Origin of the sequence: Flavobacterium plurextorum (genome assembly GCF_002217395.1) — a bacterium.
GTDB lineage: Bacteria > Bacteroidota > Bacteroidia > Flavobacteriales > Flavobacteriaceae > Flavobacterium > Flavobacterium plurextorum.
In genome coordinates, this window is the sequence record NZ_MUHD01000011.1 from 153,734 (window position 1) to 211,404 (window position 57,671).

Consider the following 57,671-nt stretch of genomic DNA (forward strand, 5'->3'; position numbering starts at 1 on the left):
CTATTACTTCTCTTTCTAAGAAATAATTAACGATTGCTTCTTTCATTAAAACTGATTGTTCACCAGCTTTTAAAGCTGGTAATTGCTCTTTTACTTTGTAATGCGGCCAGCCTTCTCCATCAAAAAAATCAAATTCATAAAACCCATAAGGCTCCAATAATCTGCAGATTGCAATGTGCATCAAATTTAATTTTTCATCTTTCTTGAACTCTCGATGAACTTTTCCGAGTTCCTGAACTCCAATTAAATAAATAATTGCATCTAAATCTAAGTCTTCGCCTTGCGAAAATTGATTTGAAAGTATATCGACGAGCTTTTCCCAGCGCTCTTTTAGTTGTGTATCTCTTGACATTTTTATTTGTTCTTTTAGATTTTAATTTTAGACTGAAGAATGATTTAAAGATTATTTAAACTTAAATTCTACAATCATAGCTCTAAAATTATTATTGCAAAGATAGGAACTTCAAATCCAAAGACCTCAAAAAACCAAAACTTCCGTTTTACAGGATTAAAACGCAGGTATATCTGAAGATTTCAAAAATTAAAAACTTTGTTCCTTTGAAGCTTTGCTTCTTTGAACCTAAAAAAAAGATCTATATTTGCGCCTTTATTAAATCCACAGAAAACATGAGTTTTTTTGATATTATTGTTGGTGCACTTTTAGGTTTTAGTTTATACAAAGGCATTAAAAATGGGCTTTTTGTAGAAGTTGCCTCTTTTATTTCGTTATTATTAGGAATTTATTTAGCGATTAAATTTTCTTCTTTAATGAAAGATATAATCAGCAAACATGTATCGTGGAATCCCAGTACAATTCAAATCACAGCTTTTATACTAACTTTTATTTTAGTTGTAATCGGCGTTTATTTCTTAGCCAAAATCCTTACCGGAATTGCTGATTTTGCTTTTTTAGGATGGGCAAATAAATTAGGCGGAGGATTTTTCAGGGTTTTAAAATCAATTCTTATTTTAAGCATTTTCATTGCCTTATTTGAAAAAATCAACTTCAACAATACTTTTGCTAAAAAAGAAACTCTGGACAAGTCTATTTTTTATAATCCCGTAAAAAAAGTGGCCGCTTTTGTGTATCCGTCAATCGAGAAATGGTACGAGAATTTCAAAGACAATCAGTCAGATAATTCCTCAAAAAACAACCATACATCACCTCAATAATCAAGTTACTGCTTTAATTTCCTTTTCTCGACTATTTTAAATCATTGATTGTCATATTTTTAAATTATTAAAAATATTAAATGATCAACAAGAAGAGTTTTGCTTTTTATTTATTTAATTTGTAAAAATTTACTTCAAAAATGAATAAAAACGTAGAAACCTGCTCTGTTCCCAAAAGCGAACAAAATGCAATGAAAGCAATTACAATTGACTGTGTTGTGTTTGGTTTTGAAGAAGGAAGTCTAGAAGTGCTTTTAGTACAACATGCCGAAGGAATCAGTAAAGGAAAATGGGGACTTCCCGGCGGATGGATTCATAAAAACGAAAGCACAGATAATGCTGCTCAACGTTTATTGAGTGAACTTACAGGTCTTGATAACATTTATTTAGAGCAATTAAAAGCCTTTGGTGATCCAGATCGTTTTCCGCTTCGACGCGTTTTACGATAGGATATTATGCTCTTGTAAAAAGGGAAGACTATAATATTAAAGTTGGCTTCACGGCATCTGATGCAAAATGGTACAAAATAAACAGCATTCCTGATTTGATCTACGATCATAATGAAATCTTATCCTACAGTTTGCAGCATCTCCGTAATAGAGTTCGCCACGCTCCTATTGGTTTTAATCTTCTTCCTGAAAAATTTACTTTATTGCAGTTGATGCATCTTTATGAAGAAATACTAGGTGTTGAATTAGAGAAGTCAAATTTTAGAAGAAAAATTCTTCACATGAAGTTACTGCTTGAACTCGATGAAAAAGAACAAGATGTTTCGCATAGAGCTGCAAAACTTTATAAATTTGATGACGAAATCTACAAGAAATTAACTCAAAAAGGGTTTAATTTCGAATTTTAAGGCACTTTTTAAATCTTAGATTTTAACTATCGGACTTCTGAATTCCAGAATCCAAAACTTTGCGCTATCTTTGCGGCTTAGTATCATGCGCTAAAGCAATTGTTAGAGCGCAATTTACATTAAAAGAAATACTTAAACTCGATTAGAGAACTTATATATTACAATGAAGAAGATTCGTAATTTTTGCATTATTGCACACATTGACCACGGTAAAAGTACACTGGCAGATAGATTATTGGGTGCTACTCAAACCGTTACAGCCCGTGAAGAAAAAGCTCAATTGCTTGACAACATGGATCTGGAGCGTGAACGTGGTATTACCATAAAAAGTCACGCTATTCAAATGGAATACACTTACAAAGGTGAAGAATACATTTTGAATTTGATTGACACTCCTGGACACGTCGATTTCTCATACGAAGTTTCACGTTCAATTGCTGCCTGCGAAGGTGCACTTTTAATTGTTGATGCTGCGCAAAGTATTCAAGCACAAACTATTTCTAATTTATACTTAGCATTAGAAAATGACTTAGAAATTATTCCGGTTTTAAACAAAGTAGATTTACCAAGTGCAAATCCTGAAGAAGTAAGTGATGATATTATCGATTTGTTAGGATGTAAGTTAGAAGATATTATTCATGCTTCTGGAAAAACTGGTTTTGGTGTTGAGAATATCTTAGCAGCAATTATCGAAAAAATTCCAGCTCCAAAAGGAAATCCTGACGAGCCTTTACAAGCTTTGATTTTTGACTCGGTATATAATCCGTTTCGTGGAATCGAAGTTATCTTTAGAGTTGTAAATGGTGAAATTAGAAAAGGGCAGAAAATTAAATTCATGGCTACCGGCAATGAATATTTTGCTGACGAAATTGGAACTTTAAAATTAAATCAAGTTCCTAAAAATGTAATTTCTTCAGGTGATGTTGGTTATTTAATTTCTGGAATTAAAGAAGCCAAAGAAGTAAAAGTTGGAGATACTCTAACTGATGCTAAAACGCCGACGACTAATATGATTACTGGTTTTGAGGATGTAAAACCAATGGTATTTGCGGGAATTTATCCTGTTGATACTGAAGATTACGAAGATTTGCGTTCTTCTATGGAGAAATTGCAATTGAATGATGCTTCGTTAGTTTTTACTCCTGAAAGCTCTGCGGCATTAGGTTTTGGTTTCCGTTGCGGATTCTTAGGAATGCTTCACATGGAAATTATCCAGGAACGTTTAGAACGTGAGTTCGATATGACTGTAATTACTACGGTTCCTAACGTTTCGTATTTAGCTTATACCAAAAAAGATCCTGAAACTGCATTTGTGGTAAATAATCCTTCAGACTTACCTGAACCATCTCGTTTAGACAGAGTTGAAGAACCATATATTAAAGCAACTATCATTACAAAAGCTGATTTCGTAGGTAACGTAATGAGTTTATGTATCGAAAAACGCGGTCAAATTACCAATCAAACGTATTTGACAACTGAACGTGTTGAATTGAATTTTGATATGCCTCTTGCCGAAATCGTATTTGATTTTTACGATCGTTTAAAAACAGTTTCTAAAGGTTATGCTTCTTTTGATTATTCTCCTATTGGAATGAGAACTTCGAAATTGGTAAAACTTGATGTACTTTTAAATGCGCAAACGGTTGATGCTCTTTCTGCTTTGATTCACGAAGACAATGCTTACAATATTGGTAAGAAAATGACCGAAAAATTACGTGAGCTGATTCCGAGACAACAGTTTGATATTCCGATTCAGGCTGCAATTGGAGCTAAAATCATCGCTCGTGAAACCATTAAAGCACTTCGTAAAGACGTTACTGCAAAATGTTACGGTGGAGATATTTCGCGTAAGCGTAAACTTCTTGAAAAACAGAAAAAAGGTAAAAAACGTATGCGTCAAGTAGGAAACGTTGAGATTCCACAAGAAGCGTTTATGGCTGTTTTAAAACTTAACGACTAGATTTTTTAGTTTAGAAGAAAGAAAATAGAATATAAAAACCCGATGACTTATGTTATCGGGTTTTTCTTTTATAGCAAAGTTATCATTAAAAACTAATAATCAATTCATTACAAAAAAGCAATTAGATCTAACCTAAATGAATATAAGTAAAAAGCTACAAAAATAAAAATATTAACACCCTTCGCAGGATTTTGATGTAGTTCATCGAAATTAACACAGAATTTAACACAAAAATTATAACTTGTAATCTTACAACTTTAAAACCAGATAATTATGAAAACTAAATTTTTTATTATTTTATCGATGTTAACTTTCTCATTCGTCAATGCTCAACAGGAAGAAGTTGAGTCAGAAATGAAAACTGCAAAAGGAATCACTTTCGCACATGGGGATATGTTTGTAGAAGGTTCTATACAAATTAGCACTGGCGGCGATCAGGATTACTATGCTTTCAATCCTAAATTTGGATACTTTCTTAGTAACAAATTTGCTGTTGGAGGGCAATTAAATTATTCAAGTAACAAATATGAATCAACAAATACTAAAACAAACATATTTGGTATTGGAGGATTTGCAAGATATTATGTGCTTGAATTGGATAAGAAACGCTTTAAAGCATATGGTGAAGCTGGCCTGGGTTATGGACGAAACAAAGTTGAAACAAGCGCAGGTTCTGACGACAGCAATAGTCTAACCGCTAACATTAATGTTGGTTTAAACTATTTTTTAACCAAAAATATTGCGGTTACATTTACTCTTGCTAACATTTTATCTTACAATAGTGTTTCTCCAGAAAACGGTCCTTCATCAGATACTTTTCAATTAAACATCAACTTATTTGAAAACATCTTTGATCAACCTAAATTTGGACTTTTGTATAAATTTTAATTCGTTTCTACGATTTACCTATAAAAGCTGTCTCAATTTGGGACAGCTTTTTTATTTCTTTAAACATCAAACCTTTGTAACTTTGAGCCTGTGAACCTTTGAACCTATAAAAAATGCTCGACGAAACTCCAAAAAGATTTGACCGAATTATTGCCATTCTTATTCAATTACAATCAAAAAAGATTGTAAAAGCACAAGAATTAGCAGATCGATTTGAAGTGAGTTTAAGAACTATTTATAGAGACATTAGAACTCTAGAAGCATCTGGAGTTCCTATTTACAGTGAAGCTGGTGTAGGATATGCTTTAATGGACGGCTACAGACTTCCGCCGGTTATGTTTACACGCGAGGAAGTAAGCAGTTTTATTGCTGCCGAAAAGCTAATGCAAAAGTTTACTGATCCTGCTCTTGGAAATCATTATGCATCGGCAATGTATAAGTTGAAATCAGTTCTTCGAAGTACCGATAAAGACTGGCTTTCTAATATTGAATCTAAAGTTGTAATGCAGACTGCAGAACCAATGTTTAACGACAATTCTCCAAATACTTTAGCGGTTCTTTTTGAAAGTATTGCCGAGAAAAAACAAATCTTACTTTCGTACAAAACTTTTGAAAGTGACGAAACTAATGAACGAAACATTGAACCCGTTGGTGTTTTTCACGATCATAATAATTGGTACTTTTTAGGTTATTGTCATTTGCGAAGAGACTATCGCCAATTTAGAACTGATAGAATTCAGCGAATTCAGAAAACCGACTCTAATTTTACGATCGAGCACAATTCGCTGGATAGTTATTTATCTAAAAACGAAACTATTCCAACTACAAAAGTCAGGATCTTGATTGACAAAAAAATCTCCCGCTATTTAGGAACTGAAAAAAAATATCATGGTTTTATTTCAGAAAGAGAAGTGGATGGAAAAATAGAAATGACGTTTATGTGCAAAGACATTGAGAGCGGATTCCCGCGTTGGTTTTTAATGTTTGGTGATTATGCCGAAATTCTAGAACCCAAAAGATTAAAAACTAGAGCTTTAGAATTACTAGAAATTAACAGATTAAGACTTTTATAAAAAAACTCCTGAGAGAAATCTTCAGGAGTTTTTTTTTTATTTATTTCTGTTTAACAACGTTGTAAAAATTGTAATCTGTATTTGAAGCGTCTGTAATTCCTATATTTCGCCCCATTGTAACAATCTGCCCTCGGTGATAAGTTCCATGATTAATAACTTGAAGCAAATAATCAGAAATTGGAAGTTCGCACTCAAACCACGGATTACTAATTTTAACTTCTTTAACCAAATCTTCTTCAGACAATGAATGAATAATATCTTTCAACTTTGCAGATGAATTTAATAGTCCCGCAAATATTTCCTCTTTCGACAATTCATTTTCTGCTTTCTTTTCTATTGGAGAAGTTTCAGAAATGATCGAAAACCAATATTCTTCTGTAGACCAAATATGATCCAATGTTTTCATGATATTTGAAAAACTTGAAGATACCTCAGCATAAAGCAATTCATCAGATTTAGGCGAAAGCCAATTCACAAATTGTTGATTTACCCATAAATTATAATCTGCATAATTAGACATTATCTTTTTTAAACTCATAGTTGCCGATTTAGATTTTTGAAGTTAAACGAATTAAAAAGTAATCTGATTATCTTTCCCAGAAAAATGGAGGTTCAATATTTAAAGCTCGCAAATAAACGTAACCTTGCCCACGGTGATGCACTTCATTATCAATAAAATACAAAATATTCTGGATGATTGGAAATTCATATTGTCCAAATAGATTAAAGTTTTGATTAAAATCTTCTATCGACAATTTTTCCCAATATTTATTAATTTCCTCTGTTGCCTCGTCCCATTTTTCAAGGTATTGTGCTTTAAAAATCAATTTTTCTGTTCCTTCTGTGTAAGGCTGAACATCACGATTAACTATCGATTTAAGTGCTGGTGCAGCAATAGCTAAAAGTTCATCGGCTAATTTTGCAAAAGGACGCATACCTCCAATCGAGAATTCAAAAAAATCTTTTTCAGGAAAAGCTTCAATCACATTACGCGTAAGTGCGCGATGTCCTTGCCAGTGTTTCAATAATTCTTCTGATGTAATTACTTGTGCTTCTAATGTTTTCATGATTTTAGTGTTTTAATATTTCTATACTTCAAAAGTAAAATGAGCCGGTGACAACGGTATGTCAGCAGGAAAAAATAATTTTGCATTTTCTTTTATTTTTTTGATAATCGACAAGAAAATACAGTGCGAAGACGCACTGCAGTGCGCCTCTGCTGGCAAAAACTTTGTTGCATTGTTCCTCAAAAACTTTGTTCCTTTATAAATAAAAACCTTTGTACCTTTGCACCTTACAAACTTTGGAACTTAAAAAAATGATCGAAGATAAAAATCCTCAACGTACCAGTATAGCACAATTAGGCGAGTTCGGCTTGATTGAACATTTAACCAAGAACTTTGATGTTACTCAAGAATCTACTTTAAAAAGTATAGGCGATGATGCTGCTGTTCTTGATTTCAAGGCTAAAAAGGTGGTCGTTTCTACAGATTTATTAATAGAAGGTGTGCATTTTGATTTGGCTTACATGCCTTTAAAACATTTAGGATACAAAGCTGTTGTGGTAAATGTATCTGATATTTGCGCCATGAATGCTAAACCAACGCAAATCACTGTTTCTGTTGCCGTTTCTAATCGTTTTCCACTAGAAGCCTTAGAAGAATTATTTGAAGGGATTACGCATGCAGCAAAAGAGTATAAAGTAGATGTAATTGGTGGCGACACTACCTCATCTCAAAAAGGATTAATTATCAGCATAACTGCTATTGGCGAAGCCGATGAAGATGAAATTGTATATCGTAATGGCGCTAAGCAAACAGATTTATTAGTTGTAACCGGCGATATTGGTGCAGCATATATGGGATTACAAGTTTTGGAACGTGAAAAACAGGTTTTCCAGGTAAACCCAAACAGCCAGCCAGATCTAGATCCTTATACTTATTTGGTCGAAAGACAACTAAAACCTGAAGCCCGCAAAGATGTTCGCACTCTTTTGCACGCGCTAGAAATAAAACCAACCTCGATGATTGACATTTCTGACGGATTATCTTCAGAAATCATTCATATCTGTAAGCAGTCTAAAGTAGGTTGTAATTTATATGAAGACAAGCTTCCTTTAGATCCTCAATTTATTTCAACTTGTGAAGAGTTTAATATCGACAGTACTACAGTTGCAATTAATGGTGGTGAAGATTACGAACTTCTTTTCACTATCGACATTAATGATTTTGATAAGATTAAAGGAAATCCAAATTTTTCGATTATTGGACATATGGCAGATGAAAGCGAAGGAATTCATTTGGTAACTCGTGCTAATACTAAAATTGCCTTAAAAGCACGCGGCTGGGATGCTTTGAGTGAATAAGTTTTAAAAAATCAAATAAAAAAATCCAAATTCCAATGACTTAAAATATATTGGAATTTGGATTTTTATTTTTAGAAGAGACCTTTGCTCTTTGCTTCTTTTAATAAGTCATCATTCGATCCTGATTTTACTTTCAGTAATTCAAGCAGGCCAACCCTGCGCCTTTGAATTTCATTTAAAGAAATAGCAATGTATTGCGGCATTTCCGAAAGTTCTGTACCTTTTGAAAGGTGAAATAAAATCTGTTTATCAAACTCATCAATTTCAATAGAATTATGCGGTGACTGATTTAGCATTTTTACGACTGATTGGCTATAATATTTTTCGCATTTCATTACTTTATCAAACGCAAAAAGCAATTCATCAAAGGTTAAATCATTTTTTATCACTAACCCATTTGGATTAATTGTCCTGATAATTGTCTTGATTTTCAGCAATTCAGTGTACATCGTTAACAAAATGATTTTACAATGCGGCATTTTTTTAATAATCATTTTTGCAAGATCTTCGCCAGAGAAAAGATCTTTCTCTTCATAAGCCGGCATACTGATATCTAAAAAAGCAATGTCAAACTGCGGCGTATGCTCATCTTGTAATAAATCGTACGCTGATTTACAATCGTGTGCTTGTGCAATTATAAACTCGTATTCTTTGGGGTTATAGCGAGTTATTGCATTCTTATATCCTTCAATAATAAAAGGATGATCATCGACAATTAATATATTGGGTTTTATTAATTCCGAAATTGGGGCATTGATATCAGATGTCATTTTTATGTAGGTTAATTTTTTGATCTATCGGAACTTTAACAACTAGAAGTGTTCCTTCTCCTTTGGCAGACTTTATGGCAACAGTACCCTTACATTCTGCGGCTCTATATTCTATATTGTGCAGACCAATACCCTTTTTTTTACGTCTGGTATTAAATCCAACTCCATCATCCATAATTGACAATATGAGATAATCAATTTCACTTTTAAACTCGACTTTTATCGTTTCAGCATCTGCATATTTATTACAATTTTGAAGTGCTTCCTGAACAATTCTGTACAAATTAATTTTAACCGTATTGCTTACAAGTTCCCATTTTATTTGAGAATCAAAAAAAGTTACCAATTTAGAATCGTATGTATTTCTTTGACTTTCAAATAGTTTATTCAAAATTAAAACAAAATTATTAACGAGTTCAGATTTCTCTCGATTTAAATCATGCGATATTTCGCGAATATCTTCTTCAATACTTTTCAGCTCTGCTAAGTATTTTTTTCGCTTTGGCGCCGCAAGGGTTTCTTCTACTTTATCTAAACTGTCCAAACTAATTCGAATTCCAAACATACGTCCTAAAACGCCATCATGCAATTCCTGAGCAACATTTTTCTTTTCTCGAATTCGAGTCGCCTCAATCTCATTTTGCTGCGAGATCATGAGATTATAAATATCCTCATTAGCCACTTGCTGCTGCTGTTTAAAAAGCAGTTCTCTGTTTCTTGCCTGCTGAGTTTTATAGACATAAAAAAACAAGCCTAGTAATGTGCAAATGCTAAAAACATAAACTAAGGTTTTATTCTTTTCCTGTAAGTTCGAATTCTGGTCTTTTATTTCATTCGTTTCGTATTCGATACGAGAAAACTTTTCTCCCATATTTCGCTCCGCTTTCAGCATTTTATCATTTAGCAGAATATATTCTTTAGAATATTTTGATGCGTTTTTAGGATCTACAACGGCAATTTGCTTTAGAGCTTGTAATGTATTATTGAGTTTATCTGAAGAGCGTGAAATAAGCAACGCCTGTTTTGAAAACTGAATAGCTCTAAAGGTATCTTTTTTTTCTGCAAAATATTCCGATAAATGAATTTGATTTGATATCATTGCCATTTTTAACCCTAAACTATCTCTGATCTTTAGAGATCTATAAAATTGATCAGGAAGTCCATCCGATCTCTTAGATTTTAATTTGGAATAAGCTAAATTATCTAACAACATCGCGTAAAGAACCGTTTTTTCCTGAAACAGATTTTCTTCTTTTAATCCTTTCTCAAAATAAAATATAGCCTGCTTAAAATTTTTCAAACGCAGGTAAATAAATCCTATATTATTTAATGAGGTCGCTTTTAATTGAAAATCTAATGGTATAGATTTATCATTTAAAGTATTCAGTGCTTTATTCTGAAATTCTAATGCTTTAGTGTATTCTTCTCTTTCATTATAAAGTATGCCAAGTAAATTATAACATTCGTAAAGCTGATCATTTACTTTTTTTTGATTTTTCAGAATCTCTAAAGCTTTAAAAACTGATATTTCACTCCCAAAAAAATCTGCTTCATTATACTGAAGGCTAGCTTTACTTATTAGTGTTTTAGCTAAATTATATTGATCATTAATCCGTAAATAAATTTTTTGAGCTTTAAAATAATTCCTAAAAGCACTATCCGAAATTACTTTACCACCATAGTAATCCCCTAGATATGTATATGCCTTTGCAATATTTACAGAATCTTTTGCAAGTATTGCCCTATCTAAAACTAACTGCGATATTACTTTATATGATTTTAAATCATTCATATTATAGTACCGGTTAGCGATCTTAAATAAATTAACTCTACTGACAGAATCATTTTTCTTATTAACTACAATAGAAAATGCCTTTTGAGCATATTTTTGTTTAAAATCATAACTTAAATTTATATCATTGGCTAATGATAAATAAATAGGAAGACTATCTTCTGGAGAACTTGTATTGCTTTCTAAGTTACTTTTCTTAGTACAACCAAGAAAGAATAAAAACAATAATAAAAACAGTAATATTTGGTAGTTCTTTCTCAATATATCGTTTGAATTTCACCAAAAATACTAAAACTATAAACACAAAAAAAAGCTGCCAAAAATTTGACAGCTTTTTTTTTATATTTTTTTATTTTAAAACTTAATCTAGTTTTTTATTTGCTCCTAAAGATTGATTCGTATCAGAAAAATTTGATTGGCTATTTTTCATCTTTAATTCTTGATTACTCATAAAAATATCATGTTTTCTATTTCCTCCTGTTGATCCCATACCATCTGTATCTCTATCTCTTTCTATTGTCTGATTTTGAGCTAATAGAGGAGAAACTGTTTTTGGTGCTGCAAAAGAAGTTGCTACCATTACTAAAGAAAATAGTCCGAAAGTTAAAGCTGTTTTTTTCATGATTTGAGGTATTTAATTTTTATTTGATTTGTTTTTGGAGTTCATCGCTTAGTGCGAATCATGGTGTAAAACTAACACCGTAATCAAAAAAAATTTATACGAAAAAACAGGTTTATGGTAAAACATACCCAATTGATAGTCAATGGGTATCAAATCAATGTAATCGTCTAATTGTTAGACTTCTAAATAATTTCCAGCAGTAAAATCGGAGATAATTAAATCAACATTTGATTTATAAGTTTTTGAAAAAGGGATCTTTTTCAAGGAATTTTTTATGTAACATGTTGAGTGTCCGCTATGAATTCTTGCAATGTAATTTCGATTAATAATATAACTGTTATGAATTCGAATAAACGGATACACTAAAACGTTCTCGAAATGCTTTAATGTCTTAAAAGCTGTTATCATTTCACCAGATTCTAAATAAATATCTGTTGAATTATTATCGGCTTGAAAGTATGCAATATCATCGGCATTTATATAGCGATGATCTCCATATGATTTAATACAGATTATAAGTGGTCTATCAAATATTTGACCAGATTTTGCATCTGAGGCAATTATGGTAGAAACTTCTTGTTTAAAAGCTTTTAGATTTAAATCTTCGGTTATCTTATTGAGCTTTAAAACTGTTTTCAATAACTCTACTGGTATTATTGGTTTAATTAAATAATCAAACACACCAAATTTGATTGCATTAAAAGCCTGTTCTGTTTTTAGTGTGGTAATAACAATATGAGGAACGGCGTCTAAAAACCTGTGCAATTCATTAATAAAAGTAAGCGATAAATTACTTGAATTATCTTTGGGTTCAATTTCCAAAAAAATAATAGACGGCCGATGTTCTAAAACCAAATTTAAGCCATCTTGATAATTAGAAGCTGAAGCCACAAAAGACAATTCCGAAAAACCTTCAGCGATTGTTTTGGTTTTTGAAATACTTTCAGCATCATCGTCAATAATTATATACGAATACTTATTCAAGATAGTTTATATTGCTTTTTCATTAATCCCTGCCAGCGCTTTCTATTTGAGATTAGAAAACAGTTTCATAAATACTTTAAGAAAAAATTATTTTTTTTCATTTTATCCGCATTTAAAAATACGAATTTCAATATTTTAAGCATTTCATTGTTAATACATTACATCAAAATGTTAACACATACTGATGAAATGCAAAAATCTCCGATGAATTGCATGATTTAAAATTAAAAAAATCCCAAACTCCTTAATAGGAATTTGGGATTTGTATTATTTAGCATCTAAAGATTACATCTTCATCAACCAATTTTTCATTGAAACTTCGTTTTCAATAATACCTCTTAATTCGGTTATTTTCACACGATCTTGTTTCATTGTATCTCTATGACGAATTGTTACAGTTTCATCTTCAAGAGTTTGATGATCTACAGTGATACAAAATGGAGTACCAAGAGCATCTTGTCTTCTATAACGGCGTCCTACAGCATCTTTTTCATCATAAGAAACATTGAAATCCCATTTTAGGTCTTCTATAATCTTTTTTGAAATTTCTGGTAAACCATCTTTTTTAACCAATGGTAAAACTGCTGCTTTTGTTGGCGCTAGAACTGCCGGCAATTTTAAAACTGTTCTTGACGAACCGTCTTCTAATGTTTCTTCTTGTAATGATGTTGCAAAAACAGCCAAGAACATACGATCTAAACCAACTGAAGTTTCTACTACATATGGCACATAGTTTTCATTCAATTCTGGATCAAAATATTGCAGTTTTCTACCAGAATATTGTTCGTGTGCTTTTAAGTCAAAATCTGTACGAGAATGAATTCCTTCTAATTCTTTAAATCCGAATGGAAAGTTAAATTCAATATCTGCAGCAGCATTTGCATAGTGTGCTAATTTCTCATGATCATGAAAACGGTAATTATCTTTACCTAATCCTAATGATAAGTGCCAGTTTAAACGTGTTTGTTTCCAATGTTCGTACCATTGCATTTCCTCACCTGGACGTACAAAAAATTGCATTTCCATTTGTTCGAATTCACGCATACGGAAAATAAACTGTCTTGCAACAATTTCATTTCTAAAAGCTTTTCCAGTTTGAGCGATTCCGAAAGGAACTTTCATACGACCAGATTTCTGAACATTTAAAAAGTTCACAAAAATACCTTGTGCTGTTTCTGGACGTAAATACAAATCCATTGCAGACTCCGCAGAAGCTCCAAGTTTAGTTCCAAACATTAAGTTAAACTGCTTTACATCTGTCCAGTTTCTAGAACCTGTTTCAGGATCAGCAATTTCAAGTTCTTCGATTAAAGCTTTTACATCTTCAAGATCTCCATTCCCTAAAGAACGCCCTAAACGCTCTCTAATTTCTCTCTCTTTAGCCAAATATTCAACTACTCGAGCATTTGTAGTAACAAATTCCTCTTCATTGAAAGCATCTCCAAAACGAGCTTTTGCTTTTTCGATTTCTTTTTTAGCTTTTAGATTAATTTTTTCAGCATAATCTTCAACTAAAACATCGGCTCTATATCTTTTTTTAGAATCTTTATTATCAATTAATGGATCGTTGAAAGCATCAACGTGGCCTGAAGCTTTCCAGGTAGTTGGATGCATTAATATTGCTGCGTCTAAACCAACAATATTTTCATTCATTTGAACCATTGATTTCCACCAATATTCACGGATATTCTTTTTTAATTCGACACCATTTTGTGCATAATCATACACTGCACTCAATCCATCGTATACTTCGCTTGACGGAAATATAAATCCGTACTCTTTTGCGTGCGAAACCACATTCTTAAATAAATCGTCTTGTTTTGCCATAGTAATGCAAAAATATAAAAAGTACTTATAAAAAAAAGAAAAATTACAAAGATTGAAGTTCAAATTTCTTTATTTTTGTAACTAAATTCTTTCTATTTGTGTTTAAATTCATAATCGATCTCTTTTTCCCTAAAGTTTGCTCCGGATGCCGCTCTGTTTTAATGACTAACGAAACCGTTTTATGCACTCGTTGTCGTCATGAAATACCTCTAACTCAGTATTGTTTAGATTCAAATAATGAAGCTGTAAAAAAGTTTTACGGCAAGATTGAAATTGAACATGCTTCGGCATTTGTGTACTTCAACAAAAAAGGAATTGTTCAGGAACTCATTCACAATCTAAAATACAAAGGTCATGAAGAAATTGGCGCAGTGCTGGGGAAATGGTATGTTGAAGATTTAAAAGAACTGCAATTAAAAACACCTTTTGATATGATTATTCCTGTTCCACTGCATCCAAAAAAGTTTAAAGAGCGCGGCTATAATCAAATTGCCTCTTTTGGAAAAACACTGGCCGAAGGTCTAGAAATACCATACGATGATTCCGTTTTATATCGAACGAAATATTCAAAAACACAGTCAAAAAAGAATCTTTTAGGACGATCGGAAAATATTGAAAATATATTTGATGTGATTTTAAAAGAAGAATATAAAAATAAGCATTTTCTAATCGTTGATGATGTACTCACAACTGGCGCAACTCTTGAAGCTTGTTCTCGAGCTTTATTAAAAATTCAAGGAGCAAAAATCAGCATTGCCTGTCTAGCGATGGCAAATTCTTAAAATGAAATTTCAAATCGATATTTTATCACCATCTAATTGACTATTATTTTTTTGACTGTTCTTCTATTTCCATCAATAACGGTAACCAGATAGATTCCAGCTGCAATATTTGGCAATTGAATATTTTGATTAAAAACTCCTGTGTTTTCAAAAGTATGTTCGTAAACTTTTTTTCCTAAAATATCATGAACAAATACTTTACAGCCAGATGAGGACTGACTTTGAAACTGAATTGCGAAGCTGCCTTTATTTGGATTTGGATAAAGTGCGAAATCAATATTTTCGAAATCATCACGTCCTAAAGTAAAACTCTGAGTACAAATATTTACAGAAGCTGAATTAATGGTTCCAAACATTCCCGAAACAGCATCACGAACTCCAAAAGTCCAGTTTCCTTCGGGATTTTCTCCATTAAAAATACTTAATTGATCTACAGGAATAACAATTTGCTCTGTTATTTTGCTGCAATCTAAAGCGGCACCGGCATCATCAAATTGAAAAATTAAAGTTGAATTTAAACGTGGACATGATTTATTAAACAAGCGAACCACAGTTCCCTTCGGACTTACAATTTGAATTTCAAGGTCTGACATTCTTTCGTGTGTTACATTGACCGAAACATTTACATCGGATACTGCACCAGTTACAGCTGGAACATTAACGGTTTTTGTTGTAAAAGTAGTTCCGCCCGGAATACTAAACGAACTTCCAAAACTATAAGAAGCACAAGCGGTTGATGGAGTATAACCCACCGCAAAAGGTTTGCTGTTTACCGCATAATAAATATTAGCTGCCGGCTCAATCAATATTCTGCAATTAGTTGATGAAGGCACACTTGTTGGAAGTGTGATCGTTTCAGAACCGTCATTTGGAGTATTCGCCGCAAGAACTATTGGAAAAGTTAAACCGCCATCTGTAGATAATTTAATATTTACTTGTGATGAACCCTGAAGTGTATTTGTATTATTAACATTCCAAGTTACAGTTTCACTTAGACCCTGCCACCAGCTTACATCAATTCCACTATGAGAAGTTATGGTAAATGGTCCTGCAGTAGAAACTACATTTACTACCATAGCATCTGTATTGGTTTGTGCCGAATCTGAAACAGCATTATCTCTCCCTGTTAATGTAAAATTTAAAGTTCTCGGGATCGAAGAAACAGATTCCCAAGTTGTAGTAAGTCTGTTGTCTAAAACATAACTCAGTCTTGGCATATATCGAATAGGAGAACTGTTAGGAATTACAGATCGAAACAAAGGTCCGTCTGGTTTTGTTGGATAAGCAATACTCGTTGATCCTGATGTTGTTATCGCATTATCATTTTCCTCCCAATTGAAGGTAACCGTATCTCCATCAGGATCTGAACCGCTTCCTTTTAAAACAAATGCAGTACTAATTGGAATGGTATAATCTAGACCAGCATCAATTACTGGAGGATTGTTTGTTAAACTTGTATTGACAGGACAGCTTTTCCCTGCAAGATTGTTTTGAATCTGTAGAATACTTACGTAGGCAAAATAATCATCTGAATTATCTTGTATGTCATAATCCCCGCTGACTCCGGCATATCCCATAATTGTAGAACCACTTCCCGGCTCTACATTTACGTTAGTTCTTTCGTTAGAATCGTACGAAAAAGTATGACTTGCTCCTAATTGATGACCAAATTCATGTACAACAAAATCAACATCAAAAGTATCACCTTGAGGTTTTCCATCACCTGGCGACGTATAAGCACTTCCTTTTGCCAAAGAATCGCTAGAAGTTGGATTTGTACATACGCAGCCTATACAACCTGCATTTCCGCCTCCGCCAGAAGCGCCAAACAAATGTCCAATATCGTAATTATTGTCACCTATTACGCTTGTTAAAGTAGTTTGAACTTCTTTATTCCAAGCTCCTTTAACTCCTGTTCCTGCATCGGAATAAGGATCTGTCGATGCATCTGTATAAATTACTGCGTCGGTATTTGCAATTAAAACCAGCTTTACGGCCAAATCTTTATTCAAAATCCCATTAACTCTAGTCATAGTTGCATTCATTCCTTCTAAAGCTTTCGCTTTTGTACCGCCAAAATATGCTGTATATTCGCCTGTACAAGACAATGCTAAACGCAGGGTTTTGAAAACTTTTGTGTTTGCTGCTGGTTTTGCTGTTTTACCAAAACTAGTATTGGATATAAGTTCGTCTGATGTTTTACAATCCAGCTTAGCTTTTGAAGTTTTATCTTTAGATGTGAATAAAACATACTCGGTTTTATTTTCTGGATTCTCTTCTATAAATTCGGTAGCTTTATCTACTCTTAAAACCATTGTTTGTATTCCGCTTTCAGAAACACTAAAATGTATTCTAGCCGATTGATCATCTAATCCTCTTCCTTGATACGCTCTAATTTCTGGGTATTTGGCTTGTAATTCAGGTTCAAAATTTGAGGATTCCCAAACTTGAAACCGCTCTAAAACTCCGTTTGGATTTGGAATTGTAATTTCTGCGGTATTATTTACTGCTGATTTTTCAGTTGTTTTTGCCAATTTTGATGTTAAAAAACCAGTATTCAATTTATAATACTGTTTACCCGAATCTAAAACTACTGTCTTTTTACTTAAAGTTGAGGCCGTATTAACTTTCTGCCACAAATCATCACTTTGAGCCTGCAATCCTGACCAACTAAAAAGTAAAAATAAGAATAGTAGTGTTTTTTTCATGACAAGATGTTCTTTACGAAATCAAAATTAAAGGAATTAAATCAAATTCTTACTTTTAACCGACATTTAATATTTTTTAATCGACAAGTCTCACTTTTTGTCGTCAAAGGAAACTTAATCTTCTTAAAAAAAATCAATTCGCCTTAGCCTGAAATTTAAAATAGATAGTATAAATTTGCAGCATCTTAAATTATTTGTTTTGAAGCTCTTTCATTCTATAAACGATTTTCATTCGACCAAGAAAACAATTTTAACTCTTGGTACTTTTGATGGTGTGCATATTGGTCATAAAAAAATTCTGGAACGAATTACTCAAAATACCGAGAATGGCAAATACGAAAGTTTGGTGCTTACCTTTTTTCCGCATCCAAGAATGGTTTTACAGGAGAAATCAGAAATAAAACTTTTAAACACAATTGCTGAAAAAACAAAACTTTTGGAAGCGACGGGAATCGAAAATTTAATCATTCACCCTTTCGACGAAAGTTTTTCGAGATTAACTGCCGAAGAATTTGTGCATTCGATTTTAGTAGATCAATTTCATATTCAAAAAATAATTATTGGCCACGATCATCGTTTTGGAAGAAACCGAACTGCAAATATTGATAATTTAATTGCTTATGGTGCTGAATATGGTTTCGAAGTTGAACAAATTTCAGCACAAGAAATTCAAGATGTCTCTGTAAGTTCTACTAAAATTAGAAAAGCTCTTACTGACGGAAAAATGGATTTAGCCAATGAATATCTAGGTTACGACTATTTTTTGAGCGGTAAAATTGTAAAAGGAAAGCAGCTTGGAAGAACAATTGGTTTTCCAACGGCTAATATAGAGATTGAAGAAGATTATAAACTGATCCCAAAAACAGGCGTTTATGCTGTTAAAGCACTTATCGATCAAAAGGAGGTTTTTGGAATGATGAATATTGGGTTTAATCCAACTGTAAATGGGCAAAAACAAACTATCGAAGTGAATCTTTTTGATTTTGATGCTGATATTTATGACAAAAAAATAGAGGTTTCCTTATTGCATTTTCTTCGTGAAGAACAAAAGTTTGGATCGATAGATTTACTGAAAGAGCAGTTAAATCAAGATCGAATAAATGCACTTGCATTTATAAATCAATTCTAAGAAAATCTTAAGATATACTTTTCTTTAATTTTAAACCATCGTAGTTATTTTTTTAGTAAATTTGATATACAACTCTGTTTATCAAAACTTTACTATTAACTTCTTTAAAAATAACCACTATGAAACTACCTAAAGAAATAACCAACGGTTTTTTGATATTCCTCGGAATTGGCATTTACTTTTTATTGATGAATGTATTGGGTTTAGCTGATTTGTTTTATCTCCGTGTCTTAAATGTATTTTTTATATTCTGGGGCGTAAACAGAACTATGCAAATGAATCTTCACGAGGGAGAAACGAATTTTGTATCTAATGCTGTTTCAGCAATGGCAACTTCAGTGGTTGGTGTTGCATTGAGCGTTTTCGGATTATTAGTATATAGTTACGCACGAGGCGGCGATGCTTATGTGCACACATTATCAAAAACTTTTATGTTTGGAGGAAATCCTTCTGTTCCAACTTACTGCATCTGCTTGCTTTTTGAAGGGCTTGCTTCATCAGTAATTGTTACTTTGTTGATGATGTTATATTGGAATAATAAATATGTTGCTGATTAATAGATCAGAATAAAAACATTCTTTTAAAGACACTCTAAAATCATAAAACACTTACTATGATGATTTTAGAGTGTTTCTTTTTTTTAAATAACCCGTAAATATTCATTTCGAGTATTCATTATTGCCGATTAGGACAATTTAATTACTTTTGAAGCTTCAAAAACAATGTATTCGATGAGCATTACAAAACACAACTGGACCAAAGACGAAATAATCGCAATCTATAATAAACCTTTAATGGATTTGCTTTATGAAGCAGCGACGATTCATAGACAACAACATGATCCGAATGTAGTTCAGGTATCTACCTTACTTTCGATCAAAACGGGCGGCTGTCCTGAAGATTGTGGTTATTGCCCGCAAGCTGCACGTTACAATACTGGTGTTGAAGGAAATGATTTAATGAGTGTAAGTCAGGTAAAAGCACAAGCTTTGCGTGCAAAATCAAGCGGGTCTTCTCGCGTTTGTATGGGAGCGGCTTGGAGAAATGTAAAAGACGGCGAAGAATTTGATCAGGTTTTAGAAATGGTTCGTACCATTAACAAACTAGACATGGAAGTTTGCTGTACTTTGGGTATGATTACTGAAAATCAGGCACAGCGTTTAGCCGAGGCTGGTTTATATGCATACAATCATAACTTAGATACTTCTGAAGAATATTATAAAGACGTGATTTCTACACGTGGTTTTGAAGATCGTTTGCAGACTATCGAGAATGTTCGTAAAACAAATGTTACGGTTTGCAGCGGTGGAATTATTGGTATGGGAGAAAGTATAGAGGACAGAGCTGGAATGCTTGTTGCTCTTTCGACATTAAACCCACAACCAGAATCTGTGCCAATTAATGCTTTGGTTGCTGTTGAGGGAACTCCAATGGAAGAGGAAAAACCAGTTGAAATTTGGGAAATGATTCGTATGGTAGCTACAACTCGAATTGTAATGCCGGAAACTCAGGTTCGTTTATCTGCTGGAAGAACAAATATGACTCGTGAAGGACAGGCAATGTGCTTTTTTGCAGGTGCAAATTCAATTTTTGCGGGTGACAAATTACTAACTACGCCAAACCCTGATGTGAATGAAGATATGAAGATGTTTGAAACATTAGGAATGGTGCCTCAAAAACCTTTTATCAAAGTAATGCAGCCGAAAACTGTTGAAGCAGCCGATTCTCAATTTACTTCATTGGGTGAAAAACCTAAATGGTCAAGACCTGGACATACTATCGAAAAAAACATTGAAGCTTCGGTTAAATCAAAAATTTAACTAATAGAGCTAAAATCTCGATAAATATTCCTAAATTGATTATAACTTGTGTGTTATAAGCAATTTTTTTATTTAGAAGATGGAGTTAAAACAAATCGAAAGGGTAAAAAAAATCTCTAAGGCCGATTTTATTTCCCAGTATGTAAAAAAACAAATCCCAGTAGTTGTTGAGGAACTGACCGAAGATTGGCCAGCCTATAAAAATTGGAAACTTTCTTATATAAAGCAAATCGCAGGAGATTTAATTGTGCCTTTGTACGATAATAGACCGGTTAATCATGAAGACGGTTTTAATGAGGCTCATACTAAAATGAAAATGAGCGATTATATAAATCTTCTGGAGGAAAAACCAACAAATTATCGCATCTTTCTTTATAATTTAATGAAAGAAGTTCCTGCATTAAATCACGATTTTTTATGGCCTGATATCGGTTTAAAACTTGTAAAACAAATGCCGATGTTATTTTTTGGCGGCGAAAACTCAAAAGTGTTCATGCATTTTGATATTGACTATTCGAATATTCTTCATTTTCATTTTCATGGAGAAAAACAATGTATGCTTTTTGCTCCTGACCAATCTAAATACATGTATAAAGTACCTCACGCTTTAATTTCTAGAGAGGATATAAATTTTGATGATCCTAATTACGAAAAATTCCCTGCTCTTAAAAATGCAAAAGGTTACATTACAAACTTAAAACATGGCGAAATGCTGTATATGCCAGAAGGTTATTGGCATTATATGAAATATTTAACTCCGGGATTTTCTATGAGTCTGCGCTCATTTCCTAAAAACATAACCAATTTATCAAAAGCTGCTTATAACGTTTTTATTATGCGCTATTTTGATATCATGATGCGAAAGGTAAAAGGACAAAAATGGATTGATTATAAGAATGAAAAAGCGATTCAAAATACTCATGAAAAGCTGCAAAAAACTTTTTAAGAAAAATTAATGAAAAACAATCTTTTGAGCTGTTGATTTTCCACTTTCAAAAATCACGTTGATCAACAATATCTGATCGCTGGATTTGAAATTTGTAATTTGGTATTCTGTGTTGTTGATTGTTTTGTTATTGAATAGCATTTTCCCTGAAACATCAAAAACGGACACTTCTTTCATAATATCTTTTGTCGAATTTAATTTTATATTTTTTCCTTTAACCGAAACGTAAAGTGAACTTTCTTGATTCTTAAACTGATCCGCTTCTAATGTTTGTATATTATACCGAATCGTAAAACGATCTAAAAAAGTTCCAGCTGTGGTTGTAAATTTATAATTGCTCTCCAGAAGATTATGCATTATATTTTTGGTTTTGTCTTCTAAAAAAACCGCTTGAGTACTCAAATCACCATCGGCATGATCAATTGCAATTGAAAACTCGCCGGCAATTGTTGAACTATAACCCAGAGCCACAAAATCTGATTTTGAAAAAGGTAAGGTACGACCTTGAATTACAAGTTTTTTATCGTCAACTAAACTATAAAAATCAACAAATTGATTTCCATCTAGTGATTCGGCATCATAGTTTATATCATAAGCGTTAGTGGCTTCATCCATATATCCTATCAAAATTTGTTTAAACGCTCCTTTTGAATTTTCAAAATTCAGCCACAATCGATGCTTCTCTATTTTATTACTATTTCGAAAACTTCCCTCATTGAAAGGTTTAAAAAAAGTATTATTATTTCCTTGTATCCTCATGCTGTTATTAAATTCAACCGTTCCGAAAGCATTACTTGTAACAAAAAATGATTGCCCTGAAGCTATTTTACCATCAGGAATCGTTTCATTTACCCCAAAAGATGATGCTTCAGTACCAACTCCACCAACCAGATTATAGACCGCATAATCATCTGAATTATATTCAAAATTAGTAACTGGCGTATGGTGTGTCCAAAAGTAAAATGCGCCTTTTGTTTTAAGATTGTTTTTTTTCAAAAAAACTACAGCGTCTATTGCTGATGGATAAGGATTTCCGATTAAACTAAAACTATCTGTTTCTCCTAACGCTGCTTGTACTTTTCCATTATTTGGGATTCCTTTAAAAACTGCTTCATAAACTGCTCTTGATGTTATTGAAAAATCCTGTGGTCCTCTTATTGCATATCCTTTTCCTAATAGCATATTATTTATTCGTGGTTCTTCGATCCAACCTGTGGCAGTATCATATGACAAATATTTATCAAACAAGGTATTGGGTGAAACATCTATTAATTTTTGATTAGCGACAGGTGAAGACCAAAACGTATAATCGTATCTTAAAATTGGTTTTGTTTTTCGAAAAAGATGAATAATTCCAGTATTCACATCACTATCGTCTGTTTGATATAAACTTGCTGTATCTTCTAAAACTAATGTTCCTAAGCCTGAATAGGAAAATTCTATACCTAAAGTATTTCCGCTTAAAAGCGTAACTGTTTTATCAGGTTCAATTGTACAGCTGCAAATATCAGCTGAAATTAGATTGGGGAAACTTTCTTTAAAAAGCACTTCTTTTCCGCTGGACGGATAACCTTTTGACCAAGAAAAACCATCCCAAATTGTAGAATCTACACATAGTTTTAATCTTGCAGCTCGATGTTTAGAAATGCCGTTGACTAAGTTAAAATCGCCGCCTATTAAAAGTCTGTAATCATTTGTAAAATTTAAAGTTAAAAGATTTTTATTGAGCTCCACATCAAATGAGTTATCAAAATCGCCTGTTTTCAAGAGTCTTATTAATCGCAATGCCTTACTGTTTTTATAAGTTCCTGAAAAAGCGCCTCCAACTAAAAGTTTATCATCTGGCTGTACCAAAATACAACGCACATCACCTTTACTAAAACCTGTTCCAGAAGAAAAACTATCGTCTAGACTTCCATTAGAATTTAGACGAACAATTCTCTTTTGTGAGGAACCTTTAAATGTCAAAAATGTACCTCCTGCAATTATTTTACCATCTGATTGCATTGCAAGCGTATAAACGTGTTTATCAAAGCCAATACCTATATTAAAACTTAAATCGATACTTCCATCTTCATTTAACCGAACTAAATGAGGATATGACTGTCCGTTAAAAGTTGTGAATCTGCCTCCTGCCACTATTTTTCCGTCTGGCTGAATCAAAATATCTTCGATCACAGCATCTGCACCAACACCGACGTTAAAAGTAAAATCTCGAGATCCGTCTGGCAGTAATCTTACTATTCTGGCGGCAGTTAAATCATTATTAAACCGAGTGAAATTGCCAGCAGCAATAATTTTATTGTCGGGCTGTAATGCTAAAACATAAACTTGGGCATTAAATCCTGTTCCAATATTAAAAGTATTATCTAAAGAGCCGTTTGGCAGTATTCTAGCAATTCTATTAGAAACTGCGTCGTTGTACTTTGTAAAATTTCCTCCAAAAACAATTTTACCATCTTCTTGAACTACTGCAGTTTTTATTAATTTATCTGCTCCTGATTTGCCTCTGTTAAAATCTGAATCAAGTGAACCATCATCTAATAACCGCGCAATTCGATTTACTGGTGAATTGTTGAATTGACTAAAATTGCCAAAAACCATTGTTTTTAAGTTTGCTAATGGTAAAATCTTTAATACTGAATTATCAAAACCAACTCCTGCTGACAGATAACCTGTATCAAGTTCTCCACTAGAATCTACTTTAGCCAAACCACCTTGATTTTGTCCATCAAAAACAGCAAATGAACCACCAATAAACCATGATCCTTCTTGATCTTTTGCTGCTGCAAAAACGGAAGCTGATCCAGGTCCTGAACCCAAATCAAAGTCTGATTTTACAGTTCCATCAGCATTTAAAAGTACTGCTCTATTCACCTCATCATTTCCATATTTACTGGAAAAGGATCCTCCAACCATTATATTTCCTAAAAGATCTTCTTTAATTATTTGTACTGAACCATTGCTAAAACCCGATTTTTGAAAATTTTGGTCTTGTGTGCCATCTTCATAAATACGAATAATTCTATTTGCAGTATTTCCGTTATAAAGTGTAAAGTTACCTCCTAAGAGAATTTTTCCGTCTAGTTGAACTGCAATGGCATTTACATCATCATTAAAACCAGAACCAATATTAAAACTGTTATCAACACTTCCGTCAGGATTTAAACAAATTATTCTATTGCTTAATGTTCCATTAAATGAAATAAAATTCCCTGTAATTAAAATTTTTCCGCTTGATAGAATTCTAACATTAGTAATATTTGTAGAAGAGCCGGTTCCTGTCATAAAAGTTCGGTCTAAGGAACCGTCTTGAAGAATTCGTGCGATACGATTTACTGTCACATTATTATATTTTGCAAAACTTCCAACGATGATAATTTTCCCATCAGACTGTTCTGCCATACTATAAATAATACCACTGCCGGCGCCCACTGAAGTGTCAAAAGTTGAATCACGAAAACCATCGGTATTTAAGCGAATTAATCTTCCAGAATTTGCTGTGTCATAACTTGTAAACCCTCCGCCAACAATTATTTTTCCATCGAGCTGTAAATAGACTGTATAAACTTTACCATTGAATCCTGTACCAACGGAGAAACTCTCATCGATTGTTCCGTCAGGTTTTAAACGTATTAAAGATGAAGATGGAATTCCGTTTAAATTGGAAAAATCGCCTCCGACTATTAAATTATTATCGGGCTGTAAAAGCAAAGTTCTAACAGCGCTGTCGAAACCATCGCCTTTTGAACCATCATCGAACGTATTAAAAGCGGCATCCAATTTTCCCTGCTGTGCACTAATGAAAGTACTGGAGAGAAAAGAGACCAAAAACAGCGGGTAAAATAGCTTTTTTATCAAAACAAGAATGTAAATTGTTTAATTTGTAAGAATTTACCGAAATTAAACTGTTCTGGTTTTAAAAACAATACCCACTTTTAGTGATTTTTCATGTTTCTGACTTAAACAAAAAATCCATCTGTATTAATCAACAGATGGATTTTTATAATGTCTAAAAAAGATTTTTAGTGAAAAATAACTTTTCTTGCAGCGGTAAAATCATTCTCTAAAGTAATTTTTACAAGTAAAACTTGATTGCTTGACTGTAAATTTGAAATCGTAAGTTCTGTATTTCCAACTTTCTTTTTTTGATATATTAGTTTCCCCGAAATATCATAAATAGATACTTCTTTAATTGGTTCTTTTACTGCTGTAACTTTTATTACTTTGTCTTTCACAGCTACTAAAAGGCCATCTTGAATATTTTCAAAATCTCCTGTTCCCAACGTTTTACCTGAAGTATAACGCAGTACAAATCTTTTATCAAAAGTTCCAACTGTTGTAGTAAAAGTGTAGTTGCCAGCTGTTAAATCATGAATAATATTGGTCGTTTTATCTTCTAAATAAACGGCTTGACTATTAAACAATCCATCTGCATGATCTATCGAAATTGTAAAATCGCCGGCAATCGTACTTTTGTAACCTAGCGGAACTAAGTCATTTGTATTAAAAGGCAGTGCACGTCCTTGAATTGCCATTAAATCTGTATCTTCAATACTGTAAAAATCTAAAAACTCATTTTCATCAAGAGTTGAAGCATCAAAATTAAAATCCCAGCTGTTTGTCGCTCCCTCAACATAACCAACTAAGGTTTGTTTAAAGGCTCCTTTTATATTGCTGCAATTAAGCCAAATACGATTTTTTTCGACCTCAGCAGTTTCTGCAGGTTTGAAAAAAGCAGAATTTACGCCACTTAATCGCATATCGTTATTAAAAATAATGTCGGTTCCCGCGTTTGGATAAATAAAGAATCCTTGTCCTGCTGCAATATTTCCATCGTTTGATGCCTGAGGATCAGTTACAGTACCACCGGTTCCTGTGTAAACAGCATAATCATTACTTGAATAATAAGACGAAACATCGTTAGGATCTGCAGTTCTAACCGGCGGCGATCCATGTGTCCAGAAATACAATGGCCCGATATGACTGTAAGTACTTAACAGTTTATCTGCTTTAATTGCTGATGGATATGGATTACCAATTAAATTCCATTGATTGGCTGTTGGTGTAACAGGAACATCTCCATTATTTGGAACTCCAATAAAAGATGCAGGATATATCTTTTTAACAAATGGAGAAGGATCATATGTCTGTGGGGCTCTTACGTTATAACCTTTACCTGGAATCATAACGACTCCTCCATTTGGATGTATTACCCAACCAGAAACGGGATCGTAACTTGTGTATTTATCACCTAAAGTATCAGGAGACAAATCATGAAGTGTAAAACCTGACAACAGTGTTAATGGTGAAGACCAAAAAGTAATATCATAACGATAGACCGGCGTGGTATTTCTTTTGTAAGTAATAACACCTGTATTGGGAACATTGTCTTTTTGTACTAAACTCGAATTATTCTCAAAAATTAAAGATCCGCCTGTATTGACATTTACTGAATTTGTGACATTTAGTGTTTTTCCGCTTTCAATTATTAATGAACCTTTGTCGGCTATCGATAATTTATAGGTATAAAAATCCGTTGCAGATGCCGTTTGTTTAATTGCTGGTTTATTAGCAATTGAAGTAAGATCTGGTATTGTAATACAATCTGTAAGCTGCGGAGCTCCATTTGGTGTCCAGTTTCCAGCTGTGCTCCAGTGAACATCGACAGATCCATTCCATACTTTAGTTGTTGGAGCATTTAGAGTTACTGAAGCTGCCGCCGAGATACAACCCGTTGCATCATCTTTTACTGTTACGCTATAAGATTGTGTTGTCGATATATTTCTTGTAAAAACTCCTGTATCATTACTATAATTTGATCCATCAATACTATAATGATAACCGCTGTTAGGCGCTGGATTTGTTACTGTAATTATTGCTGTATTATCTGCGCATGAAGCTTGCTTAGTTACTCCTGCAGTAGGTGCTGTTCTGCCAACATTAAGATTAATAATTCCTCCTAAACTTGCAGCACAAGAATTAGCCTGCTGTGTTGTAACTGTGTAATTTCCTCCTGCTGTTGGTGTACCACTAATTGTTACTGTTTTTGCTCCTGAGTTTGGTGTAAAATTCAATCCAGCTGGTAAACCAGTAACATCTACGCCTGTTGCTGCTCCTCCCCAAGTATAAACGATAGGACTTATAGCAATTCCAGAACAAACCGTTTGCGTTGAAGAGCCGCCGGCGCTGGTTAAAACCAATGTTGAAACTGGGTTTAGCGTTATTGTACCTCCTAAACTTACAACTGTGCATGGAGATGCCTGCTGCGTTGCAATAGTATATGTTACTCCTGCTGCTGGTGTACCGCTAATTGTTACTGTTTTTGCCGGTAGATCTACTGAATACAATGTTGTTGGTAAACCTGTAACCGCCACTCCTGTTGCTCCTCCGCCCCAAGTATACACAATAGTTGCTAAAGCAGTTCCTGAGCAAATTGCTTGACTTGCTGATCCACTGCTTAAAACCAATGTTGAAGCTGGATTTACAGTAATTGCACCGCCTAAACTTACTGCCGTACATGGAGATGTCTGCTGCGTTGCAACAGAATATGTCGTCCCTGCTGCTGGTGTACCACTAATTGTTACTGTTTTGGCAGTTGAGTTTATCAAATACATAGATGACGGCAAACCTGTAACTACTGCTCCAGTTGCTCCTCCTCCAAAAGTATAAACTATAGAGCTTATTGCTGTTCCTGAACAAACAGTTTGATTGGCAGAGCCACTGGTTAAAACCAATGTCGAAGCTGGATTTACAGTAAGAATTCCCGCATTAGATGTTGCTGAAGGACTGCAAATACCACTTACCACGCAACGATATCTGTAACTATTTAATGCAACTGCCGCTCCAGTAATATTTAATGTTGCCGTTGTTACATTTGAATAAACTGCTGTATTGCCAAGGTTACTAAAAGAAGTTCCACCGTCTGTACTAACTTGCCACTGGTATGTTAACGTACTTCCGGCAGCTGTAACAGTAAATGATGTATTATTACCTGCGCAAACAGTAGCATCTATTGGATGACTTGAAACTGATGGTACCGTATTTGTTACATTTATTGTCCAAGAACCAGTAGTTGAGCACCCTCTTAGTGAAGTTGTCAAATTATAAGTTCGAGCAGTTAGTCCAGTTAAACTTATAGAATTACTTGTATAACCAGCCGGGCTCGAAGTCCATGAGTATGAGTAAGGATCTGTCCATTTTGGAGTATTTACAAATGTCCCTGTTGGAACGGGTGATAAACTTCCTACTCCCGAAACTGTGGTACCTGTTCCTTCTATAAAACTATAACCCGCAAGTAAACCGCTTAAAGAAGCATCATACTCCACAAACCCTGAGGAAAGTGTAGAGATTTCTCCAGTAGAAAGCACTTTGTTCCAAAAGCCCAATTTGAATACTTCCCCTGTTAATCCAACCCCAAATTCATCCATTACACCATAACCAATTTTTGTGGTAAAACTAGTATTTGAGCTATAATTTGATGTAGCACTTCCACCCGATGCTTTTAGTACTCCATTAATATACATTTTTAATCCTCCTGTCTGACCATCTCCTGTAACCGCAATATGATACCAATCATTTGTAGTAAACTCAGATTTCGAAATCTGTACTGAACCTCCTGATTGAGTCCAACATTTCAAAAAATCTCCCTCAAAACCAACTTCAATAGCATCATTCTGCCCAAAAAGAGACATTCTATCAATGTACTTCGTAGGATCATATTTTATCCATCCCTCTATACTAAAAGTACTTCTATTACTAAGAATATTTGAACCAAAATTGATATACTGATTATTAGCACTAATAAAAGCTAAAGATGCTGGAGCCACTATAGTATTAACCGTAATTTTTCCTGTAGCATCCAAAGGACAAGAAACATTTTCGGGTGTAGCACTTGGTACTGGCGGTGAACTATATTTATAAATTAAAACTGGACCACCAGACATTGTCGCTGTACAAGATGCTGTTTTTGAAGCTAAAACAGTATAAGTTCCAGTAGTATTAAACGCTCCAAAAACTAAAGCATTACCTGTACCAGATAAAGGAGTCCCTACATTCACAGTACCTCTTAACAACTGATAACTCACGCCTATTTCTGACCCGCTCAAACCTATAGTCGATCCTGCTTCAGAACTGCAATAAGCTTGATTTAGATTAGAAGCCGTTACACTTACTGAGTAATTAATTGGTGTAGTACAAGTTGCTGTAGACGTCACACTAATTCTTCCTGTAGTAGCTGAAAAATATGTATTATCTTTATATGTCGCCGAAGATGATAAACTTCCCCATGTACCTAACGCAGAGATTGCGCCACCCAATGTCAATGTTTTTGTACTGTGCAATAAATTATTAGCAGCATTCGTATTTAAATTGGCAACTATTCCGGAGTTTATAATCAAATTATTTGAGATTGCAACTGCTGTATTTGGAAATGTTTTAACTGCTCCCGCAGTACCCGAAAATAATAAATTATAAAAATTTAAGTCTACAAAAGTTTGATTAGCACCATATAATTCAACGGTTCCAGTACCAGGTGTAAAATTAGTACCTGTGCCTGTAACATTTCCAGCAACTTTTAAAGTACTAGTGCCTCCTTGAAGTGCTCCAGAATTCATAGCCCATCCACCTGTAAAAGTATGAGTAAAACTTCCCAATGCCAATGTTGATCCGTTATTTACTCCACTTATTACCAAACTACCTCCGCTTACAGCTCCCGTAAATGTAGCTGTTGTGCTTCCACTTTTTGACATCGTTACTGTACCAGTAGTTGTAAAACCAGCAATACTTTGTGTATTTCCACCGCTAATGGTAACATCTCGATTACTAAAATTTAGTACTCCTGTTCCTGTATTAGCTAAGTTTCCTTGTATTACTAAATTTCCCGAAGGAGCAGCAGTTGTACCACTTCCTGAAAAAGTAAGATTTTGATATGTAAATCCAGTACTTATAGTTGGTGTTGCACTATAATACTCTACTGTAAAATTTGTTGGAATTGTTGGAGAAGCAAATGAATAATTTCCTCCCCAAGTTGAAGCTCCTACTCTCAAGGTACCTGCTGTAAGAGTTGGTGCACTAGATGTTGTAAGCAAAAACGTATTTGCATCAAAAGTACCAGCAATATTTTGAAAAACACCAACTGTTAATGCGTTAGCGAGCGATAACGAACCACCTGTTTTATTAACAGTAAGTCTTCCTGCGGCTCCAATTAGTCCAGAGAGTGTTTGAACATTTGCTCCTGTAAAAATTGCCACAGGTCCAGTCCCTGCAGATGTACCAGTAAATGACCAATTTCCATTTAGCGAAATGCTTCGTGTAGAATCATTATTTGTATTTCCTTTCCATGTTCCAGTACCACTTACATCTCCGTTTACTGTAAGTATATTGTTTGCTACCATATTTAATGTTCCCAGAATAGAAACACCTGCACATGTTGGGCTTCCATTTGTATTAACCGTGGCTGTCGAAACAATAATTACGGGGTCATTTGCAGCAGGCACCACTCCTGTCGTCCAAGTAGCTGGAGTATTCCAATTACCTCCAGACGCAGTACTTATTCTAGTTGTTTGGGCAAATGAAACATTTAAAATAAAAAACATCACCAAACAAAATAGTCTTAAACTTGGGGAAAAAGTTTTTTTGGCTGTGGGGTACAAAAATTCAACACTCAAAAGTAAATTTTGAATCATAATAAATTGGGGGATTTATTTAAATTTGTTTTTGGTTTTATAGAAACCACCACAACCAATTTATTTTTTAGATATAAATAACTTTGGATCTTATTTACATTAAAAAAATAAAGGCTAATATTCTGTTTTTCACACAGTCTATAATGTGTAATTCTATAGTACAAAAATATTTAATTTCAGAATATAGACAACATTTTACATGTTTTCTTTTTAAGAATAACCTCTATTTTCTTTAAAAATTTAACAACAAAATGACTATTTTTAGCAATAATAGTTAAAAAGAAAGAAAAAACACATGAATTCAATTCACACTCCGAAAGAAGCTTTACAGAAATTAGAACACTTTTGTGCTTATCAGGAGCGTTGTCATGATGAAGTTGTATCAAAACTTTACAGTTTAAAAATGACTTCTGACGAAATTGATCTAATTCTGGTTCAATTAATTGAAGGCAATTTCTTGAATGAAACACGTTTTGCCTGCAGTTTTGCCAGAGGAAAACATCGCATTAAACATTGGGGTAAGCTTAGAATTACAAATGAACTGAAGTTTCGAAATATTTCCAGTACAAATATCACTCTTGCACTCAAAGAGATTTCTCAAGAAGAATATATTGAAACTTTTGAAAATCTTTCTGAAAGATCTTGGAATAGTATACAGGAGAAAAATATATTAAAAAAACGCAAAAAGTTCTGCGACTATATGCTCCGAAGAGGATATGAAAGTAATCTGGTTTATGAAAAGGCCAAAGACTTAGAAAGCCTTTAAATCGAGCTGTCATTTTACAAAATGACATTAAAAAACTACTATGTTTTAGAAAAAAACCTCTCTATTTGATAAGAAAATTCATAATTACTTATTGAATATCTTCTGCGAAATAAACGCTCAACCTCGCGTTTTATCTGCTTTTTCTTCAAAAAAAATTCAAATTATGGCTCCAAATTGCGATTTTTTCAATTTTAAAAGCCATTGTTTTATAGGAATTTCCACAGAACCTTATTTTTCCTTTTACTCTTTGTCGACTATTTAGGCATTTCATCGATTATATAAGTCAGTTGAAAACCCTCTAAAGGTCAATGACGTAGATGTATTTATCTTTGCGCCGGCTTAAAAAACCTTATTCCAGCACAATAATCTGATAGAAACATTTAGCATGATTAGAACTCTACTTTTCTTTTTACTATTACCTTTTTTTGGATTTTCACAAGCTCTAAGCGGCGATTATTTTATTAGTAACTCAAATCCAAATGATAAATTTAAAACTTTAGAAAGTGCCATTACTGAAATTACCAAAAAGGGACTTTCTAAACCAGTTACTTTTCAATTAGAAGAAAGTCAATTGCTCTCTACTCCTCTTGTCATAAAAGCGCTCTCTGGATCAAGCGCCACAAATACCTTAACAATTAAACCAAAAGAGGGTGCCAATATTAGAATTTCTGGAAATTTTTCTAAAAATGGAGTCATTGTTCTTGATGGAGCCGATAATATTATAATTGATGGTAATAATGGTCATACAGATAACAGCCTAAAAATCTATAATACTTTTGATATAAACGACAGCTACAATGCTAGAATGGGAATTTGGCTGTACAATGGTGCTGACAATAACAAGATTCAAAATCTAACTATTCAATTAAACATTCTAGGTCCAAAAATTGGTACTTATTCAACTGGCGTATTGGCTGGAAGCAGCAATATTGAAGGCAATGGCAATAATAGTTCGAATACTATAAGCAATGTAACTTTTACAGATGTTAAACAGGCTGTAATTGTGAACGGACAAAATCAATCAAACACAAACTGGACAATAGAAAAGAACAAAATAGGCTCTACTGATAATGATACTAAACCATTTTTAGGAATCTACATGCAAAATGTCAACATCTTTACTATTTCAAATAACATCATCAAAGGCGTTAGACTTCCTAGCTCATACGGAGGAAAGAGTCTAAACTCTGGAATATTTTTAGAGAATTCTAATTCTGGAGTTTTAACTAAAAACCTCGTTTCAGACATAGAAAATGGTGCAGGAAACGGCTTAGGTTATGGTATTTGCGTTGTAGGAAACAACAATTTAATCAATGAAAACACCATTTCATCTTTAACTTCGAGCTTCAATGGAAGTTACGGAATAAAATCTGAAGGTAACCAAACTACAATTTACGGAAATAGAATCACTTCTGTTTTTGCCACATCAGGTACAACTGCCGCAGGAATACATTTTTCAGGAAACGACCAATTAGTGTACAATAACTTCGTAAATGACGTAAAATCTAATGGTGGAGGTAATGCTTCAAGTCAGGATGGATTTGGAATTTATATTAACAGCGGTTCAAATATTAAACTTTATCACAATAGTGTAAAACTTACTTCAAATCAAAACTCAGGATCATCAGCTGCGTTATACATTAAAGACGGATCTGGTTTGGATATTAGAAATAATATTTTTGCTAATATGCAGACTTCGGGCAGTATGCGTTTTGCTATTTTTTCAGAAGTATCAAACCGAAATAACTTTACATATTTAGATTATAATGATTATTACAGTACTCAATTTTTAGGTTGTTTTGGCAGTTACTACACTTCTACAAATCGAAAGTTAGATCTTGACAAATGGAAAGAAGCTACTTTGAAGGATGGTGCATCAAAATCTTTTGCTCCAATTTTCGCAAACACTACTGATCTTTACTTAGCTAAAAATAACAGCGATAATGAAAATTTGTCTGGAAAAATACTTTCTGAAGTTCCTACTGATATAGATGGAACAAAAAGAGTAAAACCATATATGGGAGCCCATGAAATTGAATCTTGTATTCCTGAAGGTGATCAAACAAAATTTGGAACTGATTCTTGGATTGGTTATGTCTACACTTACACCAGTGAAAATGCTCCAAATCCTTCTACTCCAACAACTTTACCAATTTCCAGCGATGCTGCTTACATAGGAACTGTTACTGAACCAAAATTGTTTGACAGAAACGTTGGTTCAAACCAAATAACTGGATTAACAACCAACATCAAATGTATTACACCGCCCTCGGATCTTTTCTTTGTTCGATACAAGATGCAAACTACCATTCCGGCAGGTAAATACAATTTTACAATTGGAGGTGATGATGGTGTAAGACTTTATATCGACAACAAACTAATCGATCTCGGCCCAGTAGTTTCCTGGGGCGATCATAGCTATAGCCTTTATGCAGCGCAAATTTCTTTAGACGGTAAACCTCATTCTTTTGTTTTAGAATATTATGAGAAAAAAGGCGATGCAAGGGTTTCTTTTTCATATGGAGAAATAAAGGGAGACGCTGCACTTCCTTATGGTATTGATAAATGGAATGTTTATGGTTTTACGGTACCCGATATAAGTTTACCCGCTTCTGCATATGCTGGATCTTATGTAGATAACCATTTAGACATAAACACTCAACTGCTTTGGAATGCAGATCAATCACCTTCTTCTTATTCAGGATGGCAGGGTGCGGCTATAGCCGATAACAATTTTACTATTACCTACAAACGTCAAGGATTCCCTTGCGGCCGTTATCAAATAGAACTTGTAAATTGTGACGATGTAGGAAGAATTTATCTTGACGATAATCAGATTTTTGAACAAAAAAGTCACACAACAACCTCAGTAATAATTAATAAAGGTGAGATTTACGAGCTAAACAAAGATTCTAGAATTGAAATACGTCTTTTAGAAGATGCTGGTAATGCTAATATTGCCGTAAAATTTATTGAAATTCCAACTATTTACGACGGAACAGGTACTCCTCCAACAAAAAATACTGCAATAACAATTGCTGCTAATATGACTTTAAAGACCGATCTTGAAGTTTGTTCTTGCACGATAAACTCTGAGGTTACTCTTACTGTTCCTTCTGACCGTACTTTAACCGTAAATGAAAATATAACGGTAGCTTCCAAAGGAAAATTACTAATCGAAAATGGAGGTTCTTTAATGCAGAGCAACACTAGTAAAACATCTTATTCTGGAGATTTTAAGTCTTTTGAGCTTCAAAGAAACACAACTCCTGTTTATCGTTATGACATTACTTTTTGGTCATCACCAGTTACAGAAGCTTCTGCTTTTACACTGCACAATTTATCTCCTGATACTTTAGGCGATAAATATACAAGCTATGACCCATTTTCAGGATGGGTAATACATCCTTATGGTGCAAAAGTTATGATTCCAGGAAGAGGATACAATGTTAGAGCACCACAAACTTATGACGTGACCATTACGAATAAAAAAGTATACACAGCTTCTTTTGTTGGGATTCCGAATAATGGAGACATTCCTTTTACGCCAACTGCAGATCATTGGAATTTAATTGGAAATCCATATCCGTCATCTATCAGCGCTGATGAATTAATGAGTACTTACGATCATATTGGACCATTATATTTCTGGACACACGGATTACCGCCTTCTAAAACAAATAATCCTAACGATGTTTCGTCTTATTATTCAAGTGATGATTATGCCGTTTATACGGGAACTGGCGGAACAGTAACAGATCCTAAAGGAACTAACAACGGAAATATTGCTGCGGGACAAGGTTTCTTTATTTATCCAAATGCTGCAACTAAAATTGTTTTTAACAATGATATGCGTTTAGGCGGTAAAAACACAGCTTTTTTCAAAAAAGCACAAACTGCTAAAACTGAAAAAAGTCGTTTATGGTTAAATTGCAGTAATGCAGGCGGTGCTTTTAAACAAACTTTGATTGGTTATGTTGAGGGCGCAACAAACAATTGGGATTTTAATTATGATGCATCGACACTTGACGAAAATGCTTACTTAGATTTTTACAGTATTGTTGATACCGACTTAATGGCAATTCAGGGTCGTGCGCTTCCTTTTGACAAGAACGATTTAATATCGCTTGGTTATAAAGCTACAATTGGTGGTGAATTTACAATTTCGATAGATCATGTCGACGGATTGTTTGATAACCAAGTCGTTTATTTAGAAGATAAAACAACTGATGTTATTCATGATTTATCAGCGGCTAATTACACCTTTAGTACGGCAGCCGGAACCTTCGATAAAAGATTTGTATTGCGCTTTACTGGTAAAACATTAGGCACTGGTGATTTCGAAAACATTGAAGACGGACTTTTAGTAGCTGTAAAGGATAAATCAATAAAATTAGTTACCTCTAAAGAATCAATTAAAGAAGTTTCTATTTATGATATTTCGGGAAAACTTCTATATCAAAAAAAGAAAGTAGGAAGCACAGAACATACTGTTTCAAATCTGCAATCAGGCAATCAGATTCTGCTTGTAAAAACAATTTTAGAAAATGATTTCTCTACAACCCGAAAAATTATTTACAGATAAAGCATTTCTTCTTTATAGAAAACAAAAAATCCATTTACCTAATGATAAATAGATTTTTTTGTTTTATGAATTAAAACTATGGCTTTTCTATTAAAATACTAACAGCATTTCCACCAAAACCAACCGCATTAATCAAGACTTTTTTAATTGGTTTGTCTTTAGTTATTCTTTTTGAGAAAGGAGTTTCGATAAAAATATCATGTTCCATCATTAAAAGCGCAAGCTCTAAACTCAATATTCCGGAAGCTCCAAAAGTGTGTCCAATTTTCCATTTATTAGTCGTCAACAAAGGCTGTTTGGAACCAAAAACTTTTTCAATTGCACGAAGTTCTGTCAAATCGCCTTTAATTGTTCCCGGCGCATGCATCACAATAACATCTACACTATCTAAATCGGTATCTTTTAAAGCCATTTTCATAGATTTCTGAAAACAGTCAGCTTCCGCCGAAATTGAAATATTATGTTCTAAAATTTCAGTTGCATAACCCACTCCTGTAACATACGCAATCGCATTTTCTTTTTCTCCAGATTCTAGGCAACAAACTGCCGCGCCTTCGCCCAAAATCATCGTGTTTTGCGTTTTCTCAAAATCAAAAGCAAGATTGGGCCAAGAATGGCTTTCTTGATCGATACGCGAATATATTTTTAGCGCACGCATCTGTCCGATAGTAAAATCTGTAAGAGGCGCTTCACTGCCTCCTACCAAAAACTTATCAGACATTCCTGATTTCAACCATGCTACGCCATTTAAAAGTGAATGTAATGCTGTTGAACAAGTTATTGAATGTGAAATTTCAGGTCCTTCACTTTGCAAATCGTGTGCAATCCATGACGAAATATTCCCCAAAGTTGTTGTAGGCGATGCTAAAGTCTGTGCTTTTCCAGTTTCGATATACTCTTTATAATGTTTTTCAAACAAATCTGTAGCACCTCTTGAAGATCCAATGTTTATACCAAAAACATCTTCGGAACTCCAACCTGCATTTTGAACTGCTTTTCGTGAAGCAGCCAACGCAAACAAAACTGAATCGTCTAAAAACTTATATTTAGGATCTGATTCCCGTATTTGAGCAATCAATTGCTTTGAATCCGTACTCAAAGCCGCAATAAAAGTATCTTGCTGATCTAAAAATTGTTTAGTAAAACAATGTTTTCCGTCTAGATATTTTTTCCAAACTTCATCTTTATTACTTCCTAAAGGAGAAATAGATGAAAAAGCTGTTATGGAGATTTTTTGTGTATTCACATTATTTTATTTAACCGCAAAGTTCGCAAAAGTTTATACAAAGTTCACAGAGTTTCAAAGTAAAAAATAAAACCAGATCATTACCTAAATAAACCTAGAGAACTAGACCATTTCAATGGCTTCTTCAATTATTTTATATACTTTTTGAAGCTGTTCATTAGTCATAATATAAGGCGGAAGAATGTAAACAATGTTTCCAACTGGACGCAGAACTACTCCGTTTTCAATGAAAAAATTATAAAGCTTTGTTCGCATCGAGCCATAATAACTTTCTTCTGAATCTGATTTAATTTCAACTGCAAAAATAACTCCCAATGTTCTGGCGGTAATTACTTTCGAATGGTTTTCTATCTTCTTTTGAAATTCTAAATGACTCGCATTTATTCTTTCAATGTTGGCCTGCATTTCTGCAGTTTGCAATAAGTCTATACTTGCCAATACTGCAGCACAACCTGTTGGATTTGCAGTAAAAGTATGCCCATGAAACAATGCTTTATTAATATCATCATCATAAAAGGCATCAAAAATATCTTGAGTAAAAGTCGTAATTGCCATAGGAATAGTTCCTCCAGTTAAGGCTTTAGACAAACAAATCATGTCTGGCTCTTCAGAAACGTAATCCATTGCAAATGTTTTTCCTGTTTTACCAAAACCAGTCATAACTTCATCAGCAATTGTCAGCACTTTATTTGCCGCACAAATCTGAATTAATTTTGCCAGCGCTTCTGGTTCATACATTACCATTCCTGCCGCACCTTGCACCAATGGTTCAAATATAAAACCGGCACAATTATGATTTTGAATTACATTCGTCAAAGCATCAAAACTTGCCTGTTCCTGTCCTTTTATCGGCACCGGAATTCGAACAACATCAATAAACATTCCCTGAAAAGCCTGTGTATAAAAAGAGATTCCGCTTGCCGCCATTGCCGCAAAAGTATCACCATGAAAAGCATTTTCGAAAGCAATTATAGTAGTACGCTTTTCATTTTTATTGAAAAAATATTGCAAAGCTACTTTTATTGCTACCTCGACTGCGGTAGAACCATTATCAGAAAAAAAGATCTTCTGTTGGTTTTTCGGTAAAATTTCAATCAGCTTTTCTGCTACTTTTATGGCTGGCTCATGTGTAAAACCGCCAAACAAAACATGCTCTAGAGTTGTTAATTGCTTATAAACAGCATCGGCAATAAATTTATTACTGTGTCCAAAAGGATTTACCCACCACGATGCAATTGCATCAATATATTCTTTACCGTTTTCATCCCACAATAAAGCGCCTTCACCTCTAGAAATTGCAATTGGAGTTTGAGCTGTTTTGTGCTGTGTATAAGGATGCCAAAGATATTGGCTGTCTTTTTCTGTTAAAGTCATAGTGGTGACATGTTTTTATGTTAGAAGTGAAATGAAAGCATTTTGCTTTTTACAAAACACATTTTACATTTTTAATAGATTCTCTCGAAACAAATCAGCATATTCGCGAATTACATTTTGATCAAAATAAGGTTCTTCGTCGATTCTTCCAATGAACTTAATCCCTGTTCTGTCTAGAATTATACTTTCTGTTGCTTTATTTTCGCTTCCGCTGAAGATAATTCCAGCAACTTCAAAACCTCGATTCTGAATTGCTTCAATCGTCAATAAAGTATGATTGATACTTCCTAAATAATGTCTCGAAACTACCACTATTTTATATTCCGGCTGAATTAAATCAATAATAGAATCTTTGTCATTTAAAGGAACAAAAATACCTCCTGCACCTTCAATAACTAAATGATTATTGGTTTTAGGTTCCTGAATTTGTTCTAAGTCAATTTTGATCCCGTCAATCTCTGCAGCTAAATGCGGACTTGCAGGCGTATTCAATTTATAGCTGTTCTCGAAAATTTGAGATTTATTATTCGAGATTTTGATTTTGATTTTATGACTGTCTGAATTATCTAAATCTCCTGCCTGAACAGGCTTCCAATAATCAGCCTCTAAGGCTTCAACAATAATAGAAGACGCAATTGTTTTTCCAACATCTGTTGAAATTCCTGTAACAAATATTTTCATAATTTTCTTGTTTCACAACTATTCAAAAAGTCTTTTTATTTCTAAACAGCTATAGAATAATTTCAACAAAAGTACCAATAAAAACAAAACCCATCATGACGATGGGTTCTATTATTCGCTTATTCTTCTTTTAATTCATCTATGACTTTTTTAATTTCTCGAGCGTATTTCCCGTAAAAAAAATGTACCCACCATTCTAGAACTAATCCCATACTTAAAATAGAAGATGTAACTGCTGCAAAAACACTAATCAATTGAGAATTGCTAAAGTTTGCGATCTCAAATCCTGGATCTTGTGAAAAACGGTTGTATAAAAACCCAATTAAAAACAAAACAATAAAAGGAGTTAATGCAAATCCGAAGGTTTTATACAATTCCATGTTCAACCTAACATCAAAATAAGTTTCATACAAACTGTCTTTTGTTTTTAATGTAATGTTATTTAATCTCTTGTAGAACAAATACAGCTTTACTAAATAGTACGCACAAACAGCCACAAATATGCTAAAGAACAAATAAAACGGCGCGATCCATTTTTCTGGAAAAGCGAACAAAAAAGGTGCAAATCCGTAAAGAATTACTGCTGCGCCCTGATAAAGCAATTCGTTTTTAAGATTCTTTCTAATCTTGTCCAACGGTGTATTTGCTGACTCAATTTTTTCTAAATTATTAGGAACAACAACATTATCTGTCTTTTCGTTATTCCATGCGTTTTGTATATCGTTAAAATCCATATCCTTGATTTTTAATTATTTCTTTTAATTTCTCTTTTGCTCTGTTTAATTTCACTCTTGCATTTCCCTCTGATATTCCTAGATTCTCCCCAATTTCTTTATGAGAGAAACCTTCGAGTTGATAAAAAATGATCGCTTTATCAATTTTTTCTAATTTTTGAACCGCTTTATAAAAATGATCGATTTGGCTTTCTTTAATATGCGAATCTCCTTCATCTTCCTTGATGTTTTCAGAAGCGATTTCATACTTATCCACTTTACGTTTTTCCTTCCTTAAGAAAACAATTGCTGTATTTACTGCAACCCGATACATCCATGTCGAAAACTGACTTTCGTTTCTAAAAGAATCATACGATTTCCAAAGCTGACAAATAATCTCCTGAAACAAATCTTGTTGATCATCATGATTATCCATGTACATTTTAGAAACTTTGTATAGTATTCCTTTATGACTTTCGATCCGATTTAAAAATTCTTGTTCTTTTTCTTTCAAAATAATACTAATTCATTACTGGTTTTACTTTGTACCCTGCATTTCTTAACAAATTAATTACACCTTCTTCACCAGCCAAATGTGCTGAACCAACTGCTACAAACAGTGCTTCATTTTTCATCATATCTTTCATTTTCTTTACCCAATCTCTATTTCTGTCATCAAGAATAAATTTTTTAGTTTTTTTACTCATAACCTTTTCATTAGCAAGATCACCATAAAGATCCATTAAATTTTCATTTTTATAGTCCTCTACCATTTTTTTAGTTTCCGCTTTACTTGCATCAGCCAAAGATTCGATTAGTTCAGAATCTGTGTAAGCATTAGAAAGCATATTCAACTGCCCTTTTACCGTTTCGAAACCACTAACGCCTTTCTTTTCTTTTAGAGCCAAATCTGTAAAATCTGATTCGTACGATTTCAATATTTCACAATCAAACGTTTTAATAGTAATCAAACTCATAACAGTTGCTAAATTTAAATTATCGACCTGTTGAACTTTTATACCTATAGCTTTTTGTAAAATTGAATCTAGTTTTGACAATTGTTCAGGCGTTAATTTTTTACTTAACAGCTCTGGAGATATTGCTAACTTTTGAGCATCTGCTATTTCATTTGGGTCAGAAAAGTTGATTTCAATAATTAATTTATCTGATTTTTGAAATGCCTTCTTTGTTTTTTCTGTCAAAAAATAATCTGTTGGACAAATAGAATGAATTGTTCCGTACAGATAAGATGGTTTCGACAATCCATTTCCTGAAACTTCCCATAAAAGAGAATTTTCGAGTTTTACAGATTTTGTTTGAGCTTGTGTTGTTCCACTAAAAACTAATGTGATTGCTGCTATTGCTGATGTAAATAAATTTTTCATTTTGCTGATTGTTTTTTGATTGATGATTATTTTATTGATTGACTTTTTTTGATTTGATTGATGATTGAAACCTCTTTATTGTTTGTTCCATTTTTTTCTCTGCCATAAAGCCATTGAAGCAAAAAATAAACAGATCATAACCAGAAGCAGATCTTTATCTGGTTTGTTTAAAATAAAACTGTTTACTAAAGAATAGCCAAGTCCAGCTGAAGTTAAAAAAGTAAATACGAAATGAAATATTTTTTCGCTGATTGAAGTTGATGTTGTTTTCATAATTGTTTTGATTTATTTGATTACGACTCGTAAGTAATCAAACATTCAAAACGTTACAAAAAATTTTTACTTTTTTTCAAACACCAATAAAACAAAGGGATTGGGAGTATAAAAAAATTTAAAACTGATTTCAATCAATCAAATTCAAACTTACATTTATTGCATTTATATCTGTGTTTTGAATAAATAGGAATCAAAACGAAAAGTAATGAGAGTGCAAAAGCCAAAAGTGTTTTTAAATCCTTTATCGAGGTTACCATTTCTATTTCTTCAGCATCGCAACGCGGACATTTAATCAACTCATTATTTTCATTTAGAGAAAATGGACTAATATCGGATAGAATATTATTTGCTTTTTCAAAATCCTGGCTTTTTACAAAAAGCTTAACGCCGCCAACCGCATTACTCCAAATAGGATTTGAATCAACAGTATTCATGTCTCTTAAATAGACATCAACACCTTCTGATTCAAGTTTACCACAAAAAACCTGAGCTTCATATGAATACTGATAACTTCTAACTAATTTAAAACCTTCTTCCATAATCAAAATATAAAACCGCTTAATAATTGCAGAACCTGATTAATTTCTTCTTCTGAATTATAGCTATGGATACAGAAGCGCAAGCGTTCTTGTCCTTCTGGAACTGTAGGCGAGAGTATTGGTTTTACATCAAAACCTTTATCTTGAAGCTGCTGCGCCAATTTTTTTACATTTTCATTCCCTGGAACAATGGCTGATTGTATGGCTGATTTGCTTCGAACAAACATTGGTTTTAAACCCAATAAGTTTTTTTGCTGATTAAAAAATATGATATTTTGCCTCAACTTTCCAATCGTATCTTTTTCGATATTCAATTGCTGATAAGCGGTAAAAACTGTAGAAACAGAATGTGGCGACAATCCTGTTGTATAAATAAAACTTCTAGCGAAGTTTACTAAATAATCTTTAAGATCTACGCTTCCTAAAACTGCGGCACCATGACAGCCTAAACCTTTTCCGAAAGTCATAATTCGAGCAAAAATTCGATTATGCAATTGCAGATACTGTGTTAAACCTTCGCCTTTATCGCCAAAAACACCTAAAGTATGTGCTTCATCAACTACTAAATAACAATTATACTTTTCAGATAATTCTATCAATTCTTCTAGATTTGGACTGTCGCCATCCATAGAAAAAACCGTTTCGGTAACGATATAAATATTTGTATCGGGAAATTTCAGGATCAATCGTTCCAGATCTTCAAAATCATTATGATTAAACTTATACGATTTAGCATTCGACATAAGTATTCCGTCTCTAATAGAAGCATGACTTAATTCATCACACAAAATAACGTCATTTCGCTGCGGTACAGCGCTAAAAAAACCAACATTGGCATCATAACCCGAATTAAAAATTAAAGCCGATTCAGCTTCATGAAACTCCGCAATAAAAGTCTCAGTAATTTGATATAAGGAATGATTTCCAGAAATTAATCTTGAACCTGTTGCACCGTTTTGAATAATGTCATTTTCGATTAAATAATGGTGCGCTAGTTTAAAAATCGACTCTGATTTTGAAAAACCAATATAATCATTTGACGAAAAATCAACAAGATTATTAAAACTTGGTAATTGCCGTAACGAATTATTCTGCCTTCTATTTTCAAGCTTTTGAGCTAGGTTTTTAGGTAATTTCATAAAAGCAAAGTTATAAAAATTGAAGTCAATTTTAAATAAGCAGCAGGTTTGATGTTGGTTACAGTTTATAATTTAAATTTTAAACAATTGTTAATTATTTTTTTTTCTAATTTTAAAACGACAAACTAACTACCACTAATTTAATTATTTATTAAAAAGAAAAAAATGAAGACCATTTGTAAAAATTGCGAAACATCTAATTACTCCGACTTTAATTATTGCCCTAACTGCAGTCAGAAAATCAATTTACATCGTATAAATCCACACGAAATTTTTCACGAAGCTGTTCATTATTTTACACATGCCGACAAAGGTATTTTTCAACTTGTTAGAGACCTGACATTAAAAAGCGGTGTTGTAGCTAAAGAATATATAAATGGTAAAAGAAAAAAGTACTTTGCACCGCTTAATTTTTTCCTGCTGGTTGCCGCTGTCTTTGTTTTCATTTCCAACATCCCAAAAGAAACACCTGCTATTAATGTTTCACAAGAAAACAAGGAACTCAGCGCTATTTCAGATCCTGTCCAAAAGGAAAAGATCGTACACTTATATGAACGAAAAGAAAAAATGACTCATTTCATGAGAAAATATTCCAACTTAATGGCAATGATGGCTTTGCCACTCACGGCATTCTTTTTCTGGTTGTTTTACAAAAAAGAAAACTACAACTATACAGAGCATTTGGTAGCAGGCATGTATATGTTAGGTTTTTGCATACTGGCCAATACACTTTTAATTTTGCCAATTTCCTTATTATTTCACCTATCGCCTAATTATCAAGCTTTACTTTTCCTGCTCTTTCAGCTCTTTTACTTTACGCTCTTTTATTACAAGTTTTTAAATAAAAGTACCAAACTTCAATTATTAAAAGCCTTTTCTACAAGTGCTTTCGGGATTATCTCTTGGATAATTATTTCGGGATTTACTGTAAATACTTATGTTTCAAGCGGTTTTTGGGGAATCCTATAACAATACACAATCATCAATATAATACAAACAAAAAAGCCAAACATTTCTGTTTGGCTTTTTCTTTATTATAAAATTGTATTTAGTCAACTAAAACAATTACTTTATTGTCTTTCATCTCGATAGTACCAGACGTGATCTCTAATGTATAAGTCTGATCGTTTACCTTCGTGAACTTACTCACTACTTCTTTAGAAAAGTTAAAACTTGGCGCTGCAATTTTTACAGTTCCCTTTTCTAAAATAGAAACAATAGGAGCGTGATTATTCAATATTTGAAAGCTTCCATCAACTCCCGGAACAGTAACTGATGTTACTTCTCCCGAAAATAATTTTGCTTCTGGTGATACTATTTCTAAAATCATAATTTTAATAATTGATAATTGATAATTGTCAATTGATAATTATCAATTGAATTATGCTTCAGCTAACATTTTTTCTCCAGCTTCGATTGCATCTTGAATAGAACCTTTCAAGTTGAAAGCAGCTTCTGGAAGGTGATCTAACTCACCATCGATAATCATGTTGAATCCTTTGATAGTATCTTTAATATCTACTAATACTCCAGGAATACCTGTAAATTGCTCTGCTACGTGGAACGGCTGAGACAAGAAACGTTGTACACGACGTGCTCTTGATACAGAAAGTTTATCTTCTTCAGATAACTCTTCCATACCTAAGATCGCAATAATATCTTGAAGTTGTTTGTATTTTTGAAGAATTTCTTTTACTCTTTGTGCACAATCGTAGTGCTCATTTCCTAAAATTTGAGGAGTTAAAATTCTTGAAGTAGAATCTAACGGGTCAACCGCTGGATAAATACCTAGCTCAGCAATTTTACGAGACAATACAGTTGTAGCATCTAAGTGGGCGAAAGTTGTAGCCGGCGCCGGGTCAGTTAAGTCATCCGCAGGAACGTAAACCGCTTGTACAGATGTAATAGATCCTTTGTTTGTAGATGTAATACGCTCTTGCATAGCACCCATCTCTGTAGCCAAAGTTGGTTGGTAACCTACTGCAGACGGCATACGTCCTAAAAGTGCTGATACCTCAGAACCTGCTTGTGTAAAACGGAAGATATTATCAACGAAGAATAATACATCTTTACCTTGATCAGATCCAGCTCCATCACGGAAATACTCAGCGATAGATAATCCTGAAAGTGCCACACGTGCACGAGCTCCAGGTGGCTCATTCATTTGTCCGAAAACGAAAGTAGCTTTAGACTCTCTCATTCCTGGCATATCTACTTTAGATAAATCCCATCCTCCATTTTCCATAGAGTGCATGAAATCATCACCGTATTTAATAATTCCTGACTCTAACATCTCACGAAGTAAGTCATTTCCTTCACGTGTTCTTTCACCTACTCCTGCGAATACTGAAAGTCCACCGTGACCTTTTGCAATATTGTTGATCAACTCCTGAATCAATACTGTTTTACCAACACCTGCACCACCAAACAATCCAATTTTTCCTCCTTTTGCATAAGGCTCGATCAAATCGATTACTTTGATACCTGTGAATAAAACTTCAGATGAAGTTGATAAATCTTCAAATTTAGGCGCTTGTCTGTGAATTGACAAACCGTTTTCTCCTGTTTTTGGCAAGTTTCCTAAACCATCAATTGCATCTCCAATTACATTGAATAATCTTCCATATACATCTGGACCGATTGGCATTTGGATTGGATTTCCAGTTCCAACTACTTCATATCCTCTGCTTAAACCGTCTGTTGAGTCCATAGAAATGGTACGAACAGTGTTTTCACCGATGTGAGATTGTACTTCTAGAACTAACAATGTTCCGTCTTTTTTAGTGATTTCTAGTGAATCATAAATTTTTGGAAGTTCAACATCCTTACCGTTGAAAACTACGTCAACTACTGGTCCAATGATTTGAGCAACTTTTCCTATTACTTTTGACATTACTTATGTGTTTATTAAATAGCTATTTAGGTTTATCGAAAATACCTCTTTTTTCAGAGCGCAAAGATAATTTTTTAAAATATAAAATCAATATTTTTTTTATAAAAAATAGCATGATTTTGTTTGATTCTAAAAATGAGGCCTTCAAACTCCCATTTAAAGCATTTTTTATTCAACTAAAAAAAGCCGCTGCTTTTAAAAAACAAACGGCTTTTAAATTAAAAAAAATGGTTCTATGGCAATACTGCAGGATATAAAATTGGATAATTACCCACATTTACTCCTTTTAAATTTGATCCATACTTAGCATTAATAGCTTCAATAAATTTATTTGCTATAAATGCATATCCTCTTGGCGAAGGATGAACTCCATCTAAAGAAAAAGTTCCTCCTGTTACAAATGTTGATGCCATTGTAAAACTATTCACAGAAATTCCTCCTTGATCAATTTGTTTCATAATTGCATTTGCATCTACAAAAGCAAGACCTTTAGACTCTGCAATAGATTTTATAGTTGCATTAAAAGCATTTGTCGCCACTTCAAGTTCTGCAACTTCAGTTGGTATCAAAACATATTTATCTTGCAAAGGATACGTAATTCCAAAATTATTCAAAGGAGCCGGCGGAGCAACTCCTATTCCTGAATTTTCAGCTGTAGGCGCTGTTCCAATAGCTGATTGCGTAGTTAAAAGAACTAAATCAGTCTTAGTTGCTTGACGCGCCTGACCAAACACATTACCATAAAAAGCTGCCGTCTGAGCTCCAAGTGTAGGCGTAAAAGCCGCTGTTAATTGCGCAGACAAGTTTGTAAGCGATTCATCTTTTATCAATAATGGATTTGCCACTGTTGTTGACAGCAAATTAATTCTTGATCCCGCTCCAAAAGCTGTCAAAGCTTGTTTTAGCGGACCGTATAATTGAGCATTCAATGCGCTTATTGTAGCTGTACCAACAGCAGCATTCCCTTTACCTATAGCAGAAGCCGTTAAAGGATTATAAGGAACAGTCTTAAAAAACGGAATTGATGTTACATATGGAATATTTGCCACAACACCTTTTGCTCCTCCCGAAGTTAAAGTAGTTACTAAAGCCGCATATGTCCCATCAAAACCAACACCCGCAGCTCCAGAAGCTGGCGTAATTGGGTTCGTACCATCACCTCCAGTGGTTGCATAACCTAAAACATCATTATTACCAATCCATAAAGAAAAGAATGTTGGCGTTTGACTCATTGCGTAAGCAAGAACAGAAGTTGTTCCATTTGGAGCAAATCGCACATAATAAGGATTTGCCGTTCCGTTTGCTAAACCAGCCGGCGCTCCATAAGTTGGAGACAGTAAATGAAAACTTTTTGCACCAGGCACACCCGTATTATTATAAGGACCCGCAGCTGCAACCGCAGGATTCATCACTTCTGTTGTTGGAGTACCACTTACAGGATCAACTGTCGAACTAGGATGAGTTGGAGAAACTGTAGTATTAAAATAGAGCCTCGGACCAAATGCTATATTAGGCTGTCCGCCAAAAAGCAAACCACCAATATTATCATTAGTATAAGGAATTTTAAATTCCCCTCCTCCAACAAGTTTAAATTGCTGTGCCATTATATTGGTATACGCTCCTTCTTGTCCCTTTTTAAAAAGAGCACCATCACTAAAACCAGACGTTAAAGAATTCCCTAACGCAACGTATTTAGAGAAATTAGCAGAACCAGATGTCAAAGGCAATCCGTCTGACGAATCAACAACGGTTACTGCATCGTCATCACTATTACAAGCCATAAAGGTCAAAGAAACCAATAAAAGCCATTTGAAATTTTTTATCATAATTTTTTATATTTTAAAATTATCTGTTTCTAAATACACTTTCAGAAACATAAATAACGTGTTTGACTTAATAGTTAATAATCAATTATGGATTAATAGTCCATGAAACAAAATACTGCTGCCCGATTAATCCAGCTCCAATTACTTGATAGTATTCTTTACCGCCAATATTAGCAGCTCCAAGTTTTACAACAGATTTCAATTTTGGAATTCCGTAATTTACCTGTGCATCTATTACTGTAGCAGATTTGATTGTACCATCAGCGAAGCCAGACTCCCATTCGTACTCACTATTCCATCTTCCGCTTACATTAAACCCGAAATTTTTAAATACTTTCTCATTACCAATAGATAGTTTAATTCTATGTTTTGGAGTATTAAATCCTGCCTCAAAACTTGGGTCTTTTTCTTGATCAAAATCAAATTGAGCATAATTGTAGTTCACACCTAGTTCATAATCAGCAATTATTTTTTTAGTAAGCCCAACTCCAACTCCAAATGAATGTATCTCCACATCTGAATTGGTATACAATTGATACACTCTATATTCTCCATTTTGAATCGCTCTTACCGATTGAACTCCTGGATCTGTAACTCCTCCTGCAAGATTTGGATTATCTTGTGCTGTTCCGTAGAAAGGAGAAATCACATTTAAATTACCAATGAAGTTATTGTAGATATTATAATAACCGTTAAGATCGATTGACATACCATTAAAAACAGAACGATATCCCAATTCAAAAGCTTTTACTTCTTCTGGTTTCACATAATTTGCCCTTGCTTTTTTCAACAATGCCGCTGCCGCTATTGGATTGCTTCCTGCCATTGCTGAAAAAGCATTAACTGAACTTGCTAAATAAGAATTACCATAAGCATCAAGACCTGTCATGTTTTTAGTTGTACTTCCGCCGCTGTAAGCCTGACCTTCTGCGCTTAAACTAAAAGTTTCACTAAATCTAGTTAAGTTATCTGGAGCAGATCCAATCAATACTGCGTTTCCAATATTAAATCCGATATACTGATCTTGAGTTGACGGATTTCTGAAACCTGTCTGGAATGAAGCTCTAATATTATGATTTTTCTTTTCTCCTCCTGAATATACCAAAGATAAACGCGGCGAATAATTACCATCAAAGTTTTTAGATTTATCATAACGAAGTGAACCCGTGAACTTCAATCTATCTTCTAAGAATTTCTTCATTAACTGAGCATAAGCACCATACTCATTATAATCAATCGGTCCATTTGCATCTGTATAAATTCTACCATGAGAATTAAGCTCATAAGCTCTAAACGAACCTCCTACTTGAATTTCGGCAAATTTTATCAAATCTCTAAAATTATAATTTGCATCAGAATGATAAATTCTAGAATTATCAACCAATCTTGAGCCTGAACGAACATCTGGATCAGCTATAACTTGATTAAAAGCATTTTTAAATTCAGCTGTACCGGGCATAAAACGACCTGTATCAGCCGTAGCTCTTCCCACAGCATGCGCCTGTTGCGGCGTCATACCGGCTAATGTTCCCTGAATGTAAGCTCCAGCATATTGACCAAACCAAGTATTATCGTCTTTCCATTTTCTATTTACATTAATACCTGTAAAAACCATATCATAAGAATGCCCTCCATCTTCAGATGTAGTATATCCTCTCACAAAAAAGTTCTTCCCTTTAACTTCTAATTTATGCTGCTGCATAAAAAAATCGTTCAAATAATATCTATTTCCTCCTTGATAAACCGCATTACCAGTACCAAATTTACTTTGCCAGATAATTTCCAATCTCTCATCTCCAAAAGGCCTTCCATGAAAAGAGAAATCAATTTTTTTATTTGCCGCCTTATTATTAGTTAAATCAATTTCATTATATCCTGTTCTACTAACATTTGAATCAGGCAAAAGATTAGATGCTCCTGCAGGAATCAATCCCATTGCTTCTAATTTTTTACCTACTCCTTTAATATTTGTCGAAGCCTCATCACCATAAACATTAATACCATCATAACTAGGATCAACTCTACCGATATTTCCTCTAGTCTTATCATCATAATTTGTTGCATACCAATCGGTAGCCTGCATATAGGTAAAGTTCGCTTTTGCTGCAAAGTATTTATTAAAAGCATGCGCAAATCGAATACCAAAATCATAATACCCGTTTGTGCCCGCAGCTTCTTGCGAAGTCACACCATATTTAAAATAAGTCGAAACACCTTGATAAGTAAATGGACTTTTACTATTCATAAACAAAATTCCATTAAATGCATTTGCCCCATACAACGCAGAAGATGCTCCCGGCAGAAGCTCAACACTTTGTACATCAATTTCCGAAACCCCAATCATGTTTCCAAGCACAAAATTCAACAACGGAGATGAGTTATCCATACCATCTACCAATTGCATAAAACGTGTATTAGCAACTGAAGCAAATCCTCTAGTATTAATCGACTTAAAAGTCATACTACTAGTATTCATCTGTACTTCTTTTAAATTTTCCAACCCATCATAAAAAGATGGTGAAGCCGTTTTTTTGATGTCCTGAATACCCATTCTTTCAATAGTAACAGGAGACTCAAAAACACGCTCAGGTGTTCGAGAAGCAGAAACGACTATCTCATCAAGCTTAGTCTCTTCATCTTTTAAGATCACATTTACTTTTTGATTTGCCGATGTAACACTAATAATTTTTGTTTCAAATCCTACTGCAGAAACCTTTATAGAAAAAGGCAGTTTAGCTTTAGTAGTCAATTTAAACGATCCGTCAAAATCAGTAGACGCACCACTGTTTTCTCCAGCAACAACAACATTAGCACCAGGAATAGATTGTTTGTTACCATCTGTAACCGAACCTGTTATTGTATTCTGCGCAAAAGATATTCCGCTGAACAATAACATAATTAGCAAGTAGACTCTCATTGGGTTAGTTTTTTCGTTAGTATATAGCCAAAATACACAAATATTTTAATATGCATAAAAAAACGTTAAAAAAAATTAATATTTACCACGTATTTATGCAATATTTTAACTATTTGCTAATTGAATTTATTAGAATAAAAACAAAGAAAACCTAAAGAAAAACCAATTTACTATGCATACATATTAATTTTTATCAAAAAATTGAAAAATTCACAAAAATACATAGGCTGAAAAAAAATTTTGACAATAAAAAAAAGCGAGACCTAAATCTCGCTTTTTTAACATTATTGATATTTTAAAAATATATTTATTCCACCGTAACAGATTTTGCTAAGTTACGCGGTTGATCAACATTACAACCTCTCATAACTGCAATATAGTAAGAAAGCAATTGTAAAGGTATTGTAGTAATAAGCGGTGACAATGCATCTGAAGTTTCTGGAATTTCGATTACATAATCTGCTAATTCACGAACTTGTGTATCACCTTTAGTAACAACAGCAATAATTTTACCGCTGCGCGATTTAATCTCTTGAATGTTACTTACAATTTTATCATAATGACCTTGCTTAGGCGCAATTACAATAACCGGCATATGCTCATCAATTAAAGCAATTGGACCATGTTTCATTTCTGCCGCAGGATAACCTTCAGCGTGAATATAAGATATCTCCTTAAGCTTTAAAGCACCTTCAAGTGCAACTGGGAAATTATATCCTCTTCCTAAGTAAAGACAGTTTGGCGCATCTTTAAAAGCCGCAGCGATTTCTTTTGAACGATCATTTGTTTCTAAAGCCTCAGCAACTTTTTCAGGAATTAATTCTAATTCTTGTAAATAAGCATGGAAATCAGGATTTGACAACGTTCCTTTTGCTTTTCCTAATCTCAAAGCAATCATTGTTAAAACCGTGATCTGAGTTGTAAATGCCTTTGTAGACGCCACCCCAATTTCTGGCCCAGCATGTGTATAAGCACCCGCATGACTTTCTCTTGAAATAGAAGAACCTACAACATTACAAACTCCAAATACAAAAGCTCCGTTTTCTTTAGCCAGCTTAATTGCCGCCATAGTATCTGCTGTTTCTCCTGATTGAGAAATAGCAATTACAACATCATCTTTATTGATAATTGGGTTTCTGTATCTAAATTCAGAAGCATATTCTACCTCTACAGGAATTCTTGTAAACTCCTCAAAAATATATTCTGCTACTAAACCTGCATGCCATGAAGTTCCGCAGGCAACAATTAAAATACGTTTTGCATTCAGGAATTTCTCCAAATTATCCTCAACACCAGCCATTTGAACGATTCCTTCATTTGCATGAAGTCTTCCTCTATAAGTATCCTTAATTACACTTGGCTGCTCGTAGATTTCTTTTAGCATGAAATGATCGTAACCGCCTTTTTCAATTTGCTCCAAGTTCATTTGAAGCTCCTGAATATAAGGATCTACTAAAGAATCATCTTTGATTTTTCTAATTTTAAGCGGTTTGTGCAATCTAATATTTGCCATTTCACCATCTTCTAAATATACTGCATTTGAAGTATATTCAATAAATGGAGACGCATCAGAAGCGATAAAGTACTCACCTTCACCTACTCCAATTGCTAATGGACTCCCTAGTCTTGCAGCAACAATTTCATTTGGATTCTTTTTATCAAATACTGCTATCGCATAAGCTCCAACAACTTGATTCAAAGCCACCTGAACTGCTTTTCCAAGTTTTAAATTTTCGTTTTTCTGAACTTCCTCAATTAGATTAACCAAAACTTCTGTATCTGTATCAGACTTAAAAGTATAACCTCTTTTAATCAGCTCTTCTTTTAAAGGAGCATAATTCTCGATAATACCGTTATGAATAATTACTAAATCACCAGAATTAGAAGCATGAGGATGTGAGTTCACATCATTTGGAACACCGTGAGTTGCCCAACGAGTGTGTCCAATTCCAATATTTCCATTAATTGTAAAACCTTCTTGCGCTTTTGCTTCAAGATCTGAAACTTTACCTTTTGTTTTACAAATTTTAACTCCTGCCTCGTCATCGTACAACATAACGCCGGCGCTATCATATCCTCTGTACTCAAGACGCTTTAATCCTTTTATAACTATAGGATAAGCCTCTCTATGACCGATATACCCAACAATTCCACACATATATATTTATTAATTTGGTTTCGTGTAGTAAACCTCAAGCCTCAATCTTTTATCGTCTGGTACCGAAGACTTTCCTCCATATAAAATAGTTCCAAGCGGATTCATAACTGACGCTCTTGGCGCTTGAGAGATATTCTCATTCTTATTCTTTAAAAAATTCGAAGTCGAAATCGCTATACTCTCCGTTACAACCAATCCTAAATCAACATTTTTGGCTGTTTTATCTTTTATAAGATTACGGATATGTTCTGTAATTCTAATTTTATAGTTTTTTCCTCTTTTATTATCATCAAGGTTAATCATACCTCCATAAATATACTTAGCCGTTTTAGGATCTGAGGTTACAAGATTTGAAGTTCCATCAGCAAGATAATCTACAACTGGAACATTATTAGTCAAATCATACAAATAAACTCTTTTCGGCTCCCTAGTTCCTGCCATTTTATCGGCATCGATATTAAATACCAAATTTGCTTCGTTAACTTTCCAATTTTTAGCTCTGATCTCTTCAAGTTTTGCAGCAAAATCAGTAAGTCTAATAATTGCAAGCGAACCTTGACCGCCTTTTACGTAAAGCCTTTCGTCTCCTTCAGTTTTATTTATATTTGCTGTTGTAATAGCATTTTGATAATTAGCAGCTTTTTGATCTTGTAGTAAATTGACATTTGCACTAGAATTTGCAGGATTTACAATTGCCATTGTAATTGTTCTATCTTCTTTCTCTGTATCAGCATCTGTCGTACTTGCCGTTTTAGCTTTATAAGTAATTACAATTTTCCCTCCTGAAAAATCCAACAAAGCCATATTACCAGGGCTTCCATCCGCTTTTTCAACAGTAAAATACAAACCTCTAAAATATTCTTGAAATAAATCAGCAGCAGAAAGTTTTGAAGCCGGGGCGTTCAATATTTTTTGTTGAAAATAAGCGGTATTCAAATCCAAACGCATTTCTGGCGCAGTATAAGTTGTCGTTTCTTTTCCTGCCGCATCTGTTGTCTTATCCACATATTCTGCTGAACTAAAAAAGAATTGATCGTTTTGCAAAACATTAGTTGAATTGTTTAAACGAGATCCAACTTTATACTGATTAAAAACATTATTTTCATCTGTATAATAAAACTGTGGCAATGAAACTCCATTACTAACATACGAACTGCGCATTTGAACGCCAGATTCATAAACACTTAACTTAAGTTTTCCTTCTGTCGGTCCGTAAATAGAATCTAAAGTATAAGTATGAGTTCCATCACTATTAGTCGTTTTCAACTTCTTAAAATAAGGAATACTTAGTCTCACACTTGTAATTACAGGCTCTTCACCAACAACTATAGGATATGGATTCGTTGTAGCAAAAGTTACTTGTGTAGCAAAATTAGCAGTCGTTGTTCCAAAAACAGGATTATCATAAATACCCAAAGCATTTACCGCCAAAACATTTGATTGAATAGGCGTAACCTCCTGATTAAAGGCTACAACATCATATTTTTCAGACTCAAGTCCAAAATGATCATCACCAATTAAATCATCTCCAATTGCATTAAAATCTTTATCGCACGAATATAAAAGAACAACCGTAAGAGCTAAAAGTATTTTCTTAATAAAAGAAGTATTGTACATGTTTAATAATAAAGTTAAAATTTAAAGTCCCATTTCTTTATAGAAATTTGTATACGCTTCAGCGAATGCATCTTTCGTGGCGAAAGGTAAAAAAGGTTTTCCTGAAGATTCTATAAATTTTGTTAAACTTGGAGAAACGTTTTCTGAAGCAATAATTACAGCATCAGAATGCAATATACTAGCTTTTAAGATGTTCTCATAGTTAGGAACTTCTAGATCTGATACAGATTCATGCGGAACTCCATCAAACTTTACTTTGTTAATCATCTCCATATCTAGATTTTCATCAAAAGACTGACCATAAACTGATGTTACAATTTTTGTCTCAGAGAACAAAGCTTCATTTTTATAATAGTGCTTCATATAAATTGGCAGCATAGATGCCAGCCAGCCATGAACATGAATAATATCTGGAACCCAATTCAATTTTTTCACCGTTTCAACAACGCCTTTAGCAAAAAATATGGCTCTTTCGTCATTATCAGGATACAAAACACCTTCTTCATCAGCAAAAGTTGCTTTGCGCTTGAAGTATTCATCATTATCGATAAAGTAAACCTGAATTCTTTCTTTAGGAATTGAAGCCACCTTAATAATCAATGGCATATCTAAATCATTCACTACCAAATTCATCCCTGAAAGCCTAATTACCTCGTGTAATTGATGTCTTCTCTCGTTGATATTTCCATATCTTGGCATGAAAATTCTTATCTGACCTCCTTGATCGTTAATCATTTTCGGAACGTCATAAGACATTAAAGAAACTTCATTTTCAGCCAAATAAGGCACGACTTCAGATGATACATATAATATCCTCTTATCTTTCATAAATAGTATTTTACTTAATTTTTGGTAATAAAAACGTTGCAAAATTACAAAAATTTATGCAGTTATTAACTAATATATTATGTTTGCACTAAATTTTAATAATACCGCCATGCATATTTTCTACGGCAAAGTAGCTCTGATAGCCTATTTAAAAACTATCAAAACCGCAAATTCGACTATAGGATTTGTACCAACAATGGGAGCTTTGCACCAAGGGCATCTGGCTTTAATGCAGCGATCGCTAAAAGAAAACGACGACACTGTTGTAAGCATTTTCGTAAATCCAACACAATTCAACAATCCTGAAGATCTCGAAAAATACCCTCGAACTCTTGAAGAAGATGTGAAAAAAATGCGAGGATTAAGCGACAAAATAATTTTATACGCTCCTTCTGTAGATGATATCTATGAAGGACAAACAATTTCGCAGTCATTTGACTTTGACGGATTAGAAAATCAAATGGAAGGTAAATTCAGACCTGGACATTTTAACGGAGTTGGAACTATCGTAAAACGTTTGTTTGAAATCGTGACTCCAACTAATGCTTATTTTGGAGAAAAAGATTTTCAACAGCTGCAAATTGTTAAAAAACTAGTTGAGAAAAATGACCTTCCAGTAAATGTTGTAGGCTGCCCAATTTTCAGAGAAGACAATCTGCTTGCCATGAGTTCTAGAAATGAGCGATTGACTGCAGAAGAAAGAAAAGAAGCTTCAATAATCTACAAAGTCCTTACTGAAGCTAAAGAAATCTTTCAAAACAGCACCCCCGAAGAAACCATCAAATTTGTTGAAGAATCTTTTAAAGACAACAAAAGATTCGAACTCGAATATTTTGTCATTGCTGACGAATCTACATTATTATCAATCGATCATAAAATTAACGACAAAAAATACCGTGCGTTTATAGCAGTATTTGTTAATTCTATAAGGTTAATAGACACCATTTCATTTAATTAAATTACCTTTGCAACATGCAAATTCAAGTTATAAAATCAAAAATTCATCGAGTTAAAGTAACTGGAGCCGATTTAAATTATATTGGCAGTATTACTATTGATGAAACTTTACTAGAAGCTTCAAATATCATTGAAGGTGAAAAAGTAGCTATCGTTAACATTAATAATGGAGAACGTTTTGAAACTTATGCCATTAAAGGAGAAAAAAATTCAGGTGAAATTACACTGAATGGTCCAGCTGCTAGAAAAGTTCAAAAAGATGATATTATCATCATTATTTCATATGCAACCTTAGAATTTGAAGAAGCAAAAACCTTCAAACCATGGATTATTTTCCCTAATGAAAATGACAATTCATTAACCTAGGTTTCAACCTCAAATTATATCTTA

The 57,671-nt window shown here is 33.7% G+C and carries 42 protein-coding genes and 1 pseudogene (1 of these 43 cut by a window edge); 16 read left to right on the plus strand and 27 right to left on the minus strand.

What is annotated here, in order from left to right:
- On the minus strand, window positions 1-352 hold the 5' portion of the coding sequence (locus tag B0A81_RS05835; RefSeq protein ID WP_089057145.1) for a hypothetical protein. It extends 5 nt beyond the left edge of the window; the window shows 352 of its 357 coding nt (coding positions 1-352); it begins with the start codon at window positions 350-352; its stop codon lies off the left edge, out of view.
- A gap of 275 nt (window positions 353-627) precedes the next feature.
- Between B0A81_RS05835 and B0A81_RS05840 the strand changes: the two genes are divergently transcribed.
- From B0A81_RS05840 to B0A81_RS05860, 5 genes and pseudogenes are all read left to right on the plus strand, one after another.
- Complete coding sequence (locus B0A81_RS05840; RefSeq protein WP_089057146.1) at window positions 628-1,173, plus strand: CvpA family protein; 546 nt, start codon at window positions 628-630, stop codon at window positions 1,171-1,173.
- Between the two features lie 140 nt (window positions 1,174-1,313).
- A pseudogene (locus tag B0A81_RS05845) lies at window positions 1,314-2,029 on the plus strand (NUDIX hydrolase).
- A 163-nt stretch (window positions 2,030-2,192) separates the two neighbouring features.
- Window positions 2,193-3,989: a translation elongation factor 4 gene (lepA, locus tag B0A81_RS05850; RefSeq protein WP_089057147.1), complete on the plus strand. Its 1,797-nt coding sequence runs from the start codon at window positions 2,193-2,195 to the stop codon at window positions 3,987-3,989.
- A 273-nt stretch (window positions 3,990-4,262) separates the two neighbouring features.
- Entirely contained in the window at window positions 4,263-4,877 is a 615-nt protein-coding gene (locus B0A81_RS05855) for an outer membrane beta-barrel protein (RefSeq protein ID WP_089057148.1), read from the plus strand.
- Window positions 4,878-4,990: 113 nt separating this feature from the next.
- Window positions 4,991-5,950 carry a helix-turn-helix transcriptional regulator gene (locus tag B0A81_RS05860; protein ID WP_089057149.1) on the plus strand — a complete coding sequence of 320 codons (960 nt, stop codon included), beginning with the start codon at window positions 4,991-4,993 and terminating at the stop codon, window positions 5,948-5,950.
- 40 nt (window positions 5,951-5,990) lie between these two features.
- Here B0A81_RS05860 and B0A81_RS05865 read toward each other — a convergent pair whose 3' ends face one another.
- On the minus strand, window positions 5,991-6,488 hold the full coding sequence (locus tag B0A81_RS05865; RefSeq protein WP_089057150.1) for a DinB family protein: 498 nt from the start codon (window positions 6,486-6,488) through the stop codon (window positions 5,991-5,993).
- Window positions 6,489-6,537: 49 nt separating this feature from the next.
- Window positions 6,538-7,017: a DinB family protein gene (locus B0A81_RS05870; RefSeq protein ID WP_089057151.1), complete on the minus strand. Its 480-nt coding sequence runs from the start codon at window positions 7,015-7,017 to the stop codon at window positions 6,538-6,540.
- Between the two features lie 251 nt (window positions 7,018-7,268).
- On the opposite strand from B0A81_RS05870, the gene thiL reads away from it, so the two are divergent.
- Window positions 7,269-8,315 (plus strand): thiamine-phosphate kinase, encoded by a 1,047-nt coding sequence (gene thiL / locus B0A81_RS05875; RefSeq protein WP_089053341.1) that lies wholly within the window; start codon window positions 7,269-7,271, stop codon window positions 8,313-8,315.
- A 71-nt stretch (window positions 8,316-8,386) separates the two neighbouring features.
- Here the strand turns inward: thiL and B0A81_RS05880 are convergent, their stop codons facing one another.
- From B0A81_RS05880 to B0A81_RS05900, 5 genes are all read right to left on the minus strand, one after another.
- A complete protein-coding gene (locus B0A81_RS05880; RefSeq protein ID WP_089057152.1) occupies window positions 8,387-9,085 on the minus strand; it encodes a response regulator in 699 nt (232 codons plus the stop codon).
- The gene (locus B0A81_RS05885) at window positions 9,075-11,138 is read right to left on the minus strand and encodes an ATP-binding protein (RefSeq protein WP_089057153.1); all 2,064 of its coding nucleotides are present in this window, start codon (window positions 11,136-11,138) and stop codon (window positions 9,075-9,077) included. Before B0A81_RS05885 ends, B0A81_RS05880 begins: the two co-directional genes overlap by 11 nt.
- Window positions 11,139-11,238: 100 nt before the next feature.
- Window positions 11,239-11,499: a hypothetical protein gene (locus tag B0A81_RS05890; RefSeq protein WP_089057154.1), complete on the minus strand. Its 261-nt coding sequence runs from the start codon at window positions 11,497-11,499 to the stop codon at window positions 11,239-11,241.
- 174 nt (window positions 11,500-11,673) lie between these two features.
- Window positions 11,674-12,483: a LytR/AlgR family response regulator transcription factor gene (locus B0A81_RS05895; RefSeq protein ID WP_089057155.1), complete on the minus strand. Its 810-nt coding sequence runs from the start codon at window positions 12,481-12,483 to the stop codon at window positions 11,674-11,676.
- Window positions 12,484-12,768: 285 nt separating this feature from the next.
- Window positions 12,769-14,310 carry a glycine--tRNA ligase gene (locus tag B0A81_RS05900; protein ID WP_089057156.1) on the minus strand — a complete coding sequence of 514 codons (1,542 nt, stop codon included), beginning with the start codon at window positions 14,308-14,310 and terminating at the stop codon, window positions 12,769-12,771.
- 161 nt (window positions 14,311-14,471) lie between these two features.
- Here B0A81_RS05900 and B0A81_RS05905 point away from each other — a divergent pair, with 161 nt between their 5' ends.
- Window positions 14,472-15,092 (plus strand): ComF family protein, encoded by a 621-nt coding sequence (locus B0A81_RS05905; protein WP_089057157.1) that lies wholly within the window; start codon window positions 14,472-14,474, stop codon window positions 15,090-15,092.
- 32 nt (window positions 15,093-15,124) lie between these two features.
- Here B0A81_RS05905 and B0A81_RS05910 read toward each other — a convergent pair whose 3' ends face one another.
- Complete coding sequence (locus B0A81_RS05910) at window positions 15,125-17,800, minus strand: zinc-dependent metalloprotease (protein WP_089057158.1); 2,676 nt, start codon at window positions 17,798-17,800, stop codon at window positions 15,125-15,127.
- A 199-nt stretch (window positions 17,801-17,999) separates the two neighbouring features.
- On the opposite strand from B0A81_RS05910, the gene B0A81_RS05915 reads away from it, so the two are divergent.
- The 4 genes from B0A81_RS05915 to B0A81_RS05930 all read left to right on the plus strand — a co-directional run bounded on the left by B0A81_RS05915 (window position 18,000) and on the right by B0A81_RS05930 (window position 21,695).
- Complete coding sequence (locus B0A81_RS05915) at window positions 18,000-18,929, plus strand: bifunctional riboflavin kinase/FAD synthetase (RefSeq protein WP_089057159.1); 930 nt, start codon at window positions 18,000-18,002, stop codon at window positions 18,927-18,929.
- Between the two features lie 119 nt (window positions 18,930-19,048).
- Complete coding sequence (locus tag B0A81_RS05920) at window positions 19,049-19,486, plus strand: hypothetical protein (protein WP_089057160.1); 438 nt, start codon at window positions 19,049-19,051, stop codon at window positions 19,484-19,486.
- A 174-nt stretch (window positions 19,487-19,660) separates the two neighbouring features.
- Window positions 19,661-20,749: a biotin synthase BioB gene (bioB, locus tag B0A81_RS05925; RefSeq protein WP_089057161.1), complete on the plus strand. Its 1,089-nt coding sequence runs from the start codon at window positions 19,661-19,663 to the stop codon at window positions 20,747-20,749.
- Between the two features lie 79 nt (window positions 20,750-20,828).
- Window positions 20,829-21,695, plus strand: coding sequence for a cupin-like domain-containing protein (locus B0A81_RS05930; protein ID WP_089057162.1), 867 nt, complete (start codon window positions 20,829-20,831; stop codon window positions 21,693-21,695).
- Window positions 21,696-21,701: 6 nt separating this feature from the next.
- On the opposite strand, the gene B0A81_RS05935 is transcribed toward B0A81_RS05930, so the two are convergent.
- Together B0A81_RS05935 and B0A81_RS05940 are read right to left on the minus strand one after the other, a co-directional pair.
- A complete protein-coding gene (locus tag B0A81_RS05935; RefSeq protein ID WP_244281306.1) occupies window positions 21,702-25,556 on the minus strand; it encodes a T9SS sorting signal type C domain-containing protein in 3,855 nt (1,284 codons plus the stop codon).
- A gap of 164 nt (window positions 25,557-25,720) precedes the next feature.
- On the minus strand, window positions 25,721-31,291 hold the full coding sequence (locus B0A81_RS05940) for a T9SS sorting signal type C domain-containing protein (RefSeq protein ID WP_089057164.1): 5,571 nt from the start codon (window positions 31,289-31,291) through the stop codon (window positions 25,721-25,723).
- A gap of 385 nt (window positions 31,292-31,676) precedes the next feature.
- Between B0A81_RS05940 and B0A81_RS05945 the strand changes: the two genes are divergently transcribed.
- The gene (locus B0A81_RS05945) at window positions 31,677-32,147 is read left to right on the plus strand and encodes a regulatory protein RecX (protein ID WP_089057165.1); all 471 of its coding nucleotides are present in this window, start codon (window positions 31,677-31,679) and stop codon (window positions 32,145-32,147) included.
- A gap of 385 nt (window positions 32,148-32,532) precedes the next feature.
- Entirely contained in the window at window positions 32,533-36,732 is a 4,200-nt protein-coding gene (locus tag B0A81_RS05950) for a T9SS sorting signal type C domain-containing protein (protein ID WP_089057166.1), read from the plus strand.
- A gap of 76 nt (window positions 36,733-36,808) precedes the next feature.
- Here the strand turns inward: B0A81_RS05950 and B0A81_RS05955 are convergent, their stop codons facing one another.
- From B0A81_RS05955 to B0A81_RS05995, 9 genes are all read right to left on the minus strand, one after another.
- Window positions 36,809-37,978: a beta-ketoacyl synthase N-terminal-like domain-containing protein gene (locus B0A81_RS05955; protein WP_089057167.1), complete on the minus strand. Its 1,170-nt coding sequence runs from the start codon at window positions 37,976-37,978 to the stop codon at window positions 36,809-36,811.
- Window positions 37,979-38,080: 102 nt separating this feature from the next.
- Window positions 38,081-39,352: an adenosylmethionine--8-amino-7-oxononanoate transaminase gene (gene bioA / locus B0A81_RS05960; protein WP_089057168.1), complete on the minus strand. Its 1,272-nt coding sequence runs from the start codon at window positions 39,350-39,352 to the stop codon at window positions 38,081-38,083.
- Between the two features lie 63 nt (window positions 39,353-39,415).
- On the minus strand, window positions 39,416-40,033 hold the full coding sequence (gene bioD, locus B0A81_RS05965) for a dethiobiotin synthase (protein WP_089057169.1): 618 nt from the start codon (window positions 40,031-40,033) through the stop codon (window positions 39,416-39,418).
- Between the two features lie 119 nt (window positions 40,034-40,152).
- Window positions 40,153-40,767, minus strand: coding sequence for a hypothetical protein (locus B0A81_RS05970; protein WP_089057170.1), 615 nt, complete (start codon window positions 40,765-40,767; stop codon window positions 40,153-40,155).
- The gene (locus tag B0A81_RS05975) at window positions 40,757-41,260 is read right to left on the minus strand and encodes an RNA polymerase sigma factor (RefSeq protein WP_089057171.1); all 504 of its coding nucleotides are present in this window, start codon (window positions 41,258-41,260) and stop codon (window positions 40,757-40,759) included. The genes B0A81_RS05970 and B0A81_RS05975 overlap by 11 nt, the downstream gene beginning before the upstream one ends.
- 7 nt (window positions 41,261-41,267) lie before the next feature.
- Window positions 41,268-42,131: a TraB/GumN family protein gene (locus B0A81_RS05980; protein WP_089057172.1), complete on the minus strand. Its 864-nt coding sequence runs from the start codon at window positions 42,129-42,131 to the stop codon at window positions 41,268-41,270.
- 75 nt (window positions 42,132-42,206) lie between these two features.
- Complete coding sequence (locus B0A81_RS05985; RefSeq protein ID WP_089057173.1) at window positions 42,207-42,404, minus strand: hypothetical protein; 198 nt, start codon at window positions 42,402-42,404, stop codon at window positions 42,207-42,209.
- A 134-nt stretch (window positions 42,405-42,538) separates the two neighbouring features.
- The gene (locus tag B0A81_RS05990) at window positions 42,539-42,946 is read right to left on the minus strand and encodes a hypothetical protein (RefSeq protein WP_089057174.1); all 408 of its coding nucleotides are present in this window, start codon (window positions 42,944-42,946) and stop codon (window positions 42,539-42,541) included.
- A 2-nt stretch (window positions 42,947-42,948) separates the two neighbouring features.
- Entirely contained in the window at window positions 42,949-44,085 is a 1,137-nt protein-coding gene (locus B0A81_RS05995) for an aminotransferase class I/II-fold pyridoxal phosphate-dependent enzyme (RefSeq protein ID WP_089057175.1), read from the minus strand.
- A 165-nt stretch (window positions 44,086-44,250) separates the two neighbouring features.
- Here B0A81_RS05995 and B0A81_RS06000 point away from each other — a divergent pair, with 165 nt between their 5' ends.
- Window positions 44,251-45,054, plus strand: a complete 804-nt coding sequence (locus B0A81_RS06000; RefSeq protein ID WP_089057176.1) for a DUF3667 domain-containing protein — start codon at window positions 44,251-44,253, stop codon at window positions 45,052-45,054.
- Between the two features lie 79 nt (window positions 45,055-45,133).
- On the opposite strand, the gene B0A81_RS06005 is transcribed toward B0A81_RS06000, so the two are convergent.
- The 7 genes from B0A81_RS06005 to B0A81_RS06040 all read right to left on the minus strand — a co-directional run bounded on the left by B0A81_RS06005 (window position 45,134) and on the right by B0A81_RS06040 (window position 56,324).
- A complete protein-coding gene (locus B0A81_RS06005; RefSeq protein WP_089057177.1) occupies window positions 45,134-45,415 on the minus strand; it encodes a F0F1 ATP synthase subunit epsilon in 282 nt (93 codons plus the stop codon).
- A 51-nt stretch (window positions 45,416-45,466) separates the two neighbouring features.
- Window positions 45,467-46,978, minus strand: coding sequence for a F0F1 ATP synthase subunit beta (gene atpD / locus B0A81_RS06010; RefSeq protein WP_089053364.1), 1,512 nt, complete (start codon window positions 46,976-46,978; stop codon window positions 45,467-45,469).
- Window positions 46,979-47,211: 233 nt separating this feature from the next.
- Window positions 47,212-48,804: an SGNH/GDSL hydrolase family protein gene (locus tag B0A81_RS06020; RefSeq protein WP_089057179.1), complete on the minus strand. Its 1,593-nt coding sequence runs from the start codon at window positions 48,802-48,804 to the stop codon at window positions 47,212-47,214.
- 85 nt (window positions 48,805-48,889) lie between these two features.
- Window positions 48,890-51,721, minus strand: a complete 2,832-nt coding sequence (locus tag B0A81_RS06025; protein ID WP_089057180.1) for a TonB-dependent receptor domain-containing protein — start codon at window positions 51,719-51,721, stop codon at window positions 48,890-48,892.
- 307 nt (window positions 51,722-52,028) lie between these two features.
- On the minus strand, window positions 52,029-53,879 hold the full coding sequence (glmS, locus tag B0A81_RS06030; RefSeq protein ID WP_089057181.1) for a glutamine--fructose-6-phosphate transaminase (isomerizing): 1,851 nt from the start codon (window positions 53,877-53,879) through the stop codon (window positions 52,029-52,031).
- 9 nt (window positions 53,880-53,888) lie between these two features.
- Window positions 53,889-55,496 carry a DUF4270 domain-containing protein gene (locus B0A81_RS06035; protein ID WP_089057182.1) on the minus strand — a complete coding sequence of 536 codons (1,608 nt, stop codon included), beginning with the start codon at window positions 55,494-55,496 and terminating at the stop codon, window positions 53,889-53,891.
- Between the two features lie 21 nt (window positions 55,497-55,517).
- On the minus strand, window positions 55,518-56,324 hold the full coding sequence (locus tag B0A81_RS06040) for a glycogen/starch synthase (RefSeq protein WP_089053369.1): 807 nt from the start codon (window positions 56,322-56,324) through the stop codon (window positions 55,518-55,520).
- 79 nt (window positions 56,325-56,403) lie between these two features.
- Between B0A81_RS06040 and panC the strand changes: the two genes are divergently transcribed.
- Complete coding sequence (gene panC / locus B0A81_RS06045; protein ID WP_089057183.1) at window positions 56,404-57,282, plus strand: pantoate--beta-alanine ligase; 879 nt, start codon at window positions 56,404-56,406, stop codon at window positions 57,280-57,282.
- A 14-nt stretch (window positions 57,283-57,296) separates the two neighbouring features.
- Window positions 57,297-57,647 (plus strand): aspartate 1-decarboxylase, encoded by a 351-nt coding sequence (gene panD / locus B0A81_RS06050; protein WP_017495920.1) that lies wholly within the window; start codon window positions 57,297-57,299, stop codon window positions 57,645-57,647.
- The last annotated feature ends 24 nt before the right edge of the window (window positions 57,648-57,671 follow it).

Bases quoted from the DNA above. Each gene is read 5' to 3' on its own strand.
- B0A81_RS05840 (WP_089057146.1), top strand. From the start codon at position 628: ATGAGTTTTTTTGATATTATTGTTGGTGCACTTTTAGGTTTTAGTTTA.
- lepA (WP_089057147.1), top strand. From the start codon at position 2,193: ATGAAGAAGATTCGTAATTTTTGCATTATTGCACACATTGACCACGGT.
- B0A81_RS05855 (WP_089057148.1), top strand. From the start codon at position 4,263: ATGAAAACTAAATTTTTTATTATTTTATCGATGTTAACTTTCTCATTC.
- B0A81_RS05860 (WP_089057149.1), top strand. From the start codon at position 4,991: ATGCTCGACGAAACTCCAAAAAGATTTGACCGAATTATTGCCATTCTT.
- B0A81_RS05865 (WP_089057150.1), bottom strand. From the start codon at position 6,488: ATGAGTTTAAAAAAGATAATGTCTAATTATGCAGATTATAATTTATGG.
- B0A81_RS05870 (WP_089057151.1), bottom strand. From the start codon at position 7,017: ATGAAAACATTAGAAGCACAAGTAATTACATCAGAAGAATTATTGAAA.
- thiL (WP_089053341.1), top strand. From the start codon at position 7,269: ATGATCGAAGATAAAAATCCTCAACGTACCAGTATAGCACAATTAGGC.
- B0A81_RS05880 (WP_089057152.1), bottom strand. From the start codon at position 9,085: ATGACATCTGATATCAATGCCCCAATTTCGGAATTAATAAAACCCAAT.
- B0A81_RS05890 (WP_089057154.1), bottom strand. From the start codon at position 11,499: ATGAAAAAAACAGCTTTAACTTTCGGACTATTTTCTTTAGTAATGGTA.
- B0A81_RS05900 (WP_089057156.1), bottom strand. From the start codon at position 14,310: ATGGCAAAACAAGACGATTTATTTAAGAATGTGGTTTCGCACGCAAAA.
- B0A81_RS05905 (WP_089057157.1), top strand. From the start codon at position 14,472: ATGACTAACGAAACCGTTTTATGCACTCGTTGTCGTCATGAAATACCT.
- B0A81_RS05910 (WP_089057158.1), bottom strand. From the start codon at position 17,800: ATGAAAAAAACACTACTATTCTTATTTTTACTTTTTAGTTGGTCAGGA.
- B0A81_RS05920 (WP_089057160.1), top strand. From the start codon at position 19,049: ATGAAACTACCTAAAGAAATAACCAACGGTTTTTTGATATTCCTCGGA.
- bioB (WP_089057161.1), top strand. From the start codon at position 19,661: ATGAGCATTACAAAACACAACTGGACCAAAGACGAAATAATCGCAATC.
- B0A81_RS05930 (WP_089057162.1), top strand. From the start codon at position 20,829: ATGGAGTTAAAACAAATCGAAAGGGTAAAAAAAATCTCTAAGGCCGAT.
- B0A81_RS05940 (WP_089057164.1), bottom strand. From the start codon at position 31,291: ATGTTTTTTATTTTAAATGTTTCATTTGCCCAAACAACTAGAATAAGT.
- B0A81_RS05945 (WP_089057165.1), top strand. From the start codon at position 31,677: ATGAATTCAATTCACACTCCGAAAGAAGCTTTACAGAAATTAGAACAC.
- B0A81_RS05950 (WP_089057166.1), top strand. From the start codon at position 32,533: ATGATTAGAACTCTACTTTTCTTTTTACTATTACCTTTTTTTGGATTT.
- bioA (WP_089057168.1), bottom strand. From the start codon at position 39,352: ATGACTTTAACAGAAAAAGACAGCCAATATCTTTGGCATCCTTATACA.
- bioD (WP_089057169.1), bottom strand. From the start codon at position 40,033: ATGAAAATATTTGTTACAGGAATTTCAACAGATGTTGGAAAAACAATT.
- B0A81_RS05970 (WP_089057170.1), bottom strand. From the start codon at position 40,767: ATGGATTTTAACGATATACAAAACGCATGGAATAACGAAAAGACAGAT.
- B0A81_RS05980 (WP_089057172.1), bottom strand. From the start codon at position 42,131: ATGAAAAATTTATTTACATCAGCAATAGCAGCAATCACATTAGTTTTT.
- B0A81_RS05985 (WP_089057173.1), bottom strand. From the start codon at position 42,404: ATGAAAACAACATCAACTTCAATCAGCGAAAAAATATTTCATTTCGTA.
- B0A81_RS05990 (WP_089057174.1), bottom strand. From the start codon at position 42,946: ATGGAAGAAGGTTTTAAATTAGTTAGAAGTTATCAGTATTCATATGAA.
- B0A81_RS05995 (WP_089057175.1), bottom strand. From the start codon at position 44,085: ATGAAATTACCTAAAAACCTAGCTCAAAAGCTTGAAAATAGAAGGCAG.
- B0A81_RS06000 (WP_089057176.1), top strand. From the start codon at position 44,251: ATGAAGACCATTTGTAAAAATTGCGAAACATCTAATTACTCCGACTTT.
- B0A81_RS06005 (WP_089057177.1), bottom strand. From the start codon at position 45,415: ATGATTTTAGAAATAGTATCACCAGAAGCAAAATTATTTTCGGGAGAA.
- atpD (WP_089053364.1), bottom strand. From the start codon at position 46,978: ATGTCAAAAGTAATAGGAAAAGTTGCTCAAATCATTGGACCAGTAGTT.
- B0A81_RS06020 (WP_089057179.1), bottom strand. From the start codon at position 48,804: ATGATAAAAAATTTCAAATGGCTTTTATTGGTTTCTTTGACCTTTATG.
- B0A81_RS06025 (WP_089057180.1), bottom strand. From the start codon at position 51,721: ATGAGAGTCTACTTGCTAATTATGTTATTGTTCAGCGGAATATCTTTT.
- glmS (WP_089057181.1), bottom strand. From the start codon at position 53,879: ATGTGTGGAATTGTTGGGTATATCGGTCATAGAGAGGCTTATCCTATA.
- B0A81_RS06035 (WP_089057182.1), bottom strand. From the start codon at position 55,496: ATGTACAATACTTCTTTTATTAAGAAAATACTTTTAGCTCTTACGGTT.
- B0A81_RS06040 (WP_089053369.1), bottom strand. From the start codon at position 56,324: ATGAAAGATAAGAGGATATTATATGTATCATCTGAAGTCGTGCCTTAT.
- panC (WP_089057183.1), top strand. From the start codon at position 56,404: ATGTTTGCACTAAATTTTAATAATACCGCCATGCATATTTTCTACGGC.
- panD (WP_017495920.1), top strand. From the start codon at position 57,297: ATGCAAATTCAAGTTATAAAATCAAAAATTCATCGAGTTAAAGTAACT.